Annotated in this window: 49 protein-coding genes (1 of these 49 running past the window's edge); 13 read left to right on the top strand and 36 right to left on the bottom strand. The window is 32.5% G+C overall.

The genetic code is table 11. The annotated features are described in order from the left end of the window. The first annotated feature begins 46 nt into the window (after positions 1–46). From EYY60_RS17865 to EYY60_RS17875, 3 genes are all read left to right on the top strand, one after another. The gene (locus tag EYY60_RS17865; protein WP_132990656.1) at positions 47–514 is read left to right on the top strand and encodes a thioredoxin family protein; all 468 of its coding nucleotides are present in this window, start codon (positions 47–49) and stop codon (positions 512–514) included. Between the two features lie 219 nt (positions 515–733). Continuing rightward, a complete protein-coding gene (locus EYY60_RS17870; protein WP_132990657.1) occupies positions 734–1186 on the top strand; it encodes a thioredoxin domain-containing protein in 453 nt (150 codons plus the stop codon). 248 nt (positions 1187–1434) lie between these two features. Further along, entirely contained in the window at positions 1435–1884 is a 450-nt protein-coding gene (locus EYY60_RS17875) for a thioredoxin domain-containing protein (protein ID WP_132990658.1), read from the top strand. A 6-nt stretch (positions 1885–1890) separates the two neighbouring features. On the opposite strand, the gene EYY60_RS17880 is transcribed toward EYY60_RS17875, so the two are convergent. The 5 genes from EYY60_RS17880 to surE all read right to left on the bottom strand — a co-directional run bounded on the left by EYY60_RS17880 (position 1891) and on the right by surE (position 6701). Next, the gene (locus tag EYY60_RS17880) at positions 1891–3927 is read right to left on the bottom strand and encodes a ComEC/Rec2 family competence protein (protein WP_132990659.1); all 2037 of its coding nucleotides are present in this window, start codon (positions 3925–3927) and stop codon (positions 1891–1893) included. A gap of 45 nt (positions 3928–3972) precedes the next feature. Then, positions 3973–4458: a C40 family peptidase gene (locus EYY60_RS17885; RefSeq protein WP_132990660.1), complete on the bottom strand. Its 486-nt coding sequence runs from the start codon at positions 4456–4458 to the stop codon at positions 3973–3975. 12 nt (positions 4459–4470) lie between these two features. Then, positions 4471–5589 carry a lipid-A-disaccharide synthase gene (lpxB, locus tag EYY60_RS17890; RefSeq protein WP_132990661.1) on the bottom strand — a complete coding sequence of 373 codons (1119 nt, stop codon included), beginning with the start codon at positions 5587–5589 and terminating at the stop codon, positions 4471–4473. A 67-nt stretch (positions 5590–5656) separates the two neighbouring features. Continuing rightward, complete coding sequence (locus EYY60_RS17895; protein ID WP_132990662.1) at positions 5657–5929, bottom strand: hypothetical protein; 273 nt, start codon at positions 5927–5929, stop codon at positions 5657–5659. Next, positions 5922–6701, bottom strand: coding sequence for a 5'/3'-nucleotidase SurE (gene surE / locus EYY60_RS17900; protein ID WP_132990663.1), 780 nt, complete (start codon positions 6699–6701; stop codon positions 5922–5924). Before surE ends, EYY60_RS17895 begins: the two co-directional genes overlap by 8 nt. A 213-nt stretch (positions 6702–6914) precedes the next feature. Between surE and EYY60_RS17905 the strand changes: the two genes are divergently transcribed. Next, positions 6915–9098 (top strand): carboxy terminal-processing peptidase, encoded by a 2184-nt coding sequence (locus EYY60_RS17905; RefSeq protein WP_132990664.1) that lies wholly within the window; start codon positions 6915–6917, stop codon positions 9096–9098. Between the two features lie 95 nt (positions 9099–9193). Beyond that, positions 9194–9976 (top strand): DNA/RNA non-specific endonuclease, encoded by a 783-nt coding sequence (locus tag EYY60_RS17910; RefSeq protein ID WP_132990665.1) that lies wholly within the window; start codon positions 9194–9196, stop codon positions 9974–9976. Here the strand turns inward: EYY60_RS17910 and rpe are convergent. The 21 genes from rpe to EYY60_RS18015 form a co-directional block, all read right to left on the bottom strand. After that, positions 9953–10615, bottom strand: a complete 663-nt coding sequence (rpe, locus tag EYY60_RS17915; protein ID WP_132990666.1) for a ribulose-phosphate 3-epimerase — start codon at positions 10613–10615, stop codon at positions 9953–9955. The two genes, EYY60_RS17910 and rpe, sit on opposite strands and share 24 nt — an antisense overlap. A gap of 365 nt (positions 10616–10980) precedes the next feature. After that, the gene (locus EYY60_RS17920; protein ID WP_007804760.1) at positions 10981–11844 is read right to left on the bottom strand and encodes a sigma-70 family RNA polymerase sigma factor; all 864 of its coding nucleotides are present in this window, start codon (positions 11842–11844) and stop codon (positions 10981–10983) included. An 83-nt stretch (positions 11845–11927) separates the two neighbouring features. After that, complete coding sequence (locus EYY60_RS17925; protein ID WP_132990667.1) at positions 11928–13379, bottom strand: hypothetical protein; 1452 nt, start codon at positions 13377–13379, stop codon at positions 11928–11930. After that, complete coding sequence (locus tag EYY60_RS17930) at positions 13369–13920, bottom strand: RNA polymerase sigma factor (RefSeq protein WP_132990668.1); 552 nt, start codon at positions 13918–13920, stop codon at positions 13369–13371. Before EYY60_RS17930 ends, EYY60_RS17925 begins: the two co-directional genes overlap by 11 nt. 159 nt (positions 13921–14079) lie before the next feature. Further along, positions 14080–15795: a hypothetical protein gene (locus EYY60_RS17935; RefSeq protein WP_132990669.1), complete on the bottom strand. Its 1716-nt coding sequence runs from the start codon at positions 15793–15795 to the stop codon at positions 14080–14082. Beyond that, positions 15783–17021, bottom strand: coding sequence for a DUF4249 domain-containing protein (locus tag EYY60_RS17940; RefSeq protein WP_132990670.1), 1239 nt, complete (start codon positions 17019–17021; stop codon positions 15783–15785). The genes EYY60_RS17935 and EYY60_RS17940 overlap by 13 nt, the downstream gene beginning before the upstream one ends. Before the next feature lie 5 nt (positions 17022–17026). Then, positions 17027–19765, bottom strand: coding sequence for a TonB-dependent receptor (locus EYY60_RS17945; protein WP_132990671.1), 2739 nt, complete (start codon positions 19763–19765; stop codon positions 17027–17029). Positions 19766–19784: 19 nt separating this feature from the next. Continuing rightward, a complete protein-coding gene (locus EYY60_RS17950; RefSeq protein ID WP_132990672.1) occupies positions 19785–20504 on the bottom strand; it encodes a hypothetical protein in 720 nt (239 codons plus the stop codon). 210 nt (positions 20505–20714) lie between these two features. After that, positions 20715–22427, bottom strand: a complete 1713-nt coding sequence (locus tag EYY60_RS17955; protein WP_132990673.1) for a hypothetical protein — start codon at positions 22425–22427, stop codon at positions 20715–20717. Positions 22428–22447: 20 nt separating this feature from the next. Continuing rightward, complete coding sequence (locus tag EYY60_RS17960; RefSeq protein WP_132990674.1) at positions 22448–23671, bottom strand: DUF4249 domain-containing protein; 1224 nt, start codon at positions 23669–23671, stop codon at positions 22448–22450. A gap of 13 nt (positions 23672–23684) precedes the next feature. Further along, a complete protein-coding gene (locus EYY60_RS17965) occupies positions 23685–26447 on the bottom strand; it encodes a TonB-dependent receptor (protein WP_132990675.1) in 2763 nt (920 codons plus the stop codon). Positions 26448–26449: 2 nt separating this feature from the next. Next, positions 26450–27223 carry a hypothetical protein gene (locus EYY60_RS17970; RefSeq protein ID WP_132990676.1) on the bottom strand — a complete coding sequence of 258 codons (774 nt, stop codon included), beginning with the start codon at positions 27221–27223 and terminating at the stop codon, positions 26450–26452. A gap of 234 nt (positions 27224–27457) precedes the next feature. After that, positions 27458–29062, bottom strand: a complete 1605-nt coding sequence (locus tag EYY60_RS17975) for a hypothetical protein (RefSeq protein ID WP_132990677.1) — start codon at positions 29060–29062, stop codon at positions 27458–27460. Between the two features lie 71 nt (positions 29063–29133). Then, a complete protein-coding gene (locus tag EYY60_RS17980) occupies positions 29134–30306 on the bottom strand; it encodes a DUF4249 domain-containing protein (RefSeq protein WP_132990678.1) in 1173 nt (390 codons plus the stop codon). Between the two features lie 18 nt (positions 30307–30324). Beyond that, positions 30325–33087, bottom strand: a complete 2763-nt coding sequence (locus EYY60_RS17985; RefSeq protein ID WP_132990679.1) for a TonB-dependent receptor — start codon at positions 33085–33087, stop codon at positions 30325–30327. 19 nt (positions 33088–33106) lie between these two features. Next, the gene (locus tag EYY60_RS17990; protein WP_132990680.1) at positions 33107–33910 is read right to left on the bottom strand and encodes a hypothetical protein; all 804 of its coding nucleotides are present in this window, start codon (positions 33908–33910) and stop codon (positions 33107–33109) included. A 259-nt stretch (positions 33911–34169) separates the two neighbouring features. Next, entirely contained in the window at positions 34170–36305 is a 2136-nt protein-coding gene (locus EYY60_RS17995) for a polyribonucleotide nucleotidyltransferase (protein ID WP_132990681.1), read from the bottom strand. A 180-nt stretch (positions 36306–36485) separates the two neighbouring features. Beyond that, the gene (gene rpsO, locus EYY60_RS18000) at positions 36486–36752 is read right to left on the bottom strand and encodes a 30S ribosomal protein S15 (protein WP_008466503.1); all 267 of its coding nucleotides are present in this window, start codon (positions 36750–36752) and stop codon (positions 36486–36488) included. A gap of 163 nt (positions 36753–36915) precedes the next feature. After that, complete coding sequence (locus tag EYY60_RS18005) at positions 36916–37863, bottom strand: energy transducer TonB (protein WP_132990682.1); 948 nt, start codon at positions 37861–37863, stop codon at positions 36916–36918. A 130-nt stretch (positions 37864–37993) separates the two neighbouring features. Beyond that, positions 37994–38605, bottom strand: coding sequence for a toxin-antitoxin system YwqK family antitoxin (locus tag EYY60_RS18010; protein ID WP_235832357.1), 612 nt, complete (start codon positions 38603–38605; stop codon positions 37994–37996). 34 nt (positions 38606–38639) lie between these two features. Further along, positions 38640–39095: a GAF domain-containing protein gene (locus EYY60_RS18015; protein WP_132990683.1), complete on the bottom strand. Its 456-nt coding sequence runs from the start codon at positions 39093–39095 to the stop codon at positions 38640–38642. A gap of 71 nt (positions 39096–39166) precedes the next feature. Between EYY60_RS18015 and xrtF the strand changes: the two genes are divergently transcribed. From xrtF to EYY60_RS18045, 6 genes are all read left to right on the top strand, one after another. After that, positions 39167–39703, top strand: a complete 537-nt coding sequence (gene xrtF / locus EYY60_RS18020) for an exosortase family protein XrtF (RefSeq protein WP_132990684.1) — start codon at positions 39167–39169, stop codon at positions 39701–39703. Then, complete coding sequence (locus EYY60_RS18025; protein ID WP_132990685.1) at positions 39693–40139, top strand: exosortase F system-associated membrane protein; 447 nt, start codon at positions 39693–39695, stop codon at positions 40137–40139. The genes xrtF and EYY60_RS18025 overlap by 11 nt, the downstream gene beginning before the upstream one ends. Before the next feature lie 46 nt (positions 40140–40185). Beyond that, a complete protein-coding gene (locus tag EYY60_RS18030) occupies positions 40186–40584 on the top strand; it encodes an HYC_CC_PP family protein (protein WP_132990686.1) in 399 nt (132 codons plus the stop codon). 102 nt (positions 40585–40686) lie between these two features. Further along, entirely contained in the window at positions 40687–42693 is a 2007-nt protein-coding gene (locus tag EYY60_RS18035) for a TonB-dependent receptor plug domain-containing protein (protein ID WP_132990687.1), read from the top strand. Between the two features lie 46 nt (positions 42694–42739). After that, complete coding sequence (locus EYY60_RS18040) at positions 42740–43081, top strand: heavy-metal-associated domain-containing protein (protein ID WP_132990688.1); 342 nt, start codon at positions 42740–42742, stop codon at positions 43079–43081. 138 nt (positions 43082–43219) lie between these two features. Continuing rightward, the gene (locus EYY60_RS18045) at positions 43220–43903 is read left to right on the top strand and encodes a DedA family protein (RefSeq protein WP_132990689.1); all 684 of its coding nucleotides are present in this window, start codon (positions 43220–43222) and stop codon (positions 43901–43903) included. 161 nt (positions 43904–44064) lie between these two features. Here EYY60_RS18045 and rodA read toward each other — a convergent pair whose 3' ends face one another. The 6 genes from rodA to purH form a co-directional block, all read right to left on the bottom strand. Continuing rightward, the gene (gene rodA / locus EYY60_RS18050) at positions 44065–45300 is read right to left on the bottom strand and encodes a rod shape-determining protein RodA (protein ID WP_132990690.1); all 1236 of its coding nucleotides are present in this window, start codon (positions 45298–45300) and stop codon (positions 44065–44067) included. A gap of 14 nt (positions 45301–45314) precedes the next feature. Then, a complete protein-coding gene (mrdA, locus tag EYY60_RS18055; protein WP_132990691.1) occupies positions 45315–47276 on the bottom strand; it encodes a penicillin-binding protein 2 in 1962 nt (653 codons plus the stop codon). After that, positions 47273–47779: a rod shape-determining protein MreD gene (locus tag EYY60_RS22470; protein ID WP_132990692.1), complete on the bottom strand. Its 507-nt coding sequence runs from the start codon at positions 47777–47779 to the stop codon at positions 47273–47275. The genes mrdA and EYY60_RS22470 overlap by 4 nt, the downstream gene beginning before the upstream one ends. After that, positions 47772–48596, bottom strand: a complete 825-nt coding sequence (gene mreC, locus EYY60_RS18065) for a rod shape-determining protein MreC (protein ID WP_132990693.1) — start codon at positions 48594–48596, stop codon at positions 47772–47774. The genes EYY60_RS22470 and mreC overlap by 8 nt, the downstream gene beginning before the upstream one ends. Positions 48597–48707: 111 nt before the next feature. Next, positions 48708–49736, bottom strand: a complete 1029-nt coding sequence (locus EYY60_RS18070; protein ID WP_008466528.1) for a rod shape-determining protein — start codon at positions 49734–49736, stop codon at positions 48708–48710. Between the two features lie 56 nt (positions 49737–49792). Continuing rightward, a complete protein-coding gene (purH, locus tag EYY60_RS18075) occupies positions 49793–51319 on the bottom strand; it encodes a bifunctional phosphoribosylaminoimidazolecarboxamide formyltransferase/IMP cyclohydrolase (protein WP_132990694.1) in 1527 nt (508 codons plus the stop codon). 165 nt (positions 51320–51484) lie between these two features. Here purH and EYY60_RS18080 point away from each other — a divergent pair, with 165 nt between their 5' ends. Continuing rightward, positions 51485–52732: an ABC transporter permease gene (locus tag EYY60_RS18080; RefSeq protein WP_132990695.1), complete on the top strand. Its 1248-nt coding sequence runs from the start codon at positions 51485–51487 to the stop codon at positions 52730–52732. Positions 52733–52824: 92 nt separating this feature from the next. Beyond that, positions 52825–53712: a cupin-like domain-containing protein gene (locus EYY60_RS18085; RefSeq protein WP_132990696.1), complete on the top strand. Its 888-nt coding sequence runs from the start codon at positions 52825–52827 to the stop codon at positions 53710–53712. A 124-nt stretch (positions 53713–53836) separates the two neighbouring features. On the opposite strand, the gene EYY60_RS18090 is transcribed toward EYY60_RS18085, so the two are convergent. The 4 genes from EYY60_RS18090 to tamL all read right to left on the bottom strand — a co-directional run. Further along, the gene (locus EYY60_RS18090) at positions 53837–54421 is read right to left on the bottom strand and encodes a hypothetical protein (RefSeq protein ID WP_132990697.1); all 585 of its coding nucleotides are present in this window, start codon (positions 54419–54421) and stop codon (positions 53837–53839) included. Between the two features lie 82 nt (positions 54422–54503). Then, positions 54504–55358: an acetyl-CoA carboxylase, carboxyltransferase subunit beta gene (gene accD, locus EYY60_RS18095; RefSeq protein ID WP_026728501.1), complete on the bottom strand. Its 855-nt coding sequence runs from the start codon at positions 55356–55358 to the stop codon at positions 54504–54506. Positions 55359–55443: 85 nt separating this feature from the next. Beyond that, entirely contained in the window at positions 55444–56511 is a 1068-nt protein-coding gene (gene fbaA, locus EYY60_RS18100) for a class II fructose-bisphosphate aldolase (RefSeq protein WP_012023542.1), read from the bottom strand. A 60-nt stretch (positions 56512–56571) separates the two neighbouring features. Then, positions 56572–57671, bottom strand: the final stretch of a protein-coding gene (gene tamL / locus EYY60_RS18105) for a translocation and assembly module lipoprotein TamL (protein WP_132990698.1). Its footprint extends 1474 nt past the window's final position; the window shows 1100 of its 2574 coding nt (coding positions 1475–2574); its start codon lies off the right edge, out of view; its stop codon occupies positions 56572–56574.

Genomic DNA, 57671 nt, shown 5'->3' on the forward strand with positions numbered 1-57671 from the left:
CAGAGCGATTCTTTTTTTGTTTAAATTTGTACAAAAGAAAACTAAGATGAAAAAATTATACATAATCACATTGTTTGTAATTGGAGGTTTTGTATCTCAAGCGCAGGAGCTAAAATGGTATACTGATGTGAGAGAGGCAATTACTGTAAGTAATAATGTACATAAACCAATGCTGATGTTTTTCACTGGTAGCGATTGGTGTGGTTGGTGCATACGTTTGCAAAATGAAGTTTTAAAAACGCCTGAATTTAAAAAATGGGCAACTGAAAATGTTGTTTTAGTTGAATTGGATTATCCAAGAAGAACACCTCAGACTACTGAAATTAAAAATCAGAATAGTGAATTGCAACAAGCTTTTGGAATTCAAGGTTTTCCAACTATCTTTTTTACAAGTGCTGAATCTAAAGATGGAAAAGTGAATTTTAAAGGTCTTGGGCAAACAGGCTATGTTGCTGGCGGGCCAACTGCATGGTTGACTGTGGCTGACGGAATAATAAATCCAAAGAAATCTTAAAAGGTTAAAGTATAAAAATTTAAAGCTCCTTGCGCTCCTTGTGCAAGGAGCTTTTTTTGTTTCGTAAGAAAGTTTTTATATTAGATGTGGTTAAATTGAGTATTTGATATTTTATTGTGTATAAAAAAACACATTGTGTATTTTTTGTATTAATAAAAATTGGATAATTAAAATATTATGTTAATTTCGTCAAACTAATCTAACCAAAACCAATATAATATGACCAAAAAATTACTTTTCCTACTATTTTTTTTAGGTTCATTTTTTATGCAGGCGCAAAATCTTCTTTGGAAAACAAATATGGCAGATGCAATTGCAATGAGTAATGAACAAAGAAAACCAATGTTAATTCTTTTCACTGCCTCAGGTGTACCAGAGAATCTTCAAAATGAAATTTTTAAAACTCCAGATTTTGCTGTTTGGTCGCGTGATAACGTGATTTTAGTTAAGCTTGATTTATCTGATAATTCGGCTTCAGACAGTGATAAAGAGCAAAATCTTAGATTGAAAAGTGCTTTTGGCGTAGAAGAACTTCCTCAGGTTTGTTTTGCCAGTGCATCTATTAGAAAAACAAAAACAACTTTTAGTGCGTTAGGAAAGATTTCTTATAAGCCAGGAGGAGCAAAGGCATGGATTGCCGAATCTAATGCGATTTTGCACCCAAGTGAATAGATAAGCGGTTAAATTCCGTTGTGATACAAGTCCCTTTTTGTGTACAAAAAGGGATTTTTTTGTGATAGCCACAGCTAGTTTGACAATTTTAAGTAGCTTTTTTTTTGAATTTTATATTTATTTAACTTTTAATTAGCAATTTCGATTTTCTTAACTTTTTTTGCAATTTTTTGTCTAAAGTTGGATTTTTTAGTGGGATATTATATTACTTTAGTCGAAATTAACCTACTCCTAAAACCCAAATTATTATGACTAAAAAAACACTTACCCTGTTATTTTTACTTGGTTCGTTTTTTATGCATGCGCAAGGATTAGTCTGGAAAACTTCTATGACTGATGCAGTTGCAGCAAGTATGGAACAAAAAAGACCGCTATTTATTTTCTTTACAATTGCGGGCGCCCCAACAAGACTTCAAAACGAAATTTTTAATACTCCAGATTTTGTTGTTTGGGCTCGAGATAATGTTGTTTTGGTTAAACTAGATTTATCCGATACGACAATATCTGATGCTGAAAAAGAGCAAAATGTGAGTTTAAAAACAGCTCTTGGTGTAGTTGAATTGCCACAGGCTTGTTTAACTATCGCCTCAGTGCGAAAAACAAAGACAACGTTTAATTTATTGGGCAGATTGCCTTATAAGCCTATAGCTGTGAAATCATGGATTGCAGAGGCTAATATTATGATGAATCCAGATTAAAAAGCTTTATTTTAATTTATAATATCCTTTTTCGGCAGTAGCATGAAAAGGGATATTTTTTTTGTAGCAAGTCTTTTCCCAGTTTTTTTGAATGACGTTTGAATTTGAAGCATCAGCGATTACTGTTTTTGGATGTATTTGTTCTAAAACTCGATCTAAATTTATTTTTGGAGATTGCGTCAATAATAAAATGTCGGGCTGGATTTTATTATTATAAATACCAGAGCTGTCGATAATGAAGATTTTTTTGTCGCTATAAAACAACATATTCTTAATTTGGTTCGCCGATTTGATTTTGCCAAAATTTCCAACTAAATAGGAATTTAAAATATTGTTTTTTGGATTGGTTAATATGGCTTTGCTACTCGTGAAAATCGTTATATTTTTACCGGAACGCATTGTAATTAGTGTTTGTTTTTTTGCATTGTAAACAATCATTTCATTTTGAGTCTCATTTTCTCTTTTGGTATGAATAAAAGAAATCTGTACCGAAATTATTGAAATTAAAAGCAGGACCAATTTTGGATAATCGGGCTTTTTTAGCCAAACAATTGACGTAATTATTAAAAGATAAAAAGTGATTAGGAAATAAAAATTAAAACTGATATCAAGTATAACAAACGATTTTATCGAAGCAACGGCATGAATGATTTGGTTTAAAATGTAAATGCTTTTTTCTAGTATTTGAGCTAAAAATAGCGGAGGAACATCAAAAACAGCATAAGTCATGACCAAAATTCCCGCGATCATCACAAAAGCCAAAACAGGAATAATGGCAATATTTGTGACGAAAAATAGCCCTGGGAATTGATGAAAATAATAAAGACACAATGGAAATGCACCAATTTGTGCTGCAAATGATACTGTTAAAGCATTCCAGATATAAAGTGCGATTTTGTTTTTTGGATTCCATAATTTTTTTAGTAAAGGCTGAAGCCAAAGAATAAAAAATAATGCGATATAGCTTAATTGAAAACCTGCATCGAACAAAAAGTAGGGCTCAAAAAGCAAAATCAGCAACATTGAGACTAATAAAGTATGGTAGATATTTCCTGCTCGGCGAAGATGATTTCCGATTGCAAGGAATGAAAACATAACTACAGAACGTAAAACGGAGGGAGACAACCCAGAAATAATGGCAAAAAAACTTAAGGCTGTTAATATGGAAATCAGTTTTATAAATGAACCTTTTCTGGTATTTGGAATTGGTTTCAGAATAAAATTTATTAGAAGCATTATAAAGCCAACATGCAACCCAGAAACTGATAAAATATGCGTTGCGCCAGAATATTGGTAATCCTGAATAATATCGGAAGAAATTTCTTGTTGCTGGCCCAGAATCAAGGCAAGCGCAACATTCATTTCAGCGGGATTAAAATTTGTTTTTTCTAGATTTTGAATGATGCGTTGATGAAGACAATCAGAGTAATACCAAATATCCTTTTTTATGTTTTTATTGATTTCGATTTCGGTTTTGTTTAGATAAACTTGAGCATAAATTTGACGATCTGCCAAGTATTGGTCATAATCAAATTGATTTGGATTCTTGTTTGAATTGTTTTTCTGTAATGTGGTTTTTGTCTTAATAAGACTTCCAATTGCTAGAGGATTTTTGAGGCTGTCTTTTGTAATATTTACGATGATTTTGCCAGAATATGTTTTTTTGTCAATTGTTTGTATGAGTGCAGTAAAGCGATTGCTGAAGGAGTTGCTTTTGAGTTTTTCACGTAGTATAAATGTTATTTCTGAAGGAGTTTCAAACGCTTTTGTGCAATGAATATAATTTGATTTTTGAAGCGAATTGGTGTGCGCAATAAGGGTAATTCCGCCAATAAAAAATGAAATGAAATATGTGCTTGCGCCGAAAATGGAAATAAATGTTTTGTTTCTTTTGCTCAAAAAGTACAGAACAAAAAAGATTAAGACGCCTAATCCCAATGCTATTTCAGAAATGAATAACGGAATTTTGATATAATAAAAAAATACAATGCCAAGAATAAACCAAATTGTAATTCTGGCCAAAGGAAAATCTAATACTTTCATGATCTAAAAGTATTAAAATTTTGTAAGAAAAAGAATATAAAATAATTATTCTACAATCCTGTTGATTTGAGCGAAAGAATTTTGGTAATAAGGTTCTTTGGTTGAGGAAATAATAACGCCTTTTGAAGTCGAGGAATGTATGAATTTAATTTCTGAAGAATTTACTTCTGTAATCAAACCAACGTGGTTTATTTGCTTGCTTTTGTTGGTTTTAAAGAAAATCAAATCGCCTTTTTGGGCTTCTTTAAATGGAATAACAGTTCCGATTTGAGCTTGCTCAAATGAGCTTCTAGGCAATTTTATATTTTCTGTTTGAAAAGTAGTATATACAAGTCCGGAGCAGTCAAAACCATTTTTAGTGGTGCCGCCAGCTTTATATTTTACGCCAAGATTTTCTGATGCCGTTTCAATTAAATGATTGGCAATAGTTTTGTTTTCTCGTTTTGTCTCCTTTTTGCTAACCGCATTTGAAGAAGATTTACAAGAAGCAAAAAGTAATGCTATAAGCAGTAAAACAATTATTTTCTTCAAAATCAAAAAGGTTTAAGCTTGCTTTAAATCAGCAACTATAAGTTTTGCAGTTTTTTTGCTTGCACCAACTCCGCCAAGTTTTTGTTCCAAAATGTCATAATTCTTCAATAGTTTTTCGCGATATGTTGGTTCCAATAATTTTTGAAGTTCTTCTTTGATTCGTTTGGTATTGCAGTCATTTTGAATCAATTCGGTAACCACTTCTTGATCCATAATTAGGTTGACGAGCGAAATGTATTTTAACGTAATAATTCGTTTTGCTATTTGGTATGAAATCTCGCTTCCTTTGTAGCAAACCACTTCTGGAACTTTAAAAAGAGCAGTTTCAAGTGTCGCAGTCCCTGAAGTTACTAAAGCCGCCGTTGAAGAACGCAACAAATCATAAGTCTTGTTGGAAACAAATGCAATATTTTTGTTTTTTAAGAATTGCTTATAAAATTCATATTCCTGGCTAGGCGCGCCGGCAATTACAAATTCATAATCCTGAAAATCATCAACAACGCTTAGCATTACACTTAACATTTTTGTGATTTCTTGTTTTCGGCTTCCCGGAAGAACGGCAATGATCGGTTTTTCGCCCAAATTATTTTCTTTTCTAAAAACAGCTTCGTCAAATGCAGGCTGATTTTGGATCGCATCAATTAATGGATGTCCGACAAAATCAACAGGAAAATGATGCTTGTCTTCATAGAAACTTTTCTCAAAAGGAAGAATCACAAACATTTTGTCTACATCTTGTTTGATAGCTTTGATTCTGTTTTCTTTCCAAGCCCAAATTTGAGGTGAAATATAATAATGCGTTTTATAATTTAGATCCTTTGCCCATTTTGCAATACGCATATTGAAGCCTGGGTAATCTATAAAAATAATTACATCTGGCTTGAATTCAGAAATGTCTTTTTTGCAGATTTTGATGTTATTTAAAATGGTTTTCAAGTTAAAAATAACTTCAACAAACCCCATAAAAGCTAAATCACGATAGTGTTTTACTAAAGTTCCGCCGGCTTTTTGCATCAAATCTCCGCCCCAAAATCTAATTTCGGCTTGCGAATCTTCTTCATACAAAGCTTTCATCAAGTTAGAACCATGTAAATCTCCAGAAGCTTCTCCAGCTATTATGTAATATTTCATATCAATTTTTTTAAAAGTGTGCAATGATATTTGAGCACAACATTTTTTTGCAAGACAAAGATAGGGTTTATATAAATAAAGTCGAAATTGCTAAAACGATCACTGCAAAAACAACACCTCTAGCCATCAATTCTTTGTTTCTTTTTAATAGAAATAAAAACAAAATCAGGTCCAGAACAGTCCCAAGAGTAATAACTTTTCCTAAATATCCGTATTGTTTTATGGTTTCGAGTCCATTTGAAAGATCAAATGAGGTGAATAATTTAACGAAAAGATAACTTCCTATAAGCGAAGTGATGATTCCGAGAACAAAACCAATTAACATATCTAATTTATTCATTTAATTTCCAAGTATTAAGTTGCTGCATTGAATGATGAGCGGTTAAGTCAAATTGAACCGGAACTACAGAAATATAACCGTTTTCTAGCGCCCATTCGTCTGTATCTTCGCCTCTGTCTTCATTTGTGAATTTTCCGGTAAGCCAGTAATAATCTTTTCCAAAAGGAGTTTGGCGTTTGTCAAATTTTTGCGCATAATACGCTTTCGCTTGACGACAAATTTTAATTCCTTTGATTTCGTTTTCTTTTAATTTCGGGAAATTGACATTTAAAACGACACCAGGAGGTAATTTATTGGCAAGCGTTTCTAAAACTATTTTTTTGACGAAAGATTTTGCCGGTTCAAAATCAGCATTCCAGTCGAAATCCAAAAGTGAAAAACCAATTGCATGAATTCCTTCAATTCCAGCCTCAACAGCGGCACTCATTGTTCCAGAATAAATTACATTGATGGATGAATTTGACCCATGATTTATTCCCGAAACACAAAGGTCAGGCTTTCGTTTTAAAATTTCATTTACAGCAAGTTTTACACAATCTACGGGAGTTCCAGAACAGCTGTACTCGGTAATTGCATCCCCTTCTTTTGAGATTTTATCTAAAAACAAGGTATTATTTATAGTAATAGCGTGCCCCATAGCGCTCTGAGGTTTGTCTGGCGCAACAACCACAACTTCGCCGATAGTTTCCATAACGCTGATCAAAGCTCTAATTCCGGGAGCCAGAATTCCGTCGTCATTGGTTACTAATATTAAGGGTTTTTCGTCTTTCATGCTTTGGTATTGTTTTTTAATTTTTCAAAATTAAGGCTTATTTAAGCAAATGTAGCAACAGATTTTGGTAGAATACTAACAAATAAATAAAAATTGTAAACTAAATCTTAAAGGGCTTTTGAACAACAAACTATTTTATATCTTTAACAAAAAATTATAGTGAGCTTGGCCTTGTTGGCACAGTTTTTACCGTAACTTAGATTAAAAAATTTGATGAATGCTATTATTAAGTTTATGAAAAGAAATTATAAAATACTTATAGCCGTATTATGCTTGTCAGTTACCTTGTTTGCATTTAAAATAAATGCTGATAAGTCTGAAGATCCGGATCCAAATAGAGACAAAACGCTTTTAGAATTGCTTGCCTTTGTTATTGAAAAAGGGCATTATAGTCCGGCTGAGATAAATGATGAATTCTCTAAAGGTATTTTTAAAGATTATATCGATGCGCTAGACCCTTCAAAGAGGTTTTTCCTGCAATCTGATATTGATGAATTCAAGCAGTATGAGCTACAGCTTGATGATCAGTTTTTGAATAAAGATTTGACGTTCTTCAATCTTACTTATACAAGATTGATGAAACGTATGGAAGAAAGCAAAAAACGTTACAAGACTATTTTGGCGCAACCATTCAACTATAATGTTGACGAAACTTTTAATGCTGATTATGAGCATCTTCCTTATGCTAAAAATGCAACTGAGATTAATGAAAGATGGAGAAAACAAATCAAATTGTCAACATTATCGTCACTGGTTACAAAGCAAAAATTAGAAGAAGACAAAAAGAAATCTGATCCAGCTTACAAAGAAAAATCTTTTGAAGCATTGGAGAAAGAAACTCGTGAGAGCTCTCTAAAATCATTAGATGACAATTTCGGTTTGATTAAAGATTTGAACAAAGAAGATTGGTTTTCTGTATATGTAAACTCAATTATGACTCGTTTTGATCCGCATACAAGCTATTTTGCTCCAGAAGAAAAAGATCGTTTTGATGTTAACATCAGTGGAAAATTAGAAGGAATTGGAGCTCGTTTGACTAAGAAAAATGATTTTACTCAAATTGACGAATTGATTTCTGGCGGACCAGCTTGGAAAGGAAAACAGCTTGAGGCTGGAGATATGATTTTGAAAGTTGCTCAAGGAAACGAAGAGCCAGTTGATGTTGTTGGAATGCGTCTTGACGATGTTGTGAAAAAAATCAAAGGACACAAAGGAACTGAGGTGAAACTTACAGTTAAAAAAGTTGACGGAAGTATTAAAGTGATTTCTATTATCAGAGATGTTGTTGAAATTGAAGAAACATATGCAAAATCTAGTATTGTTGAAAGAAACGGATTGAAATATGGAGTAATTTATTTGCCAAAATTCTACATTGATTTTGAAAATAAAGACGGCCGCGACGCAGGGAAAGATATCGCTCTTGAAGTAGAAAGATTGAAAAAAGAAGATATCAACGGTATCGTACTTGATGTTCGTGATGACGGAGGAGGATCTCTTTCAACGGTAGTTGATATTGCTGGTTTGTTTATTGAAGAAGGGCCAATTGTACAAGTAAAATCTGCTGGTAAAAAGAAAGAAGTTTTATACGATAAAGATAAAAAAATCGAATGGGACGGACCATTAGTAATTATGGTTAACAGCTTCTCGGCTTCAGCTTCAGAAATTTTGGCAGCTGCAATTCAAGATTACAAACGTGGAGTAATCATTGGAAGTAAACAAACTTACGGAAAAGGTACAGTGCAAAATGTTCTTGATTTAAATCAGTTTGTTCGTAATGCAAATTATGGCGATCTTGGAGCTTTGAAAATTACAGGTCAAAAATTCTATAGAATCAATGGTGGTTCTACTCAATTAGAAGGTGTTCATAGTGATGTTGTAATGCCGGATCGTTACGCTTATTTGAAAATGGGTGAGCGAGATATTGACAATGCAATGCCATGGGATAAAATTGACCCAGCTGATTACAGCACTTGGACTTCTAACGAGAAATTCAATCAGGCAATCAATAACAGCCGAAACAGAATTGCTAACAATGATCAATTCAAATTGATTGAGGACAATGCAAAATGGATTGATGTCAAAAACAAAGAGAATACTTATAGTTTAAATATCAAAAACTTTAAAGCAACTCAGGAGCAAGTTGAGAATGAAGGTAAAAAATACAAACCAATCGCTGATTACAAAAACAATTTGGTTTTCAAATCATTGCCTTACGAAGAGCTTGAAATGAAGAATGATGCTACATTAAAAGAAAAAAGAGATGCTTGGCACCAAGCCTTGGCTAAAGATGTTTATGTAGAAGAAGCTTTGAATGTTCTAGATGACTTGCAAACTAAAAGCTATGTAAAAAATACAGTTGCTCCTAAAATGAAAAAGGATAAACTAGTTAAATCTTAGTTCGATATAGAATTAATTTGTTATTAAAATGCTCCATAAATTGTATGTTTGTGGAGCATTTTTTTGTAAGTTTATTTTTAAATAAAATTAAAATAATGAAGAAGTATATTGTTTTGGGATTGATAGGTTTAGGATTTTTTTCTTGCAAAAAGGAAAATATTGCAAAGGAGGAAATTGCACCAGAAAAGCAGACTTCGTTTGTTTCTGCAAATTATACTTCGGACTCTTTGTATCCGATTGCATATTTGCCAACTTCTACAACAGGACAAATCGTAAAACATAATTATTATACACTTTCGTATAATGAAAAATATGAGCAAGCTGAATGGGTTGCTTACGAATTAAAAAAGGAGTATTTAAAAAATGGAGATTATAAACGCCCTTATTTTATTGAAGATCCAAAAGTGACAACGGGTTCTGCAGATTGGAGGAATTACAAAAATTCAGGTTATGACAAAGGACATCTTTGTCCGGCTGGCGATATGGAGTTTAATAAAGAGGCATATAATGATACTTTTTACACATCAAATATTTCGCCTCAAAAACATGATTTTAATAGCGGAATTTGGAATAGAATCGAACAAAAAACACGTTATTTTGCTCAAAAATACAATGATATTTATGTCGTAACGGGTGGAATTCCGAAAGATTCAGATAAAAAAATAGGGACAGAAAATGTTGCTGTCCCTAAATATTTCTATAAAATTGTTTTGGCTAAATCTGGGAAAGAACATAAAGCAATTGCATTTTTAGTTCCGAATGAAGACAGCGACAAATCGATTTATGATTTTGTAGTTCCAATTGAAACTTTGGAAAAAATGACAGGAATCGATTTCTTTCCGAATTTGAAAAACTTAAAAAGCAGTAAGGACTTTTAATTCTTGAATCGTTTGAGTTGGGTTTTCAGCTTTAAAAACAAAGCTTCCTGCAACTAAAACATCTGCTCCGGCCTCTACTAATTGTTTTGCGTTTTTGCTTGTTACACCACCGTCAATTTCGATTATAGTTGAAGCATTTTTGCGAGTAATCAAAGCTTTTAGTTTTTCGACTTTCGCATATGTGTTTTCAATAAACGATTGTCCACCAAAGCCAGGGTTAACACTCATAATTAAAACTAAGTCAATATCGTTTATTACATCTTCCAGTAAATCGACATTGGTGTGCGGATTTATTGCAACTCCAGCTTTCATTCCCTCTGCCTTAATGGCTTGAAGTGTTCTGTGCAAGTGTGTGCAAGCTTCATAATGCACGGTTAAGATATTTGCTCCTAAATCGGCAAAAGTTTTAATGTAACGATCCGGATCAATAATCATTAAATGCACATCAATTGTTTTTTTTGCATGTTTTGAAATTGCTTCTAAAACAGGCATTCCGAAAGAGATATTCGGAACAAAAACTCCGTCCATGATATCAATGTGAAACCAATCAGCTTGACTGTCGTTAATCATTTCGATATCACGTTGTAAATTAGCAAAATCGGCAGCAAGAACAGAAGGAGCAATAAGTGTATTTTTCATTGTGTAGTTGTGTGTTGTTTTTTTTACAAAGATAAATTTTTTATGCACTGCATGGTAATTTAACCGCAAAGCACGCAAAGTTTTTTGGCTTGTAAGGTTCTGTAAAAAAGCGCAAAGTTCGCAAAGCTTTGTGTGCTAAAAAGAAACAATAAAAAAACCTTTGCGAACCTTGCGTGAACCTTTGCGTGCTTTGCGGTTAAATTTCAAAACGTAAAATAAAAAACTCCGGTAATCAGCCGGAGTTTCAATCATCAATCAAAAAACGAACAGTCAATCAAACTGTTGTTTGCGTTACAAAGGTTTCATGGTTTATTTTTCAAGTTACGGAAAGCAACCTGAAACTTTAAACTTGAAACAAATATTGTTTATCCTAAATAAGTTTTAAGGATTTTACTTCTAGAAGTGTGTTTCAATCTACGGATTGCTTTTTCTTTAATCTGACGAACACGCTCACGAGTTAAGTCGAAAGTTTCTCCAATTTCCTCAAGAGTCATTGGGTGTTGATCGCCAAGACCAAAATACAAACGAACAACATCAGCCTCTCTTGGAGTTAATGTTTCTAGTGAACGCTCGATTTCAGTACGAAGTGATTCGTGAATTAATTCTCTGTCTGGGTTTGGAGATTCACCAGAACGTAAAACGTCATAAAGGTTAGAATCTTCACCTTCAACAAGAGGTGCATCCATAGATAAGTGACGACCAGAGTTTTTCATAGACTCTTTTACGTCATTTACAGTCATATCAAGTTCTTTTGCAATTTCCTCAGCAGAAGGGGGACGCTCGTTAGATTGCTCTAATAACGCGTACATTTTGTTGATTTTATTGATAGAACCAATTTTGTTCAAAGGTAAACGAACGATACGAGATTGTTCTGCCAATGCTTGAAGAATCGATTGACGAATCCACCAAACGGCATACGAGATAAATTTGAAACCACGAGTTTCATCAAAACGCTGTGCAGCTTTGATAAGACCTAAGTTTCCTTCGTTAATTAAGTCAGGAAGAGTTAATCCTTGATTTTGATATTGTTTAGCCACAGATACTACGAAACGCAGGTTGGCTTTTGTTAATTTTTCTAATGCTCTTTGATCACCCGCCTTAATTCTTTGTGCTAATTCTACCTCTTCATCTGCGGTAATTAGGTCAACTTTTCCGATTTCTTGTAGATATTTATCTAACGATGCAGTTTCACGATTGGTTACCTGCTTGGTGATTTTAAGTTGTCTCATGTTTTTGTCTCCTCAATTTTTAAGTGTACAAATGGTTATACGTACGAAGTATCAAAAAAGTTACAACTAATTTAAAAATATTTTTAAAATTTATAATTAATTCCTGTTTGCAGTGACAAACTATATGGTTTTGCTTCTCCATTTTCTTTAAAAGTATTGAGATAATACTTGAATAGTGGGTTGATGTCTAAGCCTATCTTATCTGTTAATTTATAGGTGATTCCAATTCCAAAATCGTAAGAAACATTCAATCCGGAGATGTTTTTTGCTTCTCCAATTTTCTGTTTTGCTATTTTCTCTGATTTGAGATACAAATCGTTTTTATCTAAAAATAAAAAAGTAAATCCGGTGAAAAGATCGATGTCAAATTTGCTTTCATCTTTTTTTAGGGCATAGTTAAATTCTAACGGAACTTCATAATAAGAAAGTTTTTGAAGCAATTCAACTTCATTAGAACTGCCAAATGTCGCCTTTATATTGGTGTCAGATTTAAGATCGATGTTTTTAAAATCGGTAATTAAATTTTGATCAAGTTGTGTACCTGTTTTTAGATTAATTTTTGAAAATCCTGTCCTAAAACCAAATCTATCATACATCGTTTTCACATATATGCCGTAATGAGAAGTGATAGGATGGCTTTTTGGCAAATTATCCATTGTTGGGCTAATCATTGACAGTCCGTTTAAAGAACCAGAAATTGCAGGTCCATAAAAAGCATGGACACTAAAATCTGGATTTGCTTCCTTGGTTTTAGTATTATATTCTTTTTTTACATATTCTCTTTTTGGTGTTGATGGTTTCTTTACATATAAACTGTCAGTTTTTGGCAAAGTGTCTTTTTTTATGTCTTTTTTCTCTGAAACAACTTCTGTTTTCTTTTGTGTCAAAGTATCTTTTATAGGTGCTGAATTTTCTGTTTTTTCAATAATTAATGGTTTTGTCCCAATCTTTTTATTTTGTTTTTTAGCTTTAGATGCTTTTTTCGAAGTTGGATTTAAAGTTTTGGCTGTTTTATTTGCTGTAATGCCAGTTTTACTGTTGCTAGGTTTGTTGGATTTTTTTGCAATATTTGATGGAATTGGTTTTGTAGTTATTAGCTCTTTTTTAATAACAACTTTATATTTTTTTACCACTTCGTATTCTTCATATTCATTTGTAGATGTGATGAGTTTGCTGGATTCTTTAACAAGTTTTACATTTTTAGTTTTTGTAATTGTAGTAATTTGGTCTGGTTCTGTTTTTAAGACTATTGATTTTTGATTTTGTTTTTTATCTGATTTCTGAGTTTGGTTTTCTGTATCAGTTTTCTTTTTTGGTTGCGTTTGATTTATTTCTTGAATATTAGAATTGAAATACAGAAATGTTGACAAGAATGCCATAGAAATTAAACTCGGAATTAACCAAGCCAGAATTCTTTTTTTTCTTTTACGATTTAGATCTTTTTCAATTTTTGACCACACCAAGTCATTTGGATTTTTGTCCAAATTTTCTAGACGATCTCTTATTGCTTTTCCTATTTCAGTTCTATTTTCCATTTTTCTGTTTAGAATAATAAAATGTGCTTTTTGGTTTGATTTTTTCCTTTAAAATCTGTTTTGCCCGATGTAAATTGGATTTTGAAGTATTTTCAGAAATTGACAACATATTTGCAATTTCTTGATGTGAAAAATCATCTAATTCATATAAATTAAAAACCAAACGATATTGATGTGGTAATTCTTGAATGAAATTCAGTAAAGTATCAAGAGGCAAGTCAATTTCGTTTTCGGTTACAAAATCATCTTGCTGATATTCATCTTTAATTGCCGTGAGTATATAGGATTGTTTGTATCGGGTTATTGCTTTATTAATCGTTATTTTTTTAATCCAGCCTTCAAAGCTACCTTTCCCTTTATAGTTTTTTATACTGCTAAATATCTCAATAAAAGAATCATGAAGATTGTCCTCGGCTTCTGCTTCATTGGTGCAATACTTTAGACTTAACGCAAAAAGAGTCTTCTTATACATTTGGTATAATTCTTCTTGTGCTTTTCTGTTTTGCTTAATGCAACCTTTTATGAGTTGGTCTAAATTCAAATTTTATTTTTTGATTTTGTAGTATTTTGGTAAGCGATTGTTTCGGTTTGTAATTAATAGTATAAAAAAAAGAAAAAGGTTGCGTTAATAAATAAAAAAAAAAACCTCTGTTTCAATTTTAGAAACAGAGGCTTATTTGATATTTGTTCAGAAATAAAATTAGTTGCTGTTTTCCTTTATTTCTATAAAATCTTTTATAAAAACAGGTTTTCCGCTAGAAGAAAATCCTTCAAGTGTTACTTCATATTTTCCCGAAACGTCTGAGGCATAAAATTTAATGTTTGAGTTTGTTTTGCTCAAATCAATGTTTGGTTGCCATAAAAGCTGATGTCTATAATCCGGAATTCGTACGTTTTTATTATCTGTATAATCAGGACTAAAATAATTTTTCTTTACCTGAGGTCTTAAAATTTCTGGTCTAACGATAAACTTGCCTTTCAGCTTGGTGTCATAATCGCCATTTTTTGTTGTGAACGAAACGATTCCGTTAAACGATTTTGATCCATAATAGTAAAGTCCTCTTACTACATTTACTTTGTAAAGGCTTTTAGGATTAAAGGCAAAAAACTCATTTAAGTCTTCAATAATTAAGCCGTCAACAATAATCATTGTTGGTAATGCCGATTCATAATTCTCATCATTGTCAAAAACATGAATGGAATAAATATTATCGGTTTTTCGATAGTAAACCCCTTTTAGGATTTCTGTAATTGTTTCCTCCATATTTGGAAATCGCGTAAAATCATCTAATACAAATTCTTCCGATGATGCTCCAAAAAAAGGAAGAGCGACAGCAGGCGTTATTATGCTATCTTTTTTGACATCATAATAAGCATTTTCGACTTGAGTTGAAATTAAGCGATCAGTGATGTTTTGTTTGGATTCTGAGTTGAATTGAACTGCAGGAAAAGTCAAATTAGAAAAATCTATATTTTTTTGTTTGTCGATTTCAATTATATAATCTTCTTTGCCGGTTTCAAGGACTTGAACAATAATGTTTGAATTTGAATTCTCTTTTTCTAAAATAACAATGAACTTGCCTTGATCATCGGTTTTTACAATTTTCAGGTCGGCATTTTTTCCAACAATAGAAAGTGCAACTTTTTTGTTTCTAATTTCAGCATTTGCCGAAGATATCTTTCCTGTTATGATTTCACCTCGCAATTCAGGCAATACAAATTGGTTGTTTGTGATTTCGCCATTTTGGTTGGCTTTACTGCTAAAAGTCGCTTTATTTTGAGCTAAAAAGCCATCTGTTTTTCTAATAGATAAAGTATAATTCCCTTTTGAAAATTCTTCCGAATTAGATTTGATGTTTAGTTCAATTAAATCTCGGGTGTTGTATGATTTGTTTTTTAAATCAAATGAAATATTGCTGTTGTTTACAGTTTCTGAAGCAACGGCATTATAAGAAACTGTGCTGTTGCTTGGATTTTCTTTATATGGATTTACAATATAAATATCGGCAGAAAAATAATCTGGTGCGGTTTTATTAAGCATCCAATTTGTATAACCAATCAATTTGTAGCTTCCAGTTTCTAATGTAGTTGGAATAAAATAGTCGCCATTTCCTGTTGCTTTTTCAAGAAACAATTTATGTGTAAAAACTGTTTTTTTATTACTGTCAATTAATTGTACATAAGCTATTTTACTGAAAATTGAAGCAGTATTTGCTAGTTTGTCAATACAGAATAATTTGTATTGCAAAGTTTCGCCTGTCAAAAAAGAATTTGCATTTGTGCTGATATAAATTGACTCATTAATTTTTTTGTCAACTTCATTCAGTTCACTAACGGAATTGTTTTTTTGAGCAAATACAATCTGCTGGCCGCTTAAAGCGAGCGTAAGGAGTAATATGTATCTTAATCTATCCAAAATGGTGGTTTTACGTTTGATGAAAATGAAGTACAGTCGCCGCATTCTATTGGGTATAAAATATAGCTTGTTGGCGATTCTGTAGGGTAGAAAACCCTAGTGCCATTGGCTAGTAAATTTAATATTACTTCGCCTTGGCAGTGCGCCAAAGGATTTTGACTAAAACAGTAGCTAAATACATACTCATCTAAAGCATAGTCAGGAATTGGAGCAGGACAGTCGTACTGGTAGTTTGGAAATGGCTGACCATTCAATAAATCAGTGAAATTGAAAAAAAGCCTTTTTTCAGAATACGAAGACACATCAAAATAACCAATAACTTTTTCTTTTGGATTGGCAACGGATTGAATGTTGCCGTAAAAAAATCCGGGTTGCGTTTGAGATAAAATGCTTCCGATATTAGATATTTCTTTTAATGTTGCGAAAAAAGTATGCGCAGGAAGACTTTGAACATATTGTTTTACCAATATGCTGTATCTGTTTCTTATAATAGGATCAGTGCTTGGAATAAATCGAACAGGAAAATTGATTACTTTGTCTTCAGACAAATCGCTTGTGCTGGTTAAAATCAGCTCGTTTGATTTTTGACTTAAATAGCAAATTCTTGCTTCATAGGTTCTGTCTTCAAAAACTACTTTTCCTGGAGGATTAGAGCCAGCAGCAAAAAACACAGGAACAGCTTTTTGAGGATACCATTTTGGTGCTACAACTTTATAGGTTTCGTCATATTCATATCTGTAATAATGTGAGCTATTAGTAGGATCAGTGCTGTTTACAGTGATTTCAATACCAAGTTGATTGTTTTTGGTTTTTGCTATGGCTTCTAGACTTTCAATATTAGTTTGTTGTGGTAATTTTTCAGTGCTTGAAACATAATCTCTTCCATCTTTAGTGTGAACATGCAATTGATATTGCCTGTCTGGAGCAGCCTGAAACGGAGCAACAGAAGTATAATTTTCAGCATTTTGTTTGAATTCATATTTATTGCCCAAATTATCGCTAACAAAAACAGTAGCATTCGCTTCAAAAGTTGGCATTTTTTCATCAAGCTTATAGGCTCTTGTGACTTTTACTTCCTGAGTTTTATTTTGATTTGTAATAGTTGCTTCAATTACAATAACATCTTCATAGGCGCTGCTCGATTGGTACTCATACGGCGTTGTACATCCCAATACCGATAAAAACAAAGTTGTTATTAGAAATCTAACTAAAAAGATTTTTTTCATAACGGTTAAAATTTAAAATTATAAGTAATGGTTGGTACTGGAACCGCAAAAATTGAGGTTTGATAAGCTTTTACTTGGCCGTCTTTGGTTACAAAAAAGACTGAATACGGGTTGTTTCTGCCCAAAACGTTATAGATGGAAATATTCCAGAAACTATGCGCTAATTTTTTGATCTTATGATTTCCTTCAATGTTTAATCCAATATCTAAACGGTAATAATCAGGTATTCTGAATTTGTTTCTGTCGGTATATAAGGTGTATTCAGCACCACTGTAATAATACTTTCCAATAGGATAAGTGATTGGTCTTCCTGTTTGATATACAAAATTAGAAGAAAAACTGTAACGATGTGTAAACTTGTAATTCATTACAATGCTGACATCATGTGGTTTATCAAAATTACTTGGAAAATATTCTCCGTTGTTTACTTTTTCATCGTTAAACTGGCTGTCTAGTTTGATGAATGATCTAGAATATGTATAACCAATCCATCCGTTAAGTCTTCCGATTGATTTTCTCAATAAAAATTCGATTCCATATGCTTTTCCATTGCCTTGAAGCAATTCTGTTTCCAGGTTTTGATTTAAGAGAAGTTGTGATCCAACTTTGTAGTCCAAAATGTTTTTTGAAGTTTTATAATATCCTTCAAGACTTAATTCAAGATCTTTATATTCTAATTTTTTGAATATACCCAACGAATACTGCAAACCGCTTTCTGGTTTTACATTCAAATCAGATAATTTCCAAGTATCAGTTGGCGCTTGAGTTGTATTGTTTGTGAGCAAATGAATGTATTGGTAGTTTTTGTCGAAACCGGCTTTTACAAAAAGACTTTCGTTAAAAATGTAACGCAAACCAACTCTTGGCTCAAAACCACCATTTCGGGTAATTACTTCGTTATTGCCATACGTTTTTTGCTCAATTACAGTTGCTGGAGATTTAGGAACGCCTTCCTGATAAATATTTTGTGTCGATGGGCCAAGAGCCATATAATAAGAATATCTTGCTCCGACATCTAGCAATATTTTTTCGGAAATTTGAAATTTATCCGAAAGGAAAGCGGCTGATTCCAATCCTTTTTCATTTTCAACAGTAACTGGGGTGACTATTGAACTTTCTCCGTATGGAGACAATTCTCCAGGATTTACTTTATAAAGTTTGCTCGAAATTCCGTAAGTCAATTTGTGTTTAGCGTTAAGCTCGCTGCCAAATTTTAAAACGGCTTGACTTTCGTTTATTTTATATTTTAAAAGAAAAGATTCAGGATTAATAGATTGATATTTAATGCTGTATTTGTATTCGCTATTCGTAACATTAAATTCGCTGTTGTTTTTTTCGTTGAAGGCATGTTTCCATTTCAATGAAACTAATCTGTTGCTGTATTTAAATAACGAGTCTGGAGTCAAAGTATAAGAATCTTTGCTATAGTAACCTGTTCCTTCAACCGAATTGTTTTTGTTGATTTTGTGATTGTATTTGGCAAATAAGTCATAGAAAGAAGCATGGCTGTTTTTTAATCTTTCGTCATCTAAAGTTTTTAAAATCCAATCAGAATAAGTAGCGCGCCCGCCAACTAACAAACTTGCTTTGTCTTTTACAACAGGTACAGAAAGAGTAAGATTACTGGTTACGGGGCCAATTCCTCCTTCTCCAGAAATTTTTTCGGTATTTCCATTTTTAGAAACAATGTCAAAAACAGAAGATAAGCGTCCTCCAAATTCAGAAGGAATTCCTCCCTTGTAAATATCAACCTTGTTGATTGTATAAGGATTTATTGAAGAGAAAAAACCAAATAGGTGCATAGGATTATAAATCGTAGCATTGTCCAATAATACTAAATTTTGATCCTCTTTTCCTCCTCTGACATTGAATCCAGAAGATCCTTCACCTGCCGTTTTGATACCTGGAATTGTTAAAGCGACTTTCAAGACGTCTCGTTCTCCAAGAACTAGCGGAATCGTTTTTACGCCTTCGGCTTCAATTGTTGTAACTCCTGTTATAGCGGTTCTAATGTTTTGATTGTCTTTTCCTTTTACCAAAACTTCATCTAGCTGATTGATTTTTTCAATAACAGAAAAGTCTAATGTACCATTGCTGTAAATCATTATTTTTCTGGAAGTACTGTTGTAAAATAATGATTCGACTTCAATTGTGCTTAGTCCTGTTGGAAGTTTAAAACTATAAAAACCTTCAGCATTGGTCGTTGAGATTATTGATGTGTTTTTTACTTTGACATTAATATCGGCCAATGGCTTGCCGTCTTTCAGGTCTGTAATATGACCAGATAAGGTATATAAATCGACTTCTGAATCAACGGCTTCTTTTCCAATTAATGCAATAGGAGCTGTTGTTCCAGATTTGTCTTTTTTGACCGAATCATATTGCTGGAAAAAAATTGGAGCATTTGCATCTTTTTTATTGCTTTGAAACTTATCATAAATGATGCTGTTTTTTGTCAATATGATTTTATTCTTATTGATGTAAAAATTAAGCTCTGTATCTTGTAAAACTTTTGACAAAATTTCCTCAATAGTTTTGTTTTGATAATCTCCAGAAATTAATACGTTTTTATCAAACCAATTGTCTTGATAATAAAACTTGTATGAAGTTGAAGCTTCAATTTTTTCTAAAACAACAATTCTGTTAATATTGCTGAACGTAAGGTTTATTGTCTTTTTTTCGCCTTGTGAATGCAGTAACTGATTAAAACCGAAAAATAATAAAAGGATAGTAAATATTCTCATTTGTATGTTTCTTCGGGTTTTAATTATTAATGTATTTCATCAAGTTTTTCATGAATAATGGAGGGTTCTCTTTTCGCAAACTTCTATTCATCAGATAGAAATCATTTATATTTCTTTTGCTTTCAGGGTATAAGGCTATAATTTCTTTTTTTTCATTGATTAAGTTGAATTTGTTGTCTTTCCATAAAACAAATTCATATCGAGGTTTGTAATCAATCACATCTAATTCTGCCTTGATATTCTTCTTTTTCTCTTTGTAATATTTAATATAAAGTGCTTGATTGTTTTTGATTAGAGTTTCATTGTAATAGCCACCTTTAAATAAAGAATTGCTTAATCCTGTCAGTTTTACAAAGCTCTCATCGCCAATTTTAAAGTTGGGAATATTGGCTTTTATAAGATTTATTTTTGTTGTGTTTTGCTGATCATAAGGACGTAAAACAAGTTCGTCTGCATAGATGTCATACTTTAATGAAACATCAAAATAATTTTGGCCATTATAATTAACACTTCCTTTTCTGAATTCATCTGTGCCGTAGTATCGATGTTTATTATCGATAGTTTGGTCAAAATTCAAATGAGCAGGACCATTTTTAATATCTAAGGATTCTATTCCTGTATTTTTGTCAAACCAATTGAAGATTTCGGTTTCTTTGATACTTTGGCTGTGTATCGAAGGAATGTTTAATAATAATCCAAATAAGCATAGTAATAGTATCGTTTTTTTGGAATTTTTCAAAGGATTGGTGGATTTTTGGTTTTATTTTCGGTTAATTTCAAAAGTATTAAAAAAAAGTTATAATGGATAGTGAAAATTGTTAAAATACGATAAAATGTTTATGTTTTGTTTTAAAAAACCTCTCAATGTTTAAACAAATTCAAAAGAAGCAATAAGGTTTTACAGATTTTGCTCCTTTTGGATTGTTTTAATAAAGATGTGTTTTTTAGATTATTTTACTTCAAAACTTTCTTTTAGCGACACTGGTACTCCATTTTTTGTAAATCCTTCTAAATTTATTTCATATTGTCCCGGAATATCAGAAGTAAAAAATGAAATCGTTTTTTCTTTCTCTTCTAATGATAATTCTGGTTCCCAAAGCAATTGATATCTGTAATCAGGAATACGGTCATATTTGCTAACACTGCTATAATCTTGCTTAAACGGTATTATTTTGCCTAAAGGTCTTTGAATTTCAGTTTTTAAAATATAAGAACCTTTATCTTTTGAACTATAATCATTGTCTTTTGTCGTAAAACTAATAATGCCGTCAAATGCCATTGGCCCATAAAAATAAATGCCAGGTACTAAGCTGATTTTGTAAATATTGTTCATTTTAAGGTCGATTAGTTCATTTGTATTTTGAACTAATAATCCATCAACTAAAACTAAAGACGGCTCCGAGAAAAAATTAAGATCATGATTGATATCTCTTACGTGCAAAGTGAAATTTTTATTTTCTTCACGATAATACATTTCCTTAACGATTTCTATGGTAGTTTCTTTTAAGGTTGGGAATCTTGTATAATTGTCTAGAATATACTCTTTTTGTAATGGATGAAAGAAGGGAAATGCTTTTGGATTGGCTTGGATACTATCTTTTTTTAAATGATAATAGGCATTTTCGACTTGATTTGCAATTGATCTTTCTTCGAGGCTGGTTTTGTAGTCGGCAGTAAGATAAAATTCTTCATTTTGTTTGAGTTCAGATAAATTATATGCATCATATTTATCTATTTCAAGAGTATAGTCGTTTTTATCATTCTCAACTACCTGAACAATTGCATTAGAATAATTAGGGTTTTTATCTAAAATAAAACTGAATTTTCCGTCTTGATTTGTTTTTACAACTTTAAAAGCGAAATCTTTTCCAGGCAATGATAATGAGATATTTTTATCGGCTATTTGGCTTGGGTCTTTGCTGTTTTTGATTGTTCCTGATACTATTTCGCCTCTTAATTCTGGCAAAAATGTTGTCAGATTTAAATTGTTTTCAGTATTGGATTTTGCAAATTCCAATGAATTCAGTTGTCTTTTAAAAGGCAAACTGTTTATTTTTTTTATTGAAAGAGAATAACTCCCTGTATTGTCTAGATTATTTAATGACTTTATTTTAAGAATGATTTGCTCTCTTTTTGACGCAATTTTTTTATCTGCTTCTAATGCAAAAAGCTGATTTTTGGAAGCAGAATTTATTGCAATTGACTGACTTTCTGTATTTGATTTATTGTCTTCTTGAGTTGTTGATTGCGTTTGTTTTTTGTTGCTTACAATATAAGGATTTATAATGATAAGATCAGTCACAGATGCTTTTGAAATCTTGTTGTTCAGCATCCAGTTTGTGTAGGCAATCAGTTTGTAGTTGCCTGTTGCAATTGTTGTTGGAATAAAAAAGTCGCCTTCACTCGTGCCATTTTCGAGATAAATCTTATTGCTGAAAATAATTTGTTTTTCATTGTTTAGAAGTTCAACGTGAGCAATTTTACTGATCGAACTAAAATTGTTATCAGGAGCGTTCAAACAATAAAATTTACAATGCAGTGTTTCTCCTGCAACTAAAGTCGTATTATTTGCGTGAACAAATATATTTTCGCTATATAGCTTAGTTTCATTTTGAGTTAATGAACTATTCTGCGCAATAGCCATATTTGCGACTATCAGCATTATGATGCGTATTATTTTTTTTAATCTATCCAAAATAAAGGTTTAATGTTAGATGAAATTCTTGTGCAGTCGGTACAACCAGGAGGAAAAAATATAACGATTTCCATATTGCTTCGTTGTCCATAAAATACTTTTTCAGGAACAGGCGACTTAATTAATGCAAGTATTGTTGCGCCGGCACATCCCTTTGCGTCCCAGCAGTTCGCTAATTCTGTCGGGATGCAATCTGTATAAAATGGGGGATATTGGTCATATGGAAACAGATCTCTGAAATTAAAAAAGATCCTTTTTGACGAAACAGATGACACTTCAAAATAACCGATTATTTTTTCGTCAGGGTCATCATCTGATTTTAAATTGCCATAATTAAATCCAGGCTGAACTTGTGATAAAAGACTTTCTGAAGTTGAAAGTTTTTTTTGAGTAGTATAATAAGTATACGATTCTAAGCTTTGAACATATTGGCGTACAATAATGCTATAACGCTCATTAAGGATAGGATTTGAAATATCAATAAAACGTATTGGAAGATTGATGCGATCTTCACTTTGGCCAACTGTGCTAAGCAAGATTAAATCATCTGATTTTTTTGTAGTATAACATACTCTGGTTTCGCCTTGTCTAGGAGTTATCAAATAATTAGGTTCTTCTTTATTTGGGCTGTTTGGATCTACAATAAGTTTGTTTGGACTCCATGAAGGAGATACAATTTTGTATGTTTCTTCATATTCGTATCGGTAGAATTTTGATTTTGCACTTGGGTCATAATTTGTTACCTGAATTTGAACTCCCTTATACCCATCGATAGTTTCTACCTTTGGTTCGACTTGAACATCGCTAACAGCTGTTAAAGTTTGTGTTGCAGACGAATAAGATTTTCCGTCTTTTGTGGTAATATGCAATTGATATGATTTTTCTGGAAGAGCCTGAAAAGGTTCTTTTGAAACGTATAATCCTGAATATTCTTCAAATTCAAATTCATATGTTTTATTTCCATCTTCACTAATATAAACATTTGCGCCTGCCTCCATCGTTGGAGTTTTTTCTCCTAAACGAAATGATCTGGAAATTTTTATTTCTTGTGTTCTAAGTTCATTCGTAATCCTAGCTTGAACTACGAGTATGTCTTCAAAAGTGTTTGATTGAAAAATATATTGTTCCGTACAACTGCTTATGGTGATGCAGAAAAATATAAGAAATATTTTCTGGCATAAATGTTTTGTATATAGGGTTTTAAATCTCATTTCTTATTGATGCTTAAAATTTGATATTATAAGTTATAGTCGGAATCGGTACAGAAAATATCGAAGTTTTATAGGCTTTTATTTGTCCGTCTGTAGTTACGAAAAATATCGAATAAGGATTGTTGCGCCCTAAAACATTGTACACCGAAATATTCCAGAAACTGTGAGTCAGTTTTTTGATTTTATGATTTCCTTCTATATTAAAACCAATATCTAATCGATAATAATCTGGTATTCTATATTTATTGCGATCACTGTAAATAGTGTACTGCATATCATTATAAATATAAGATCCAATAGGAAAGGTGATAGGTCTTCCAGACTGATAAATAAAATTGCTTGAAAGGCTGTATCTTTTAGTGAATTTATAGTTCAGAACAGCACTCACTTCATGTGGTTTGTCAAAATTTGTTGGAAAATAATGGCCATTATTTACTTTTTCATCAATAAATTCAGTATTTACTCTAATAAAAGTTCGCGCATAAGTATATCCAAGCCAACCATTAAGTTTTCCAATATTTTTTTTCACTAAAAATTCAATTCCATAAGCTTTTCCTTCACCTTGCAGAAGTTGAGTTTCTGTGTTTTCATTCAGCATTAAGTCAGAACCGACTTTATAATCTAAAAGATTCTTTGATTTTTTAAAGTATCCTTCGACACTTAATTCTAATTCGTCATCTTTCAGGTTTTTATAAAATCCTAAAGAATATTGTCTTGCTTCTTGTGGCTCAATATTCAAATCAGATAATTTCCATGCATCTGTAGGAGATTGCGTTGTGTTGTTTGTTAGTAAATGAATGTACTGATACGTTTTGTCGAAGCTCGCTTTTACAGAGAAATCATCATTGAACAAATAACGTAGGGCGATTCTTGGCTCAAATCCGCCATAGGTTTTGATGACTTCGTTTTTTTTATAATAATTTGTGCCAATTACGGTATTGTCATTCACTGGAGCATTTGGCTGATAAACACGTTGTGTTGATTCTCCCAATGCCGAATAAGTAGAATAACGAAGCCCAAGACTCACTAAAATTTTCTCGCTTATATTGTAGTTGTCCGAAAAATATACTGCAGATTCTAATGCTTTTTCACTCTCAATTTGAACAGGAATAATTGTCGATTGAGGACTTTTCGGATTAAGATAACCGGGGTCAACATTATAAAGTTTGCTCGAAATTCCGTAATTAAAAGCGTGCTTAGAATTCAGAGAATAATTTGCATTTGCAGTAAATTGAGTGTCATTTAATTTGTATCCATAATTAAATGAATCGGGAGTCCCGTTGTCAAAGTCAATATTGAATTTGTAATTACTATTGGTCAAGATGAAATCGACTTTGGTTTTTTCACTGAATGCATGATTCCATTTTAATGAAACTAATGCATTGCTGTATTTATAAACAGAATCAGAAGAAATACTAAAACGGTCCTTGCTGTAGTATAATGTTGATTCAATATTGTTTTTAGGATTTATTTTGTGGTTGTATTTTATAATGCCGTCAAAAAAGGCTGCTTGACTGTTTTTTAAATCCTCATTGTCTAGTTTTTTTAAAATCCAGTCCGAATACGTAGTTCTGAATCCAACCAAAACACTAGCTTTGTTTTTTATAATTGGAGCTCCAATAGCAAGATTGCTTGTAACTGATCCTATTCCGCCTTCGCCTGAAAATTTTTCGGGATTGCCGTTTTTAGAAGCAATATCAAAAACAGAAGACAATCTGCCCCCAAATCTTGCCGGAATGCTTCCTTTGTAAATATCAACTTTGCTTGTTGTATAAGGATTTACGGCAGAGAAAAAGCCTAAGAAATGTGAAGTGTTATAAAGAACGGCATTGTCCAAAAGAATAAGATTTTGATCATCTTTTCCTCCTCTCACATTAAATCCCGCCGAACCTTCTCCAGTTGTTTTGATTCCCGGCAAAGTAGTTGCGACTCTAAAAATATCTCTTTCGCCCAGGACCAACGGAATGTTTTTTATCTTTTCAACATCAATTGTTGAAACTCCAGCTATAACATCTTTTACATTTTTGTTTGCACTGGTCTTGACCACGACTTCGTCTAATTCGTTAAAACTTTCATCGAGAAATATATCAAGTTTTCCATCATCGTACATCATTACGGTTTCGGTGGTTTTTTTATGATTGACCAGCTCTATATCAATATAATTAAGGCCGTATGGAACAGTGATTTTGTAATTTCCATCATTATCTGTAACAGTACTACTGTTTTTTCCGCGAACTCTTACGGTTGCATTAGAAAGAATATTTTTTGTCTTGCCATTTTTTACAGAACCAGAAAGTGTGTACGATTTTAGTTCTGCTCCCTTTTTTTCTTTGCCCATATATACAATTCCCGAAACGTTTCGATTTCGCGTTATGGTATCATATTGCTGATGAAATATAGGTTTTGCTGATGGCTTATCAGATTGTGGTGTGGTTTTCTCAAAATAATCATCAGGCAGTGAAGTGTGAATTGTACTGCTTTTGGTCAAGATTATGACATTATTGCTTATGAAATAATTTAAAGTTGTTTTTTCAAAAAGATCACGCAATAAATCTTCAATAGAAACATTGTTGTACGTTTTGTTGATTAAAATAGGCTCGCTTTTAAGCCAATTCTCATCAAAATAAAATTTATAATTTGTTGCTTTTTCAATGTTTTCTAAAGCTGTCTTTAAATCAGCATTCTTGAATTCAATGGAGATTTTATTGCTTTTTTCCTGACCGAATATTAATGTGCAAAAAGCTAATAAAAAGATGGTAAGTATAGTTTTTCTCATTTTTAATTCGATTCAGTGGCGCGTAAATTGCTGATTTCTTTAATTAGATTTTCAATAAAAACTTTGTTATCTGATTCTTCTAGCCGATAATTATTGCTGTAATAATTTTTTATTTTGTTTTTGTATTCGGGGAAAATTTTGATGAGGTCATTCTTTGACGCTATTTGATAAAAAGTGTTTTTGTATTTTAATACAAACTCGTTTTTTTCTGAAAATGAATCCGTAGTAGAATTTGTAATTCCATCTGCAATTGATCTGTGGTCGATTACAGTTGATCTGTTTTTATGGTGTTTGATATAAAGTGCAATTGCTTCAGAAAAAAGGATTTCCTGATAATATCCATTCATAAAATCAGGACATGAAGGATTATTGTAATTTATATTAATGAATTTCTTGTCGTAAATTTTAAAACTGATAATATTTTGTTTTATCGTATTAATGCCTAGGTAGTCAAATTTTCCAATTGGTTTTAAAACTAAAATATCATTGTGAATGTCGTATTTTAAATCGACATTATTATATGTCTGGTTTTGATAGTCAAGAATTCCAGAAATATAATTGCCAGATAAAAAATAACAGTGTGTATTGTCTAAAGATCTGTATTGATTTACATAACGAGGACCGTTATATATAGCCAGGTTTTCATTTCCAATAGTTTTGTCAAACAGATTTTCAATAGATGCATTAGTGCTGTTGTTTTGGCTATAGGTCAAGGAAATATTTAAGAATAATCCAAATATTATGAATAAGATATTCTTTTTTTGGTAATTTTTCAAAGGATTGGTGGATTTTTGAATTTGTTTCGGTTAATTTCAAAAGTATAAAAAAAAAGTTACAAATGACACTTGAGTCTGTTAAAATGTAATATTTTTTCTATTTTTTGTTTAAGCAAATTCGGTTTTTTTGAAACAAATCAAAAAAAAACAAAATTAGTTTTTCAAATTGAAAAGAAATGAAAAGCCCCAATGCAATTGAATGAATTGGGGCTTTATTAAGAAATTTTTATAGGCTTATTCAATTTTGAATGTTTTATAAAAATGGACATAATTCCCTGTTTCAGTAAGTCCTTCCAAGATGATTTCATAATCTCCAGCAATATCAGAGGCATAAAATGGGATCGTTATTTCGTTACTATTAAGAGTCATATTAGGTTTCCAAAGCAATTGATGTCTGTAATCAGGAACTCGGCTAAGTATATTAGCAGTTTCGTATTTTGGTTCAAAATACACTTTTCCAGGTTCGGGTCTTAATATTGTCGTTTTTAAAATATTTTTATCAGAATAAATAGTCGCAAAATCTTTATTCTTTGTCGCGATACTAACAATTCCGTTGAATATTTTAGGACCGTAGCAATAAGGTCTGTCAACAACGCTAATGCTTTCAATTTGAAAAGCATTGTAATTAAGCAAGGCATTTATATTCTGAATTTGCAGTCCATCAACCAAAACTAAACACGGTTCAGGCGATTGTGTTGTATTATATCTGGTGTCTTTTAAATATAGTGAAGGAACTTGATTGTAATCTTTAAAATTAAGTTCGGTAACAATTTCTATTATTGTTTCTTTAAAAGTTCTAAATCTTTCAAAATCATCTAGATTGTATTTTTTATCAGTAGGCTGAAAAAAGAAATCTGTATTGATGGCTTCAATAAGGCTGTCTTTTTTTTGCGAAAAATACACGTTTTCTACTTGGGAAGCCAATGCTCGCTCTTGAATCGCTTTTAAGTTTTTGCTAGAAATTGATGTCTTGTTGGAGAAAATTAAATTTGATAAATCTGGACTTGGCGTTTTGTCTATTTCAATACTATAATTCTCTCTGTCAGTTTCTGACAATTGCACATAACATTCTGATACACTAGTTTGTTTGTCTATCAAAAAAATAAATTTTCCGTTGCTGTTTGTTTGGGTCGTTTTGAAGATGAAATTTTTTCCTGGAATGGATAGTGTAACTGTTTTAGAGTTTATATTAGAGTTTGCAATTTTCGGTTTCACATAGCCAGTTATAATTTCGCCTCTTGTTTCAGGCAGTACTGTTATATCTTCTTTTAAATTTACATTAGTAGTGACAATTTCATTATTCGAGTATGCAGGAATAAAATCTATTTTTCGGATATTTAAAAAGTAATTCCCTCTGTCCAATGTTTTTGGCAGTATAAGTGTAGCTTTTTCTCTTTTTGAGTATTTTTCTTTGTCAAGGTTTAAAACAATGTTCTCAGATGCATTTTTTACTTTGTTTTCATAAACGTCAAGTTTTTTGGAAGTGCTGTCAATAACCATATTGATATGTTCTTCAAATGGATTTATGATGGTAAAGTCTTTTTCGAAAAAGCTGTTCTGACTGTTGTTTAACATCCAGTTCGTGTAGGCAATAAGTTTGTAATTTCCCGTTGATAATGTTGTTGGGATAAAATAATCTCCAGATCCAATTCCGTTTTTTAAACTAATTTTAGTTTTAGATACACATTCTTTACGATCGTTAATTACCTCTAAATAGGCAACCTCACTAATATCAGAAAATATAGTCGTTTTGTTTAAACAGTATAATTGATAATATAATGTTTCACCAGTCAAGACTACAGTAGTATTGGTTTTAACTAATAGTGATTCTGTGCCCAAATTTGAATTATTTTGAGCGTTGCCTTTATAAGTGAAATTTACTATTAGTAGTAAAAAAACTAATTTGATATTTAATTTTCCCAAAATGAAGGTATTACGTTAGAAGAAAATGATGTACAATCGCCACATGCCTTTTCAACCATGTAGAATCCTGAAGACGTTAATCCGGGGCCATTTCCAAGATATTCATATGTTTTAAGTATCTCATAATTATTTTTTTCTATTTCATCAAAGCCAAAGAGTCTGGCATCGCAAGTTTTGAAATATTCAGTTGGCTTTTCTGAAGGAAAAAAATCTTTGAAACTAAAAAAAGTTCTTTTTTTAGAGACAGAAGCAACTTCAAAAAAACCGACAACTTTTTCCCGAATATCTGATGTCGATTTGATGTTTCCCACTACATATCCAGGCTGATTTGGAGATAGCAATTCTCCTGAGTCGATCATTTTTTTGGATTTATAATAATAATCATAGGCAGATTGGCTTTGCGTAAATTGTGAAACCAAAATACTGTAGCGATTTGTTAACATATAATCGGTGTCATTAATGAAACGGACAGGATATTTTACACGATCTTCAGTTAAATTGACCGTATTGGTTTGTCTTATTCCTGTAGAATGCTTGGTGGTGTAACAAACTTTGATGTTTGTGTCGACAGGAATTTTTTGATAGGTGTATTGGCCATTTTGTTGTATTAATTTAATACGTTCGTCTACCGCATATGGGGTTATTATTTTATAGGTTTCTTCATACTCGTAACGATAATATTTGGAAGTATTTGAAGGATCAAAACTTTTAACGTTTATCTGAATACCTCTAACGCCATCTTTTTCTGCGATTGCTGTTTCTAGATCAATAGTGTTTTGGGTTGTTAAAACTTCTGGCGAAGAAATGTATGATTTTCCGGATTTAGATGTGATTTTTAATTGATAGCTCTTATTTGGTTCGGCTTTAAATTCATTTGCAGAAATATATTTTCCGTCTTTTTCATCAAAATGAAATACATTGCCATCGCTGTCAGCAACAGTAACAATGGCTCCTGATTCGGTTTTTTTTACTGTATCGTTAAGAAATCTTGTTCTTGAAATGTTTATTTCCTGATGTTTTAATTCGTTTGTTATTGTGGCTTCAACAGTAATTGCATCTTCAAAATCTTGGTTTTGAAAAACATATTGCTCTGTACAGCCCGATAAAATAACACACGCAAAAAGAGCCAAAGTCGTTTTTTTGATTATTGATAAATTCATATTGATAGGATAAATGAATTAAAATTTAATGTTGTACGTTATTGTCGGAATTGGAACAGAAAAAATTGATGTTTTATAAGCTTTGATTTTTCTATCTTCAGTAACAAAATAAACGTTATATGGATTGTTTCTTCCTAGAACATTATAAACTGAAAGATTCCAGAAACTATGAGCGAGCTTTTTTATTTTGTGATTTCCTTCAAAATTAAGACCGATATCCAATCTGTAATAATCTGGAATTCGATATTGATTACGATTGCTGTATAAAGTAAAATCCTCTCCGGCAAAATCATAAGACCCAATTGGAAAAGTAACAGGTCTGCCGGTTTGATAAACAAAATTAGTTGATAAACTGTATCTCTTTGTGAATTTATAATTTAAGATAGCGCTAAAATCATGCGGTTTGTCATAATTCGTAGGAAAGTAATTTCCGTTATTTATTTTTTCAGAATCAAATTTGCTATCCAATTTTATTAAAGCTCTGGAATAGGTATAGCTCAACCAGCCATTGAAATTTCCTTTTTCTTTTTTGACCAAAAATTCAATTCCGTATGCTTTTCCTTCTCCTTGAAGAAGTTCTGTTTCGATGTTTTCATTCAAAAATAATTCGGCACCAACTTTATAATCCAGAATGTTTTTAGATCGCTTATAATAACCTTCAATACTCAATTCTAATGATTTTTCAATTATATTTTTGAAAAGTCCTAACGAAAATTGATTTGAAGATTGTGGTTCAGTATTTAAATCCGAAAGTTTCCAAACATCCATTGGAGATTGAGTCGTATTTGTTGACAGTAAATGCATGTATTGATACGTTCTGTCAAAACTTGCTTTTATAGATAAATCGGGAAGTATAAAATAACGAGCGGAAATTCTAGGTTCAAAACCTCCATACGTTTTTATAGATTCATTATTTGAATAAGTTTTAGTATCAATAACAGTTCTTTCAGATTTAGGAAGATTGTCTTGATAAATGTTTTGCGTTGAAGGACCAAGTGCTGAATAAAAAGAATAACGCAAACCTAAATTGATTAAAAGTTTATCATTAACCTTATAGTTTTCGGTAAAAAATAAAGCCGACTCTAAAGCTTTTTCCTTTTCCAAAGTTTTGTTTTTAATTTGAGAATCACCGTTTGTAGGCTCTAGAAAACCAGGATTAACATTGTAAATTTTACTGCTGATGCCGTAGTTAAATAAATGCTTTTCATTCAGAATGTACTTCATTTTAAAAACAAGCTGAGTTTCATTGATTTTATAACCATAATCGAATGATTTTTCAGGTTGAGAATCGTAATCGATGTTGAATTTATATTGGCTATTCGTAACAATTAATGAAGATTTATTTTTAGCATTGAAATCATGATCCCATTTTACTGTTGCTAATAAATTGCTGTATTTGTAAATAGAGTCGGAATTGATGCTGTATTTGTCATGACTATAATATAGAGAGGTTTCTAGATCATCTTTTTTGGTGATTTTATGGTTGTACTTCAAAAGCAAATCATAAAAAGAGGCTTGGCTATTGTCGAGTTCAGGATCTTTGATGGTCTTCAAAATCCAGTCAGAATAACTTCCTCTACCGCCAAACATCAAGCTTGATTTTCCTTTTACTATCGGAATTTCAAGTGTAACATTACTCATTACTGGGCCAATTCCAGCTTCGCCAGAAACTTTTTCGGTGTTTCCATTTTTAGATTTAATATCAAAAACAGAAGAAAGACGTCCTCCAAACTCTGCAGGAATGCTTCCTTTGTATATATCGGCTGATTTTGTTGTAAAAGGATTTACAGAAGAAAAGAAACCCAAAAAGTGAGATGGATTGTATAAAGAAGCATTATCCAGTAAAAACAAGTTTTGGTCGTCTTTTCCTCCGCGAACATTGAACCCCGCAGAGCCTTCTCCTGCTGTTTTTATTCCAGGAAGCGTTGTTGCAACTTTAAAAATATCTCTTTCACCTAAAATTAAAGGCACATTTTTGATGTTTTCGATATTAATAGTGGTGAGACCTGCAACTGCTGAGGTTGTATTTTTTGTTCTCTTATTTTCGATGACAACCTCTTTAAGTGCATTTACATTTTCGTCTAAATTAAAATCGACTTTTCCATTGCTATAAAGTACAATCTTTTTAATTTTTGACTCATGTTTAATCGATTGTGTTTCAATTATGTTGATGCCGGCCGGAACTCTAAAACTATAATAACCATTCTCATCACTTGTTGTACTTATATCCTTATCCTTTACTTTAACAATAATATTATATTCAGGTTTTCCTGAAATTCTATCTCTAATGTAACCAGAGAGGGTATAAGATTGAGATGCATTTATTAACGATTGTTTTCCGAGGGAAATAATGGAATCTGAATCTTTCTTAGAATCATTTAGATATTGCTTATTGTAAATGGGGACAATTTGTGAATTTGGAGTTTTATTGACGTTTATGTTATCAGCATTTTTAAAATAATCCTCCGTTATAGAGTTTGATATTAAAAGACCATTGCTTAAAATAATATTGTTTCCGTCAATAATGTAATTTATAGTGGTGTTATTGAAAATTGCATCTAAAATTACAGAAATAGAGGTATTATTAAATTCCGCTGAAATAAGTTCAGTATCAGATAGCCATTTGTCATCAAAATAGAAATGAAAAGAAGTATTTTTCTCGATTAGTTCAATGGCTTTTTTTCGAGTTGCATTCGAATATTGTATAGAAATGTTTTTTTCTTGTGAAAAAAGAACGATTGGTATTAAGAAAAATAAATAGAAGATAAAGTGATTTTTCATTTAGATTTTGGAATAGAGCTTATAAATTGTTGTCAATAAATTGTATCAAATCTGCTTTGAACTGGTATGGATTTGTCTCTTCCAGAATTTTATTTTTTTTGTAATAATTCTTTATTTCTTTTTTTAGTTGAGGAAATGCTGTGAGGATTTCTTTTTGGGTATTTACAGCTGTAAATGTTGAATTATAAAGAAGTTGATAATCACTGTACTCTTTGAACTCTGTGTACAAACTAGATTCTATAATGATTTCTTTGGCAGTTTTAAAATGTTTGATATATAAGGAGATGTTTTTGCCTAAATATTTTTCTTCAAAAAAACCAGTGATGATTTTTGGGAATTTATATTTACTGTCAATATTGACAAATCTCTTGTCTTCAATTAAAAAATAATCTGTTTTTTCATTTATGAGAGTTATACCGAATGTGTCGTTGTTTTCGAATGATTTAACAAGTTGATCTGTGTATATATCATACTTTATCGGGATATTTTCATAAAGCTGATTGTCATAAAAAACCGTTCCTTTAACAAAGTTTTTGTGTGAATAATAATTGTGGGTGGTTTTTAAATTATAAAGATCAATGTAAATTTTGCCATTATTGATGTTTAAAATCTCTTGGCCAACTATTTTGTCAAAATAATTGGAGACTTCTTTTTTTTCATTAGTTTGAGAAAAACTGCTGCTTGAAAGGAATAGTAGAATGATAATTATTGTTGAGTAATTTGTGATTTTCAATGATAGGTTTTTACAATATAGTTTGAATTTAAAAGAGGCAATAATGAATAAGATTGTTTTAATTTTTGACCTTGCAATACCTTTTCTCATTAAGATTTTAGTTTTGTGTAGCTGTTTTCTATATAAAACTATGTTAATAACATTTTGGTTTAAAATAAATTAAACCAACAGCATTGATTTTTAAACCAACAACATTATTTAGCCTATAATGCGTTTCTCAAAAATGTTGTAGGCTAGTGTTTTAAGCGTTTGATTTAAGGTTGGGAAGTCATATAAAAACGAAAAACCCCAATTCAACTAAATGAATTGGGGTTTCCTATGAATAAACCTTTAGTAAACTAAGATCTGATTACTCTTTTTTCTCCTCACGTGGAGGTCTTGGAACAAGCGCTTTTTTAGACACTTTTTCTTTTTTAGTTTTAGGGTCAATTCCTAGGTATTTCACTTGGAAAACATCTCCCATTTTAACTACGTCAGCTACATTTTCTGTACGCTCCCAAGCTAGTTCAGATACGTGAAGCAATACTTCGTTTCCTGGTGCCGCAGTATATTCAACTACAGCTCCAAAATCTAGCATTTTGATTACTTTAACTTCGTAAGCTTCTCCCATTTGAGGTTTGAAAGTTAAAGCGTCAATTTTAGCCAATACAGTTTTGATGCCTTCTGGATCAGTTCCTAAGATTTCAACAACTCCTTGTTCATCAACTTCATTGATTACGATAGTAGTTCCAGTAGCTTTTTGTAATTCTTGAATTACTTTTCCTCCAGGTCCAATTAACGCTCCAATAAAGTTTCCAGGAATAGTTCTAGTAATGATTTTTGGTGCATGAGCTTTAACATCTGCTCTTGGAGTTGCGATAGTTTCAGTTAATTTTCCTAAAATGTGCAAACGTCCGTCGCGAGCTTGAGATAATGCTTGTTCCATAATGTCATAACGTAATCCTTCGATTTTGATGTCCATTTGGCAAGCCGTAATACCGTCAGCAGTTCCAGTTACTTTAAAGTCCATATCTCCTAAGTGATCTTCGTCACCTAAGATGTCAGACAATACAGCAAATTTCTCACCGTCAGTAATTAATCCCATGGCAATACCAGAAACTGGTTTTACCATTTGAACTCCAGCATCCATAAGAGCCATTGTTCCAGCACAAACAGTTGCCATAGAAGAAGAACCATTAGATTCTAAAACCTCAGAAACAACACGAATTGTATAAGGACAATCTGCAGGGATCATATTTTTTAAAGCTCTTTGAGCTAAGTTACCGTGACCAACTTCTCTTCTTGAAGTTCCTCTTAATGGTTTTGCTTCACCAGTTGAGAAAGGAGGGAAGTTATAGTGTAAGTAGAATTTCTCTTCACCTTGCTCGCTAGGCGAGTCGATTTGATTAGCTTCTCTAGAAGTTCCTAAAGTTACTGTGGCCAAAGCTTGAGTTTCTCCACGTGTAAATAAAGATGAACCGTGAACTCTTGGCAAGTAATCCGTTTCACACCAGATTGGTCTGATATCTGTAGTTTTTCTACCATCTAAACGAACGCCTAATTCTAAAACAACGTTACGAACAGCTTCTTTGTTTGTTTTGTAGAAATACTTAGAAACTAAATCTCCATCAGCAGCTAGTTCTTCCTCAGTAAATAAAGCTTTTACTTCTTCTTTTACTTCAGCAAATGCAGCGCCTCTTTCGTGTTTAGCTGAACCAACTTTTGCGATAGCATAGATTTTATCGTATGCTGCAGCTTTCACTTTTTTGTAAATTTCTTCGTTTTCTTTCTCACCTTCGTAAGTACGAATTTCTTTTTTACCAAAAGCTTCTTGTAAACGGTATTGCGCTTGAATTTGAACTTTGATAGCTTCGTGAGCAAATTTAATAGCTTCGATCATTTCAGCTTCTGAGATTTCTTTCATCTCACCTTCAACCATCGCTACAGAATCCATAGAAGCACCAATCATCATGTCGATGTCTGATTTTTCTAATTCTTCTCTGCTTGGGTTGATTACTAATTTTCCGTCGATACGCGCTACACGTACTTCAGAAATCAAGTTGTAAAATGGAATGTCTGAAACTGCTAATGCTGCTGATGCTGCTAAACCAGCTAATGCATCTGGCATAACTTCTTCGTCATGAGACATTAATTGAATCATAACTTGTGTTTCAGCATGGTAATCGTCTGGGAAAAGCGGACGCAATACACGGTCAACTAATCTCATTGTTAATACTTCGCTGTCGCTAGGACGAGCTTCTCTTTTAAAGAAACCTCCTGGGAAACGACCTGCTGCTGCGAATTTTTCGCGGTAATCTACCGTTAACGGTAAAAAATCAACACCAGGGTTTGATGTGCGAGCTGAAACTGCTGTTGCAAGAATCATAGTGTCGCCCATTCTAACTACTACAGAACCATCAGCTTGTTTAGCTAAACGTCCTGTCTCGATTGTGATGCTTCTTCCATCACCTAAATCGATCTTTTCTACAAATAATTGTGGAATCATAAATTTTTTCCTTTTTGATTATACAATGGGTTTTAGTTGTGTTGTAGTTGTTGTTGTGTGTAGTTGTTGTTATCTAAAACCCAATGAAAAACCAAACTTTTTTTCTTGTAATATGCTTATTATAAACAGCAGTAATGTAAAAACAAAAAGAGGCACTTTCGCACCTCTTTTCTATATTGATTATTTTCTGATATTCAATACTTTAATGATCTCACGATATCTGTTGATATCTTTCTTTTTCAAGTAATCCAACAAAGCTCTTCTTTTACCTACTAATAGTACAAGAGAACGCTCAGTGTTGTAATCGTGACGATTTTTTTTCAAGTGTTCAGTTAAGTGAGAAATTCTGTAAGTGAACAATGCAATTTGACCTTCTGCGCTTCCAGTGTTTGTTGCACCACCGTGTTGTGCGAAAATCTCTTCTTTCTTTTCTTTAGTTAAATACATTCCAATATTATTTAATGATTTTTATGTATGTCAATACAACTTTTGTAAGACGGGTGCAAAATTAGATTAAAAAAACAAAAGAATCAAACAAAAATAAAAGAATCTTAAAATAGAGGTGTAGAAAATTCTGTTTTAATGATTTAGACAGTTGTTTTTTTAGAAATTATTTGCCTCTAATTGTTATTGGCAGAGAAAAAAGAACAGCTCTTTTTATTCCCCTTACTTTTCCCGGAATCCAGTTTCCTGAAGCGTTTAGTGTTCTTAATGCTTCTTCACCAGTTCCATAACCTAAATCTTTTATAATTATAGGTTTTGTTATGTTTCCCATTTCATCGACTACAAAAGTGACATAAATTTTGCCTGTCACTTTATTTTTAAAGGCTTCTGTTGGAGTTTTGTAATTTTTCGCAATTCTTTTGTAAAAATCATCCATTCCTATTTCTGGCATTGGTTTTTCATATACTTTTGAATACGAATATTTTATGTTGTTTGCGTCTGTACTGATACCAGAAATCAAATCTCCTTGATTATAATTTTCAGTGTAGGTAATTTTGTTTTTTAGATCGGTGCCTTGCCAGATGCCATCTTTTACCCCATTTTGTATTTTCCCCTTTGCTTGATAGTCTTTGTCAACATCGTCACATTCTCCGTTGCCGTCTATTACGGTTTGCTGATTGTCCTTGTTCCAGAATTTTACGAGCAGTGTTTTTAGAGTTTTAGTTTTTATATCTAAAATATTCTCTTTTTCAAATTTTGGATTTCCATTTTCGTACCATTTGTATTCTTTTCCAGTTTTCCAATTCTCAGAATAAGTTGTAATTGACTCTTTAACACCATTTTCATAATATGAAATAAAAGTGCCATCGCCTTTAAGGATATCTTTGTTTAAGGTTGTTCCTATCGATTTTTTAGCGCCAGATTTGTAAAATAAAACTACTTTATACGAGGTTTTGTCTGTGTAGTAGTCCTCAATGACTCTTTTATATTTATAGTTTTCTACCGATGTTTCATTGTATGCTGAGTCTAGATAAACAGCTTTTGAAAAATCTTTTTGTGCGAAAATATTCTGTGAGATTATTAAGCAAATTAAATAAAAAAAGGTTTTGCGCATTGTTTTTTTGTAGTAAAAATAATGTTATTATATTTAATAAACAATACTATTTTTCTTTAATGCTGGATTTTTAGCATTTAATTTTTCATTCAAAAACTACTAACAAGTTTTTGTATTGTTTTCATTTTCTCTACTTTGACATCAGAACTCCTTTGTCATAATTAGCTGTAGTCGAAACGTTTGTCAAGGAATCAATTTTTTGCCAAACACCTTGTTTCAAACCATTCTTTAGGTCTCCTTTTTGAGTTATAAATCCATCCGTTTCTTCATATTCTCCATTCCCGTCAATTACGGTTTGTTCTCCCTCTTTAGTCCAGAAATTAAGAATCAAAGTTTGGGATCTCTTTGTTTTAGGATCCCAAGTATGCTGTTTTTCACATTTTTTGCTTTGATTCTCGTACCAATTGATTTCTTTGCCAGACTTGTGATCGTCAAAATAATTTACAACTGATTCCTTTGCTCCGTTTTTATAATAGTAAATAAACTCTCCGTCTTTTTTTAGAATATCTCTGTCTAAAGTTGCGCCAGTCATTTTTTTTCTACCGTTTTTGTAAAAATCGGTGACAACATATCGAACACTCTTTTGAGAATAGTTGGTAATTACCCTCATATAACTATAATTAGGAGAAGTAGTTTCGCGATTTAATGAGTCAAGAAAAATCTTTTTCGAGACCATACTAATTTGTGCCGAAAGATTAGCTGAAATTACGAAGTAGAATAATAGTAAGGCACATTTTTTCATTCAATTCTATTTTCGCTAATAAAAATAGCGATTTCTAAAATAATTTAGCAACCTCTTGATTCACAAATTCTAAAAATCTTTCATCAGCTTCTGTAAAAGGATCAATAACGTGGCTGTCAATATCGATTTGGCCAATATTTACTCCATTAACGAATAAAGGAACAACAATTTCTGATTTTACAGTTAAACTGCAGGCAATATAATTGTCTTGGGCTTTAACATCTGGAACAACAAAATTGGCATTGCTTTCTGCAACTTGTCCGCAGATTCCTTTTCCAAACGGAATAACAGTATGATCGGTTTCAGCACCTACGTAAGGCCCTAAATGAAGTGTTTTGTTCTCGTGGTTAGCAAAATAAAAACCAACCCAATTATAGTATTCTACATTTTCATTTAATAATTGACAAATTGCCAATAATTTTTCGTCTCTAACAATATTGTTATCAGCTACAATAGCACTTATTTTTGGTTGTAATTCTTGAAAAGTCATGATAAATAAATTTTATACAAAAGTATTTAAAGCCTGACTTAAAAAATACATAAATTTGAAAAAAAATTCCGTTGAAAAAATATTTAGCACAATTTAAACCTTTCCTGATTTTTATAGGCACTTTTTTCTCCGCTTATATTTTACTGACAATAGTTTATAAGTTCTATTTGAACAGTTTTGACCCAATTGATATTGATGGAATTTCAAGAATAGTCGGGAAAAATGTTGAGCAGCTAATGTCGTTTTTTAATTGTGATATCAATATTGTAAAAAGCCTTTCTCAGCCTTCTTTAGAAGTTTGGTACAATAATAAATATACAATTCGAATTGTCGAAGGATGTAACGCCGTAAGTGTTATTATTTTGTTTATTTCGTTTATAATCGCTTTTTCAGGAAAACTCAAGACGACTTTGTTGTTTATTTTATTTGGAGCGCTTTTCATTTATGTTTTGAACATTTTCCGTATTATGTTTTTGACAATCTTGCTTTTTAGATATCCAGAAAATGAACACTTTTTACATGGTGTTTTATTCCCGTTGATTATTTACGGACTGGTTTTTCTTTTATGGGTTATTTGGGTCAATAAATTTTCGAAGTATGCTAAATAAATTATTGGAACATAAATTCAAAATCTTGATTTCAGTTTGTATCGTAATATGTTTTGGAATTATACGGGCATTTGAAAACAGTCTGTTTTATGATCCTTTTTTGGAATATTTTGAGAAAGATTTTAAAAATTTGCCTTATCCTGAAATAGAATCTGCTAAGTTGTTCTTTGGACTTTTTTTTCGCTATTTTTTGAATACAATCCTTTCTCTGGCTTTGATTTATGTACTGTTTAAAGACGCTGATATTTTTAAATTCAGTTTCTTTTTATATGTCTTTTTCGGAGTGATTCTTTTTGTAGCATTTTTTGTGATTTTGGATTGTTTTCTAAATGCGAATTGGCTTCTTTTTTACGTTCGAAGATTTATAATTCAGCCCATTTTTGTTCTTTTGTTTATACCTGCATTTTATTATCAGCAACAAAATTTTAAAAAATAACAAATTATTAAATATTTTTTTCAGTCTTTTTAAATAGTTTTGCAGTATGAATGTAAAAAAGTGCACAGGATTATTTTTGGCTTTCCTATTGTTGGTTTCCAACATTGGGTTCGCTTTTGATGTGCATTATTGTGGAGGTGAAATCGCTTCGGTATCTTTAAATACATCGGCAAAAGCTTCTCCAGAAAAAAAATGTTGTGGAGAGCAAGAAAAAAAATCTTCTTGTTGCAAAGACAAAGTAGTTCATATTGAGAAAAAATCAGATAATGCAACTTTTAAAATATTCTTTTTCCAGCTTGATTTTCCGGCTGTAATTCAAGAATATAAAACAATTGCTTTTTTATCAATTCCAAATTTCAAAAGCAATCAAATAACTTCGTATTATTCTGATGCGAATGCGCCTCCTTTTTACAAGTTATATAATCAATACATTTTTTATTCCTGATTTTAATGTTTAGAATCAAGCCGTTTTCTTGCGCTTGAAAGTCGCTGTTTATTCTTTTTTTTAGAATAAAACAGCTTTTCTAATAACATTAAAATTATTTATATGCACAAAAATATTATGCTTTTCAGTATGATTTTGCTGTCTGTAACTGCTTTTTCACAGGAAGATTTGCAGGAAGTAAAAATCACTAAAAAGCAAAAAGGAATTAAAAAATCCTATACACTTACATCCAATACATCTGTTATTACGAGTAAAGAACTGCTAAAAGCAGCATGCTGTAATTTGGCTGAAAGCTTTGAAACAAATCCTTCGATAGATGTCAATTTTTCGGACGCTTTAACAGGGACCAAACAAATAAAAATGTTGGGTCTAACAAGTCCGTATTTGATGATTACCGAAGAAAATATTCCGTCGGTTCGTGGCGCTTCGCAGGCTTACGGACTATCATTTACGCCTGGAACTTGGATTGAAAGTGTTCAAATCACTAAAGGGGCGGGGAGTGTTATTAACGGTTACGAAAGTATTTCGGGACAAATTAATACGGAGCTTTTAAAGCCTTTAAGCGATATTCCATTTTTCTTAAATGCTTATGGATCCACAGATGCGCGTTTTGAGCTAAATACTCATTTCAATAAAAAATTATCTGATAAATGGGCGACAAGCCTTTTTGTACACGGAAATACACGCGTAGCCAAAAATGACATGAATAATGATGGCTTTCTGGACAATCCACTAGGGAAACAAATCAATATTTTGAATCGTTATCAATATTATGATCCTGAAAGCGGATTGGTGAGTTTTATTAATTTCAGATATATGAATGACAAAAAACAGACAGGTGAAGTTGATTTTGATAAAGATCGTGATCGCGGCACTACAAATCATTGGGGTTCAGAAATCAATACAGAGCGTTTTGACGTTTCAACAAAAATAGGATATGTTTTTAAAGATATGCCTTATCAGAGTATTGGTTTTCAAAATGCCTTCAACAGTCATAACCAAAATTCTTATTTTGGATTGAATTTGTATGACATCAAGCAGAATAGTTTTTATTCGAATCTGATTTTCAATTCGATAATAAACAACACGATGCATAAATTTACGACTGGATTGAATTTCACATACGATCAATATCAGGAATTTGTGAATGTTGTTGATTATAGCCGAATCGATAATTCAGTAGGAGCGTTCTTTGAATATACCTATGACAACACAGATAATTTTAGTTTGATTTTAGGCGGAAGAGTCGATAATCATAATAGATTGGGCTTTTTTGTAACGCCTCGTTTGCACATGAGATATAAGCCTTGGAAAAATGGAGTTCTTCGTTTTTCTGCTGGAAGAGGAAAGCGTTCGGCTAACATTTTTGCCGAGAACCAACAGCTGTTTGCTAGTTCTAGAACGTTTTCAATTTTGGATACAAACGGGAAAATATATGGCTTGAATCCTGAGATTGCTTGGAATTACGGAATCAGCTTTTCGCAAAAGTTCAAGCTTTTTAATAAAAATGCTGAAGCGGGATTTGATTTCTATCGAACTGATTTTCAAAACCAAGCTGTTGTTGATTTGATGCAAAGTCCACAGCAAGTTTTGTTTTATGATCTAAAAGGAAGTTCTTTTGCGAATAGCCTTCAAGTCGAATTTAATTATGAGTTGATTCATAATCTGAATTTGAGAACAGCCTATAAATATTACGATATCCAGACCGATTATTTAAGAGGAACTTTTCAGCGTCCGTTGCAGGCAAAGCATCGTTTTCTCGGAAATTTAGAGTATGAAACAGCTTCTGATAATGGAAAGCAATGGAAGTTTGATTATACTTTCAACTGGACAGGAAGTCAGCAATTGCCATATACGGCATCAAATCCTGCTGAAGATCAGTTTCCTGATTTTTCTCCTGCTTATGCAGTTATGAATGCTCAGGTCACTAGAATTTTTTCAGATGTTTTTGAAGTGTATATTGGCGGAGAAAACATTGGAAATTATAAACAGAAAAAAGCAATTTTAGGAGCTGATGATCCATTTGGACCAAATTTTGATGCTTCTATAGCGTATGCTCCAATTTTTGGACAAATGTATTATGCGGGATTGCGATTTAAAATAAAATAACTGAATCAATAACAATAACAATATCAAATTTTAATATTTAGACAAAATGAAAAAAATAATTTTAATAGCAATAATTGGTTTTTTGGGGTTTTCAGCGCAAGCGCAAACTAAAAAGAATAAAAACTTAAAATATACTGTAGAAGTAAACGGAAATTGCGAACAATGTAAGAAACGTATTGAAAAAGCAGCGTTTAGCGTTCCAGGTGTAAAAACGGCAAATTGGGATATTGCTTCGCACCAACTTTCAGTAATTTTAAATGAAGAAAAATCATCTCCAGCTGATTTGAATAATGCAATTGCAAAGGTAGGACACGATACTAAAGAAGTGAAAGCCACTCAAACAGATTATGATAACTTGCACAGCTGTTGTAAATATGTAAGAGAATAACAATAGTAAGAGCCTCAGGATTATTTCTTGAGGCTTTTTTAATAGTTAATTTATCTTTAAAATACCGCATTTTATTGTGGTTGAACTAAATTATTGTTACTTTCACAAACTTAAATTAAGTATAACCAAACCATTTTTATGAATAATTTTGATTGGACACAATTAGTCAACCCCGAATTTTATATTACTTTAAGCATCGGTGGTTTTCAAATTGGTTTATACATTGTGCTGTTTATTGTTTTTGCCGAAACTGGACTTTTTGCTGGTTTCTTTCTTCCTGGTGACAGCTTGCTTTTTTTATCAGGTATTTACAGCCGTGACTTAATTGAAAATGTGGTTTCTATTCCTAGTGATTTTATCAATGTTTTTATCCTTTCAACTTTAGTGGCTTTGATGGGAGTTTTTGGAAACATGACTGGATATTGGTTTGGAGCAAAAAGCGGTTATTATTTATTTAAAAAAGAAGATACTTTTTGGTTCAAGAAAAAATACCTACTTCAATCTAAAGACTTCTTCGAAAAGTATGGTGGAAAAGCAATTATTTATGCTCGTTTTCTTCCAATATTTAGAACTTTCGCGCCAATCATTGCAGGAATAGTTTCTATGGATAAAAAGAAATTTATGTTCTATAATGTTTTGAGCTCATTTTTGTGGTCTTTTGTATTGATCTTTTCTGGGCATTATTTATACGGAGTGTTTTTAGAGCATGGAATTGATTTGAAAGAGCATATTGAGGTAATTGTAATAGGAATTATAATTGTATCAACTTTCCCGGTTTTCTTAAAGCTTATCAAAAAAAGAACAAGCGGAGAAAAGATATAAACAGAAATAAATAAAAACAAAAAAAGTCCGAAGTTTTAGCTTCGGACTTTTTTGTTGGAATTCATTCATCAGTTAGCAATGAATGAAATTATTTTGAATCAATAATTAAGATGAAATTCGATCGTGATTTGGAATTTGGTACTTTAAGATTTGAATTTAATCTACCATTCATTCACTTTATTGGCATCCATTTTTAGGAAGATAAACAGCAAAATGGTGAATCCCCAGAGTCCAGAGCCTCCATAAGAAAAGAATGGCAACGGAACCCCGATAGTCGGGAAAATACCAATAACCATTGCAATATTTACAAAGAAGTGTATGAATAAAATTCCGGCTACGCAATAACCATAAACACGGCTAAATTTAGTTTTTTGTCTTTCTGCCAAATAAATTACTCTCAAGAATAAGCCAACAAAAAGTGCGATTACGACTAATGAGCCAACAAATCCCCATTCTTCGCCAACGGTTGTAAAAATATAATCGGTATGTTGTTCTGGTACAAATCCTCCTTTTGTTTGTGTTCCTTGTAAAAAACCTTTTCCAAGCCATCCTCCAGATCCAATCGCAATTTCAGATTGGTTAGTGTTGTATCCAATACCTTTCATGTCAACAGTTTTTCCAAGCAAAATATTAAAACGGTCTCTATGATGCTGTTTGAAAACGTGATCAAATACATAATCTACAGAGAAGACAAAAGCAGATATGATAGCTAAAAGAATAGTGCTCATTAATAAATTTCTGTCAACAACACGGCCTTTAAAATGTATAATTGCAAGAACAACTGCGGCTAGAATAATAACAACATAAGGTTCGAGAATTAATGTCAATACAAACAATAAAATGGTAATAAAACCAGTCCAAACATACCATGATGGCAATCCTTCTCTGTATAAAACAATTATAAAAACACTATAAATTAAGGCGCTTCCTGGGTCAGGTTGAGGTAAAATAAGCATTACAGGCAAAAATACAATTGCTAAAGCTTGCATTTGCCTATTGACATCTTTAAGATTGATTTGTGTGTCGCTCAGGTATTTTGCCAATGCAAGCGATGTGGCGGCTTTTGCAAATTCAGATGGCTGTAAAGTAAATCCTCCAATGGCATACCAGCATCTTTGTCCTGCGATAGTTTTTCCAAAAAGGAACAATCCAGCCAAAGATAAAAGTGAAACCACAAATATGATACTGGCATATTTTTCATAGAATTTTCCATCAACAAAAAGAACTACAAAAATCAACGGAATGGTACAGCCAATAAAAATAAGCTGTTTTTGATACGTTCCTTCTGTAGATAATAATGAAGATGAATAAATATTCAGCCACCCTAATACAACTAACGTGATGTAGATAAAGACGCTTATCCAGTCAATATTATTTTTTACACTTTGATTTTTCATTTGAAATAATCTTGTTAGTTTTCTTTAGTGGTGTCTATTGGTATCTTTTTCAATTCAGTTTTAGTTGCTGCTTTTGGAGCGACAATTTTGGCTCTCAAAACAGAGTCTTTTGGAGTCGATTCAATAGCGCTAGCCGCAGTCATTCCTCCTAATTTAGCATATTCGCTGACCAAACTTTTATTTAATACACGAACTTCTAAATCAGTTCTTGTGATTTTTTTTCTTAAATACTTTTCAATCATCAAACTTGCAATTGGTCCGGCTACGTTTGCACCAAAACCTCCATTTTCAATCATAATTGCAATGGCAATTTTAGGATTGTCTTTAGGGGCAAAAGCCACAAAAATAGAGTGGTCTTTCAGTTTTGTTCGCACTCCGTCAATTTTAGCATAGTTTTCGGCAGTACCTGTTTTTCCGCAAATATCGATGCCTTGTACTTTAAGAGCATAAGCCGTACCCTTGTTGTAAACGTCAAATAATCCATTTATTACAGGAGGGAAGTACTTTTTGTCAATCGTGGTTTCGTGTTTTGTGGTGAATTTTGCATCAATTTTTTTGCCTTCAATCTTTTTAATGATATGAGGAGTGTAATAATAACCCTGATTTGCAACAGTTGCCATCATATTGGCCAACTGAATTGGAGTCATTAAAACCTCACCTTGTCCGATCGCATTAGAAACAATCGTTGTGCTTCTCCATCCGCCGTTTGGATATATCTTTTTATAGGTTTTAGAAGTTGGGATATTACCTTTTCTTCCTGTAGGCAAGTCATAACCCATAAATTGGCCAAGTCCAAAACTCTTAACGTGATTGCTCCAAACATCAACAGCATATCCAGGGTTTCGGTATTTGTTGATCGTTAGCATATACGATTGCGCAAAGTATGTGTTGCATGAATTATAAATACCGTTGTTCAGCTGATGCGGACCAAAACCGTGGCACTTCATAAATCGGCCTCTACCATAGCTGAAGCCATGATGACACATAAATGTTGTATGTTCATCGATTACTCCTTCTTGAAGTGCTACAAGTCCAGTTAAAATTTTAAATGGAGATCCTGGAGGATATTCTGCTAAAAGTCCTCTGTCATATAATGGTTTTGCAATCGAATCGTGATATAAAAGCGTATAGTTTTTTGATCTTTGTCTTCCAACTAAAATTCCCGGATCGTAAGATGGAGCAGTAACCAATGCTAAAATTTCACCTGTTTTAGGTTCAAGAGCAACGATTCCGCCACGTTTGTTGATCATCAATTCTTCACCGTATTTTTGAAGTTCGGCATCAATAGTTAAATTGATGTCTTCTCCTGCAACAGCGATAGTATCGTATTTCCCGTTTTTATAAGATCCGATTTCTCGGTTGTACTTATCCTTCTGAATGTATTTTACACCTTTTATACCGCGTAAAACTTCTTCGTAGCTTTCTTCTACACCTTGTTTTCCAATTAAATCACCGCTGTTATAATATGGGTTTGTTGCGATTAAACGCTCGTCTGCTTGTCTGATAAAACCAAAGATATTTGCACCATAATCTACTTCGTAATCACGAAGCGATCTTTTTTGGAAATAAAAACCTTCATATTTTCTGATTTTTTCCTGAAAAGCAGCAAATTCGTTTTTGTTTAATTGTGCCAAAAATACTGACGGAAGACGCGGGCTATAAACTTTAGCCTTGGCAATTCTTTTATCGTATTCTTCTCTAGTGATATTTAGTAAGGCACAAAATTCCGCAATATTCAAGTCTTCTTTGATTTCGCGTGGAATAACCATGATATCATAAGAAGCCTGATTGGCTACTAATAATTTGCCGTATCTATCATAAATATAACCTCTTTCAGGATAGTCGTACTGTTTTTTTATTGCGTTGTTTTCTGATTTTAACTTAAATGAATCGTCTACAATTTGCAAATAAAATACCCTGATCACCAGTAAAGATCCTGCAATGATAATTAAAGCGGGCAGCAGAACTTTTCTCATCGTTTATTGGGCTTAATAAGATAAATTATTATGATTGAAGTTATAATTGTAAAAATGGAACTAAATAAGGTTCTGAGCAAAATGTCCCAAACAAATTTAAATTGGAACGCTTCGAGAACAAATAGTACAATATGATGCAGCAAAACTGATACCAAAATGAATGAAAAGCGTTCCGGCGTTAAAGATTCATTTAGTTTGATGGTTTGATATTCATAACTCAGTCCAAACGAAAATTTAAAAATATAAGGCCTGTAATAAGCGAGAATTACACAGGCTGTTGCGTGAATTCCACCCGAATTACAAAACATATCCATTGTTAATCCAAGCAAAAAACTTGAAATAATCAATCCTGATTTATTACTGTTAACAGGATAAAGAATGATATATAGGATATACGGAAAAGGACTTATGTAGCCTAAAAAATTCATATTGTTGAAAATAACAATCTGAATTGCCAGTAACATAATAAATCGAAAAATATTGACTAACAATGCGCTATTCATCTTTTTCCTTTTTTTCTAAATTAATAAGTTCTTCTCTGTCTTTGCTTTTGATGATATAGACATGTCCTAGATTTGTCATATCGTTAAACAGTTTAACTTTTATGACATAAAAACTTGTCTGGTCTTCTTTATAAACGGTCTCAACAGTTCCGATGTTGATTCCTTCTGGGAAAATTACAGATTGTCCTCCGGTTACGATTGTGTCGCCTTTTCTAACAGATGCTAATCTTGGGACATCTCTTAACTGTACAAATCCAGTACTTTTTCCATCCCAAGTTAAGGAACCAAAGTGATTTGATTTCTTAAGTTTGGCATTGATTTGTGATTTCATGTTCAAAATACTAACCACAGTAGAATATCTTGGCGAAGTATTATCAATTACTCCAACAATTCCTAAACTGTTGATTACTCCCATATCTGGTTTTACACCTTCGTTGGATCCAGAATTTAAAGTAAGAAAGTTTTCGTGAGTACTGTAGGTGTTATGAATCACTTTTGACACAATAATGTCAGCTGGCTTTACTCCTTTGATAGTATCAGGTAAAGGCAATTTTGTTGTGTCTTCTTTATTGAATAAAAGACTTTTTAATCTTGCGTTCTCAAGTACAAGTTCGTCATTTTCAGCTCTTAAATTCAAGTATTCATTCACATGATTGATTCTTTCATAAACACCTCCGCTCAAGAAATTGGCAGAACTGATTACTTTGCTTCTATGGTAGGAATGAGATTGAATAGTGAGTCCTAACGAAATACCTAAAAGCAGCAAAAACAGCAATCGATTACTGTTTCTTATAATGAAATTAAATATTTGCTGCATTTCTTGTCTGGTTATTTTGTTTCAGGATATGCTTTAGGTTTCAAATTTTATAAAGGTCAAATCATAGTAATTTGACCTTTATAAAAGTAAATTAGTTTGTTATTTTGAATCTTATTTGATTAAGATGCTTTTAAATTTTGCAATGTTTTTAAGTGCCATTCCAGTACCGCGAACAACAGCTCTTAATGGATCTTCAGCGATATAAACAGGCAAATCTGTTTTTTGAGAAATACGTTTGTCAAGACCTCTCAACATAGATCCACCACCTGCTAAATAGATACCAGTATTGTAGATATCTGCCGCTAACTCAGGAGGAGTTTGAGATAATGTTTCCATTACTGCATCCTCAATACGTTGGATAGATTTGTCTAATGCTTTTGCAATCTCACGGTAAGATACATCTACTTGTTTTGGTTTACCTGTAAGCAAATCTCTACCTTGAACTGACATATCTTCTGGCGGTCCGTCTAAATCTTCGATAGCAGCTCCAATCTGAATTTTGATTTTTTCAGCAGTACTTTCCCCAACAAATAAGTTGTGCTGTGTACGCATGTAATAAACGATGTCATTTGTGAAAACGTCACCTGCAATTTTAACAGATTTATCACAAACAATTCCACCTAAAGCGATTACAGCGATTTCAGTGGTACCACCTCCAATATCTACAATCATGTTTCCTTTTGGTTGCATGATATCGATACCAATACCAATTGCTGCAGCCATTGGCTCATGAATCAAATAAACCTCTTTTCCGTTTACTCTCTCACAAGATTCTTTTACTGCACGCATTTCAACCTCAGTAATTCCAGAAGGAATACAAACAACCATTCTTAACGCTGGCGTAAACATTCTCTTTTTTAATGCAGGAATACTTTTGATGAACATGTTGATCATCTTTTCTGAAGCATCAAAATCGGCAATAACACCATCCTTCAAAGGCCTTATGGTTTTGATGTTTTCATGCGTTTTACCTTGCATCATGTTGGCTTCTTTACCAACAGCGATGATTTTGCCTGAAACTCTGTCGCGTGCTACGATAGAGGGGCTGTCAATAACAACTTTATCATTATGAATGATTAAAGTGTTTGCGGTACCAAGGTCTATTGCAATATCCTCGGTCATGAAATCAAAAAATCCCATAAGTTTTTTAGGGGTTTAAAATGTTATAAATTATTTATCGAACAAAGTTAAACAAATTAATGTTTAAAATGACGAGTTCCTGTAAATACCATTGCAAGATTATTTTCATTGCAATAATTTATGCTTAATTCGTCTTTTATCGAACCTCCTGGCTGAATTACAGCAGTTATTCCTGCTTTTTTAGCTAATTCTACACAATCCGGAAATGGGAAAAATGCGTCACTTGCCATCGAAGCTCCAGTTAAATCAAATCCAAAAGCTTTTGCTTTATCTACAGCCTGCATTAATGCATCGACTCTAGAAGTTTGACCTGTACCTGAAGAAATCAATGTTCCGTTTTTAGCAAATACAATTGTGTTTGATTTTGTATTCTTGCAGATTTTAGAAGCAAAGATCAAATCTTCGATCTCCTGAGCAGTAGGTTCTGTAATTGTAACGGTTTTTAAATGCTCTTTATTATCCGTAATATTATTTCTGTCCTGAATTAACAATCCGTTAAGACAAGTTCTTACTTGACGAGATGGTAATTCAACTTCATTTTGAACTAAAATAATTCTGTTTTTCTTCTCTTGTAAAACTGTAACTGCCTCATCCTCATATGTTGGAGCGATTACCACTTCGCAGAATAATTTGTTGATTTCTTGTGCAGTTTCTAAATCAATTTTTGTGTTAGAAATTAACACTCCTCCAAATGCTGAAGTTGGATCACAAGCCAAAGCTGCTAAGTATGCTTCGCTGATTGTTTTTCTTGAAGCCAATCCGCAAGCGTTGTTGTGTTTTAAAATTGCGAATGTTGGTCCGTCAGTTTTGAATTCAGCAATTAAATTTACAGCGGCATCAACATCTAACAAATTGTTGTATGATAATTCTTTTCCGTGAACTTTTTTGAACATCGCGTCAAAATCTCCAAAGAAGAATCCTTTTTGGTGAGGGTTTTCACCGTATCTTAAAACTTGACCGTTTGCAATGCTTTCTTTGTAAATAGTCTCGTCTGTATTGAAATAATTAAAAATCGCTCCGTCATAGTGAGATGAAACGTGGAAAGCTTTAGTAGCAAACAATCTTCTGTTTTCTAGAGTTGTGCTTCCGTTTTGTTCTGTAATTAAATCTAAAAGCATGCTGTATTCGTTTACTGAAGCAACAATTACAGTGTCTTTGAAATTTTTTGCGCCTGCACGAATTAATGAAATCCCGCCAATATCAATTTTTTCGATGATATCTTGTTCACTTGCACCTGAAGCAACAGTTTTTTCAAAAGGATACAAATCAACAATTACCAAATCAATTTGAGGAATGTCAAATTCTTTCATTTGCTGAACATCGCTCTCGTTGTCTTGACGGTTTAAGATTCCGCCAAAAATTTTCGGGTGCAATGTTTTTACTCTTCCTCCAAGAATTTCTGGAAACGAAGTAATATCTTCAACTGGAACTACAGGAATTCCAAGATTTTTAATGAAATCTTCAGTTCCTCCAGTAGAGTAAAGTGTTACATTTTGTTCGTGTAATTTTCTAACGATTGGCTCTAATCCGTCTTTAGAAAAAACCGAAATTAGTGCTGATTGTATTTTTTTAGTTGTGCTCATTGTGTAGTTATGATTTTCAGACTGCAAAAGTAGTTTTTTTATATATTATTTTAAAGAAAATTAATGTAACATTATGCTAAAAAAATCTACTGATGAGTAAGTTAAGTTTTATTAGGTTTTTGAATTTAATTTATTGAATTTTACTTTATTGAAAAATACTATTATATGTTTCTTTACCTCCGATTATTAAAAGAAAGTTTCGGCTTTGCCATAAATGCGTTGCGAAATAATAAATTAAGAACTTTATTGTCTTTGCTGGGCGTTACGATTGGTATTTTTTCGATTATTGCTGTTCTGGCGGCTGTCGATTCTTTAGACCGAAAAATTTCTAAGGATTTGAGTAGCTTAGATAAAAATACAATTTATTTAATGAAATATTGCTTTGGGCCATCTGAAATTCCGCAATGGAAAAGAGAGCAGTTTCCAAATGTGAAATACGATGAATATATTGGGTTGAAAAATTCATTGAATAATACTGATCAAGTAGGTTATCAGCTTTTTGTTGCGAGAGAAACTTTAAAATATGATTCCAAAACAGTTGCCGATGTGAATATTATTCCTTCGTCATTTGAAATGGTTGATATTGACGGATTGAGTTTTGACAAAGGACGATTTTACAACGAATCTGAGTCAAATTCTGGAACTCCGGTTATTGTTCTTGGGTATGATATTGCCGAAGGGCTTTTTGAAGCAAGTGATCCGATTGGAAAAAATATTCGTTTGTATGGGCAACGTTTTACGGTTATTGGTGTAATGGCAAAGCAAGGGGCAGGTTTTTTTGGAGATAGCAATGATACATCGGTTTATTTGCCAGCTAATTTCCTTCGCCGAATGTATGGTGACAGCGATGCAATGACGCCAGTAATTGTTTTGAAGCCCGTTAAAGGAGTGGATATGGAAGCTTATAAAGCCGAAGTCGCTCAAAAACTTCGTGCTATTCGTGGAATGAAAGCGGGTGAAATGGATAATTTCTTCGTAAATGTGCTTTCTGGCTTCACTGATTTTATAGATGGAATATTAGGAACTTTGAGAACTGCTGGAATTTTCATTAGTATTTTCTCTTTCTTGGTTGGAGGTTTTGGAGTGGCCAATATTATGTTCGTTTCTGTAAAAGAGCGAACAAATTTGATTGGTATCCAAAAATCTTTGGGAGCGAAAAATAAATTCATCTTATTTCAGTTTTTATTTGAAGCCATAATGCTTTGCTTGATTGGAGGTGTAATTGGTTTGCTGATTGTCTGGTTGCTTTCTCTTCTTCTGACCAATTTATTGGAGTTTGAGTTTGTTTTAAGTTTCTGGAACATCTTCATTGGCGCAGGACTTTCTATTTTTGTTGGAATAATTTCGGGGATTTTGCCGGCAGTTTCAGCGGCAAATCTAGATCCTGTTGAAGCAATTCGAACAGGAATGTAATATTGTTTTTGTGTTATTTTACTGTAAATTTTGATGGCTCAAAATAATTAGATATTTTTGATAGACCACTGACAACTTAATCCGCAAAACAAATGAGCTTTAATCTTAGATCTGTTGATACTGTTGAGTCAATTTCCAAAGAAGATTTTAAAAAGAATTACTTGGATAAAAGAAAGCCTTTAATCATTAAAGGACTCACAAAAGATTGGCCAGCTAGAGAAAAGTGGTCAACCGAATATTTTAAGCAGATTGCAGGTGATATTGAAGTTAAACTGGTAGATAATTCAAAAGCAGATCCTTCAAAAGTAATTAATGCTTCAATCGCCAGTATGAAATTTGGCGAATACTTGGATTTGATAAAACGCGAACCGACACAATTGCGAATTTTCTTTTTCAATCTTTTTAAACACAGACCTGAATTAATTGATGATGTAAAAATTCCAAAAGAATTGATGGGTGGTTTTATAGAAAGCATGCCAGCAATGTTTTTTGGCGGTTCAAAAGCAATAACTTTTTTGCATTATGATATCGATTTGCCGCATCTTTTCCATACTCATTTTGGAGGCAGAAAACACATTATATTATTCGATAATAAATGGAAAAAGAGATTGTATTGTCTTCCAAATACTACTTACGCTTTGGAAGATTATGACGTAGCCAATCCCGATTTTGAAAAATTTCCAGCTTTGAAAGGAGTAGAGGGTTATGAAGTTTTCTTGGAACACGGAGATACTCTATTCATGCCAACAGGAATGTGGCACTGGATGCGTTACATTGATGGTTCTTTTTCGCTAACACTTCGCGCATGGGATCAATCGGTGTCTAGAAAAATGGCCAGCGTTTGGAGCTTGTTCATGCATGGCGCAGTCGATAGTGCTATAAAAGTGGTTTTCAGGGAACGCTATGCGGTATGGCGTGAAAAACTTGCTTTTAAAATTGCTGCAAAAGAATTGAAAAAGGATTTGAAAAAAGCAAGCTAATTTAAAATTGCCATCTAAATAAGAAAACATAAAAATTCCGTAGGAATGAAATGTTGGTAGCAACGGAATTTATTCCGTTGAAAGATGAAGCGAAAATTAAGAAGTTCCGTAGGAACGATATATGTTATTTTGGAAGTTTAATTTTTGTCTTGTCCCATTTGATTTCGTTTGAAAAGTACGAGTCATTGTTTTTCTTGTATTTCAAAACAGTATCTTCTTCTTGTGTGGTTCTTCTTATGTAGTAAATTGGTATGATGTTACTTTTTAAAAAATTCAAAAAGTAAGGATTTTTAATTGTATCGCTTTGTGAGCCTATTATTAAAAGTTGTCTGCTTTTCTCTTTTGTTAAAATATTTTCTGACATAAAATCGTTTAGACATTTTTTCGGAATTTTGACAATGTCTTTTGGTTCTAAATCAAGAAAATGTGGAAGTGTGTCTTTTTCACGACCATAACTACATAAAATTTGAATGTGTCTTTTTTGATAAAAATATAAATTTCCTTTTTTGTCAATTATTAATTGGCTTTCTCCATAGAAAACTCCTTTTGTTGATGGAGGATGTACTGCTAATGAATCGTAATATTTTTTAAGTTCTTTGTCTTCATAGGAGATAATGTAAGGTTTGTTTTTAATAACAGTTTTTTTCTCTTTTTTAGCACAATTCCAAAAAAGAAAACAAATCATAAAGCCAATAAAAATTCTAGCCATAAAGAATAAGATTTAAAATAAAGATATAAAAAAATCCCAAGAAGCAATTTCTTGGGATTTTCTATTTTGACTAGTTTTAAAACTATCTGATATCATTATTTTGAATCAAATCGATATATAAGTTGATCTTATCTTTCAATTCTTTTCTTGGCGTGATAAAGTCTAAGAAACCGTGCTCTAATAAGAACTCAGCAGTTTGGAAACCTTCTGGCAAATCTTTTCCTGTGGTATCGCGAACAACACGCGGACCAGCAAAACCAATCAAAGCACCTGGCTCAGAGATGTTGATGTCTCCTAACATAGCGTAAGATGCAGTTGTTCCTCCAGTTGTTGGATCTGTACAAAGAGAGATGTAAGGTAATTTAGCTTCAGCTAATTGAGCTAGTTTTACAGAAGTTTTTGCTAATTGCATTAAAGAATAAGCAGCTTCCATCATACGAGCTCCACCAGATTTAGAAATCATTACAAAAGGCAATTTGTTTTTGATAGCATGATCAATACCTCTCGCGATTTTCTCACCTACCACAGCTCCCATAGATCCACCGATAAAAGCGAAATCCATACAGCAAATTACAAGTTCTCTTCCTTTAGATTTTCCTACTCCCGTACGTACAGCGTCTTTAAGGTGAGTTTTTTCCATTACATCTTTCAATCTTTCTGCATATTTCTTTGTGTCTACAAAGTGCAGAGGATCTTTAGAAGTCATGTTTTTATCTAACTCAACAAATTCGTTGTTGTCGAATAAAATTTCAAAATAGGTTGCGCTTCCAATTCGAACGTGAAAATCATCTTCAGGGCTAACGAATAAATTTCTCGCCAATTCGTCAGCATCAATAATTTTTCCAGTAGGAGATTTGTACCACAATCCTTTCGGAACGTCCATCTTATCTTCAGTAGCGGTCGTAATCCCTTTTTCTTGTCTTTTAAACCAAGCCATTTTTTAAAATTTAAGATTTAAGATTTTAGACTTTAGATTTTAGATTCCAGAAAGAAATCTAAAATCTAAAATCAGAGATCTAAAATTATAGTGTATTCACATTGTTTAAGTCAGCAAAAGCTTGTTCAAGTCTTGCGTTGAATGTTACTTCGCTTTCACGAACCCATCTTCTTGGGTCATAGTATTTTTTGTTTGGAGCATCTGGACCTTCTGGGTTTCCAATTTGTGATTTCAAATAGTCAAGATTTTTAACCATATAATCACGGATTCCTTCAGTGTATGCAAACTGTAAATCTGTATCGATGTTCATTTTGATAACTCCGTAGCTAATTCCTTCTCTGATTTCTTCAAGTGTAGAACCTGAACCTCCGTGGAAAACGAAATCAACAGGGTTGTGTCCTGTGTTGAATTTGTTTTGTACGAAATCCTGAGAATTTTTTAAGATTTTTGGAGTTAATTTTACGTTTCCTGGTTTGTAAACACCGTGAACGTTTCCGAAAGCAGCAGCAATAGTAAATTTCGGGCTTACTTTAGATAATTCTTCGTAAGCATAAGCTACTTCTTCTGGTTGAGTATATAATTTTGAGCTGTCAACATCAGAGTTGTCAACACCATCTTCTTCACCACCTGTAATACCAAGCTCGATTTCTAATGTCATACCCATTTTGCTCATTCTTGCTAAGTACTCTTTGCAGATTTCGATGTTTTCTTCGATTGGCTCCTCAGACAAATCGATCATGTGAGAACTGAATAATGGTTTTCCTGTTTCTGCAAAATGTTTTTCAGAAGCATCTAATAAACCATCAATCCAAGGCAATAATTTTTTTGCGCAGTGGTCAGTGTGTAAAATTACAGTTGCACCGTAAGCTTCAGCTAAAGTGTGAATATGTTTTGCTCCAGCGATTCCTCCAGCGATTGCCGCTTTTTCACCTGCGTTAGATAATCCTTTTCCAGCGTTGAATTGAGCTCCTCCGTTAGAAAATTGAATAATAACTGGTGCGTTTAGTTTTGCTGCAGTTTCAAGTACACCGTTGATTGTGCTTGATCCAGTAACGTTTACTGCAGGAAGTGCAAATCCTTTTTCTTTTGCATAGTTAAAAATCTCCTGAACTTGGTCTCCTGTAGCAACTCCTGGTTTGATATTGTGTGCCATTGTAATTTTTTTTATAGTTGTTTTTAGTTTTTAGGTTGCAAAAATAAGAATTAATTAGCATTAGAAAGGATAATTTATTCCAAAATTTAAAACGGAGTGTCCAAAATTGTATTCTTTAAACCATCGGTCTCCCTTCTCATGTGCCGGATTATAAGTCTTGAAGCCTAAATCTAATCGAACAACAAAAAAGCTTAAATCGTATCGTAAACCAAATCCTGTTCCTAAAGCAATTTCAGCTAAATCGTTTACGTTGTTGAATCTTGCCTTTTCATCAATGACATTATCGAGTACATTCCAGATATTTCCTGCGTCTGCAAAAATTGCGCCTTTGACATCTCCCAGAATTTTAAAACGATATTCAGCACTAAGGGCAATCTTCATATTTGCTTCATTAAAATCATCCTTTGCGTCTGTACTTCCAGGTCCTAATGAGTAAGGTTGCCATGCACGATTGTCATTTGAACCTCCTGAGTAATAACTTCGTGAAAACGGAATGTAATCTGAGTTTCCAAAAGGAATTGCAATCCCAAAGAAACTTCTTACTGCTACTACATTTTCTTTCCCAAAATCCCAGTGTTTGATATAATCGAATTCTGTTTTGATGTATTCTGAATATTCTAAATTGAATATTTCATAATTCCCATTTGTGTTTTTTGGCAGACTCGCAATGTTTGAAATGGCTGATAATAAAGTTCCTGCCGATTCTACTTTTGTTTTAAATTGATAGAAAGTATTGTCGGCTAAATCTTTTTTAGTGGTTTTGGTAAATGTATAACTTGTAGCTAAAATAAAGTCATTTTCGGTCAAACGAACTCTTCGTTCTTCAATGCTTTCTACATCGCGATACTCTGGATCTCCTGGCTGTAATGCAGTTCTGTTATTCAATACATCATCAGTGAATCCTGTAGTTCCTTGAGGGATAGTTAGGTTTTTTCTAGCTTGTTCTTCGGGTGTAGTTCCCCAGTTTTCATCATTTATATTGTAATCTTTACCTATGCCATTCAATTCATCATATGAAGAAGTATAAACATTAAAATAATTGTTTGGGTTTAGGTTTCGAACATATTGCGCGTTCAATAATTCTAATTTTGCCGTATTGTGACGTTTTGGCGACCAATTGTACGCAATTCCTCCAGTAAAGTTTTCTTTATCCAAACCAA

It is taken from the genome of Flavobacterium zhairuonense, from assembly GCF_004352915.1.
In the GTDB taxonomy this organism is placed as follows: Bacteria; Bacteroidota; Bacteroidia; order Flavobacteriales; family Flavobacteriaceae; genus Flavobacterium; species Flavobacterium zhairuonense.

Excerpts from the sequence above, each read along its gene's own strand:
- EYY60_RS22470 (WP_132990692.1), bottom strand. The coding sequence starts at position 47,779 with ATGAATAGCGCATTGTTAGTCAATATTTTTCGATTTATTATGTTACTG.
- EYY60_RS18085 (WP_132990696.1), top strand. The coding sequence starts at position 52,825 with ATGAGCTTTAATCTTAGATCTGTTGATACTGTTGAGTCAATTTCCAAA.
- EYY60_RS17960 (WP_132990674.1), bottom strand. The coding sequence starts at position 23,671 with ATGAGATTTAAAACCCTATATACAAAACATTTATGCCAGAAAATATTT.
- EYY60_RS17875 (WP_132990658.1), top strand. The coding sequence starts at position 1,435 with ATGACTAAAAAAACACTTACCCTGTTATTTTTACTTGGTTCGTTTTTT.
- EYY60_RS17870 (WP_132990657.1), top strand. The coding sequence starts at position 734 with ATGACCAAAAAATTACTTTTCCTACTATTTTTTTTAGGTTCATTTTTT.
- EYY60_RS17990 (WP_132990680.1), bottom strand. The coding sequence starts at position 33,910 with ATGAGAAAAGGTATTGCAAGGTCAAAAATTAAAACAATCTTATTCATT.
- EYY60_RS17945 (WP_132990671.1), bottom strand. The coding sequence starts at position 19,765 with ATGAGAATATTTACTATCCTTTTATTATTTTTCGGTTTTAATCAGTTA.
- fbaA (WP_012023542.1), bottom strand. The coding sequence starts at position 56,511 with ATGGCACACAATATCAAACCAGGAGTTGCTACAGGAGACCAAGTTCAG.
- EYY60_RS17980 (WP_132990678.1), bottom strand. The coding sequence starts at position 30,306 with ATGAATTTATCAATAATCAAAAAAACGACTTTGGCTCTTTTTGCGTGT.
- EYY60_RS17965 (WP_132990675.1), bottom strand. The coding sequence starts at position 26,447 with ATGAGAAAAACTATACTTACCATCTTTTTATTAGCTTTTTGCACATTA.
- EYY60_RS18015 (WP_132990683.1), bottom strand. The coding sequence starts at position 39,095 with ATGACTTTTCAAGAATTACAACCAAAAATAAGTGCTATTGTAGCTGAT.
- EYY60_RS18090 (WP_132990697.1), bottom strand. The coding sequence starts at position 54,421 with ATGGCTAGAATTTTTATTGGCTTTATGATTTGTTTTCTTTTTTGGAAT.
- EYY60_RS18030 (WP_132990686.1), top strand. The coding sequence starts at position 40,186 with ATGAATGTAAAAAAGTGCACAGGATTATTTTTGGCTTTCCTATTGTTG.
- purH (WP_132990694.1), bottom strand. The coding sequence starts at position 51,319 with ATGAGCACAACTAAAAAAATACAATCAGCACTAATTTCGGTTTTTTCT.
- EYY60_RS17955 (WP_132990673.1), bottom strand. The coding sequence starts at position 22,427 with ATGCTGATAGTCGCAAATATGGCTATTGCGCAGAATAGTTCATTAACT.
- EYY60_RS17925 (WP_132990667.1), bottom strand. The coding sequence starts at position 13,379 with ATGGAAAATAGAACTGAAATAGGAAAAGCAATAAGAGATCGTCTAGAA.
- EYY60_RS17880 (WP_132990659.1), bottom strand. The coding sequence starts at position 3,927 with ATGAAAGTATTAGATTTTCCTTTGGCCAGAATTACAATTTGGTTTATT.
- EYY60_RS18025 (WP_132990685.1), top strand. The coding sequence starts at position 39,693 with ATGCTAAATAAATTATTGGAACATAAATTCAAAATCTTGATTTCAGTT.
- EYY60_RS17865 (WP_132990656.1), top strand. The coding sequence starts at position 47 with ATGAAAAAATTATACATAATCACATTGTTTGTAATTGGAGGTTTTGTA.
- rpe (WP_132990666.1), bottom strand. The coding sequence starts at position 10,615 with ATGAAAAATACACTTATTGCTCCTTCTGTTCTTGCTGCCGATTTTGCT.
- rpsO (WP_008466503.1), bottom strand. The coding sequence starts at position 36,752 with ATGTATTTAACTAAAGAAAAGAAAGAAGAGATTTTCGCACAACACGGT.
- EYY60_RS18040 (WP_132990688.1), top strand. The coding sequence starts at position 42,740 with ATGAAAAAAATAATTTTAATAGCAATAATTGGTTTTTTGGGGTTTTCA.
- mrdA (WP_132990691.1), bottom strand. The coding sequence starts at position 47,276 with ATGAGAAAAGTTCTGCTGCCCGCTTTAATTATCATTGCAGGATCTTTA.
- EYY60_RS18080 (WP_132990695.1), top strand. The coding sequence starts at position 51,485 with ATGTTTCTTTACCTCCGATTATTAAAAGAAAGTTTCGGCTTTGCCATA.
- EYY60_RS17895 (WP_132990662.1), bottom strand. The coding sequence starts at position 5,929 with ATGAATAAATTAGATATGTTAATTGGTTTTGTTCTCGGAATCATCACT.
- surE (WP_132990663.1), bottom strand. The coding sequence starts at position 6,701 with ATGAAAGACGAAAAACCCTTAATATTAGTAACCAATGACGACGGAATT.
- EYY60_RS18010 (WP_235832357.1), bottom strand. The coding sequence starts at position 38,605 with ATGAAAAAATGTGCCTTACTATTATTCTACTTCGTAATTTCAGCTAAT.
- EYY60_RS17985 (WP_132990679.1), bottom strand. The coding sequence starts at position 33,087 with ATGAAAAATCACTTTATCTTCTATTTATTTTTCTTAATACCAATCGTT.
- EYY60_RS18035 (WP_132990687.1), top strand. The coding sequence starts at position 40,687 with ATGCACAAAAATATTATGCTTTTCAGTATGATTTTGCTGTCTGTAACT.
- EYY60_RS17920 (WP_007804760.1), bottom strand. The coding sequence starts at position 11,844 with ATGAGACAACTTAAAATCACCAAGCAGGTAACCAATCGTGAAACTGCA.
- EYY60_RS17905 (WP_132990664.1), top strand. The coding sequence starts at position 6,915 with ATGAATGCTATTATTAAGTTTATGAAAAGAAATTATAAAATACTTATA.
- mreC (WP_132990693.1), bottom strand. The coding sequence starts at position 48,596 with ATGCAGCAAATATTTAATTTCATTATAAGAAACAGTAATCGATTGCTG.
- EYY60_RS18070 (WP_008466528.1), bottom strand. The coding sequence starts at position 49,736 with ATGGGATTTTTTGATTTCATGACCGAGGATATTGCAATAGACCTTGGT.
- EYY60_RS17910 (WP_132990665.1), top strand. The coding sequence starts at position 9,194 with ATGAAGAAGTATATTGTTTTGGGATTGATAGGTTTAGGATTTTTTTCT.
- EYY60_RS18005 (WP_132990682.1), bottom strand. The coding sequence starts at position 37,863 with ATGCGCAAAACCTTTTTTTATTTAATTTGCTTAATAATCTCACAGAAT.
- EYY60_RS17995 (WP_132990681.1), bottom strand. The coding sequence starts at position 36,305 with ATGATTCCACAATTATTTGTAGAAAAGATCGATTTAGGTGATGGAAGA.
- accD (WP_026728501.1), bottom strand. The coding sequence starts at position 55,358 with ATGGCTTGGTTTAAAAGACAAGAAAAAGGGATTACGACCGCTACTGAA.
- rodA (WP_132990690.1), bottom strand. The coding sequence starts at position 45,300 with ATGAAAAATCAAAGTGTAAAAAATAATATTGACTGGATAAGCGTCTTT.
- lpxB (WP_132990661.1), bottom strand. The coding sequence starts at position 5,589 with ATGAAATATTACATAATAGCTGGAGAAGCTTCTGGAGATTTACATGGT.
- EYY60_RS18045 (WP_132990689.1), top strand. The coding sequence starts at position 43,220 with ATGAATAATTTTGATTGGACACAATTAGTCAACCCCGAATTTTATATT.
- EYY60_RS17940 (WP_132990670.1), bottom strand. The coding sequence starts at position 17,021 with ATGAAAAAAATCTTTTTAGTTAGATTTCTAATAACAACTTTGTTTTTA.